The organism is Celeribacter sp. PS-C1, from assembly GCF_019429625.1.
Lineage (GTDB): Bacteria > Pseudomonadota > Alphaproteobacteria > Rhodobacterales > Rhodobacteraceae > Celeribacter.
In genome coordinates, this window is record NZ_JAHXRW010000007.1 from 167,185 (window position 1) to 207,585 (window position 40,401).

34 protein-coding genes and 1 riboswitch (1 of these 35 only partly in view) are annotated in these 40,401 nt (G+C 60.6%); of the genes, 13 read left to right on the forward strand and 21 right to left on the reverse strand.

Annotated elements, in window-relative coordinates; all coding sequences use genetic code 11:
- A protein-coding gene (locus J5Y17_RS12245; RefSeq protein WP_219785535.1) for a sarcosine oxidase subunit beta family protein crosses the window boundary here: on the reverse strand, positions 1 to 604 show its 5' end (the start). The gene continues 647 nt to the left of window position 1, outside the view; only the first 604 of its 1,251 coding nucleotides appear in the window; its start codon is at positions 602 to 604; the stop codon falls past the left edge of the window.
- Between the two features lie 119 nt (positions 605 to 723).
- On the opposite strand from J5Y17_RS12245, the gene J5Y17_RS12250 reads away from it, so the two are divergent.
- Positions 724 to 1,671, forward strand: coding sequence for a GlxA family transcriptional regulator (locus tag J5Y17_RS12250; RefSeq protein ID WP_219785536.1), 948 nt, complete (start codon positions 724 to 726; stop codon positions 1,669 to 1,671).
- A gap of 59 nt (positions 1,672 to 1,730) precedes the next feature.
- Here the strand turns inward: J5Y17_RS12250 and glnT are convergent, their stop codons facing one another.
- The 6 genes from glnT to J5Y17_RS12280 all read right to left on the reverse strand — a co-directional run bounded on the left by glnT (position 1,731) and on the right by J5Y17_RS12280 (position 8,259).
- A complete protein-coding gene (gene glnT / locus J5Y17_RS12255; RefSeq protein ID WP_219785537.1) occupies positions 1,731 to 3,047 on the reverse strand; it encodes a type III glutamate--ammonia ligase in 1,317 nt (438 codons plus the stop codon).
- Between the two features lie 60 nt (positions 3,048 to 3,107).
- Positions 3,108 to 4,433 (reverse strand): FMN-binding glutamate synthase family protein, encoded by a 1,326-nt coding sequence (locus tag J5Y17_RS12260; RefSeq protein WP_219785538.1) that lies wholly within the window; start codon positions 4,431 to 4,433, stop codon positions 3,108 to 3,110.
- A gap of 10 nt (positions 4,434 to 4,443) precedes the next feature.
- A complete protein-coding gene (locus J5Y17_RS12265) occupies positions 4,444 to 5,145 on the reverse strand; it encodes a protein GlxC (RefSeq protein WP_219785539.1) in 702 nt (233 codons plus the stop codon).
- A 4-nt stretch (positions 5,146 to 5,149) separates the two neighbouring features.
- Positions 5,150 to 6,040, reverse strand: coding sequence for a glutamine amidotransferase family protein (locus J5Y17_RS12270; RefSeq protein ID WP_219785540.1), 891 nt, complete (start codon positions 6,038 to 6,040; stop codon positions 5,150 to 5,152).
- Positions 6,041 to 6,279: 239 nt separating this feature from the next.
- A complete protein-coding gene (locus J5Y17_RS12275; protein WP_219785541.1) occupies positions 6,280 to 6,915 on the reverse strand; it encodes an XRE family transcriptional regulator in 636 nt (211 codons plus the stop codon).
- Between the two features lie 57 nt (positions 6,916 to 6,972).
- The gene (locus J5Y17_RS12280) at positions 6,973 to 8,259 is read right to left on the reverse strand and encodes an ABC transporter substrate-binding protein (protein ID WP_219785542.1); all 1,287 of its coding nucleotides are present in this window, start codon (positions 8,257 to 8,259) and stop codon (positions 6,973 to 6,975) included.
- Between the two features lie 181 nt (positions 8,260 to 8,440).
- Here J5Y17_RS12280 and J5Y17_RS12285 point away from each other — a divergent pair, with 181 nt between their 5' ends.
- Together J5Y17_RS12285 and J5Y17_RS12290 are read left to right on the forward strand one after the other, a co-directional pair.
- Positions 8,441 to 9,784, forward strand: coding sequence for an NAD(P)-binding domain-containing protein (locus tag J5Y17_RS12285; RefSeq protein ID WP_219785543.1), 1,344 nt, complete (start codon positions 8,441 to 8,443; stop codon positions 9,782 to 9,784).
- 107 nt (positions 9,785 to 9,891) lie between these two features.
- Positions 9,892 to 12,261 (forward strand): DUF1989 domain-containing protein, encoded by a 2,370-nt coding sequence (locus J5Y17_RS12290; protein WP_370628940.1) that lies wholly within the window; start codon positions 9,892 to 9,894, stop codon positions 12,259 to 12,261.
- A 72-nt stretch (positions 12,262 to 12,333) separates the two neighbouring features.
- Here the strand turns inward: J5Y17_RS12290 and J5Y17_RS12295 are convergent, their stop codons facing one another.
- The 6 genes from J5Y17_RS12295 to J5Y17_RS12320 form a co-directional block, all read right to left on the reverse strand.
- Positions 12,334 to 12,537: a formate dehydrogenase subunit delta gene (locus tag J5Y17_RS12295; protein ID WP_219785545.1), complete on the reverse strand. Its 204-nt coding sequence runs from the start codon at positions 12,535 to 12,537 to the stop codon at positions 12,334 to 12,336.
- Positions 12,534 to 13,265 carry a formate dehydrogenase accessory sulfurtransferase FdhD gene (gene fdhD / locus J5Y17_RS12300; protein WP_219785546.1) on the reverse strand — a complete coding sequence of 244 codons (732 nt, stop codon included), beginning with the start codon at positions 13,263 to 13,265 and terminating at the stop codon, positions 12,534 to 12,536. The genes J5Y17_RS12295 and fdhD overlap by 4 nt, the downstream gene beginning before the upstream one ends.
- On the reverse strand, positions 13,262 to 16,186 hold the full coding sequence (gene fdhF / locus J5Y17_RS12305) for a formate dehydrogenase subunit alpha (RefSeq protein ID WP_219785547.1): 2,925 nt from the start codon (positions 16,184 to 16,186) through the stop codon (positions 13,262 to 13,264). Before fdhF ends, fdhD begins: the two co-directional genes overlap by 4 nt.
- Entirely contained in the window at positions 16,183 to 17,700 is a 1,518-nt protein-coding gene (locus J5Y17_RS12310) for an NADH-quinone oxidoreductase subunit NuoF (protein ID WP_219785548.1), read from the reverse strand. The genes fdhF and J5Y17_RS12310 overlap by 4 nt, the downstream gene beginning before the upstream one ends.
- Positions 17,697 to 18,173, reverse strand: a complete 477-nt coding sequence (locus J5Y17_RS12315; RefSeq protein WP_219785549.1) for a formate dehydrogenase subunit gamma — start codon at positions 18,171 to 18,173, stop codon at positions 17,697 to 17,699. Before J5Y17_RS12315 ends, J5Y17_RS12310 begins: the two co-directional genes overlap by 4 nt.
- A gap of 99 nt (positions 18,174 to 18,272) precedes the next feature.
- A complete protein-coding gene (locus J5Y17_RS12320; protein WP_219785550.1) occupies positions 18,273 to 19,163 on the reverse strand; it encodes a LysR family transcriptional regulator in 891 nt (296 codons plus the stop codon).
- A 126-nt stretch (positions 19,164 to 19,289) separates the two neighbouring features.
- Between J5Y17_RS12320 and J5Y17_RS12325 the strand changes: the two genes are divergently transcribed.
- The 10 genes from J5Y17_RS12325 (at position 19,290) to J5Y17_RS12370 (ending at position 30,723) form a co-directional block, all read left to right on the forward strand.
- Positions 19,290 to 21,650 (forward strand): Tex family protein, encoded by a 2,361-nt coding sequence (locus tag J5Y17_RS12325; protein ID WP_219785551.1) that lies wholly within the window; start codon positions 19,290 to 19,292, stop codon positions 21,648 to 21,650.
- A 74-nt stretch (positions 21,651 to 21,724) separates the two neighbouring features.
- Positions 21,725 to 21,941, forward strand: a riboswitch (cobalamin riboswitch).
- Between the two features lie 126 nt (positions 21,942 to 22,067).
- Positions 22,068 to 23,885 (forward strand): TonB-dependent siderophore receptor, encoded by a 1,818-nt coding sequence (locus J5Y17_RS12330; RefSeq protein WP_219785552.1) that lies wholly within the window; start codon positions 22,068 to 22,070, stop codon positions 23,883 to 23,885.
- The gene (locus tag J5Y17_RS12335; RefSeq protein WP_370628939.1) at positions 23,886 to 24,716 is read left to right on the forward strand and encodes an ABC transporter substrate-binding protein; all 831 of its coding nucleotides are present in this window, start codon (positions 23,886 to 23,888) and stop codon (positions 24,714 to 24,716) included.
- Positions 24,713 to 25,696, forward strand: coding sequence for an iron ABC transporter permease (locus J5Y17_RS12340; protein ID WP_219785553.1), 984 nt, complete (start codon positions 24,713 to 24,715; stop codon positions 25,694 to 25,696). The genes J5Y17_RS12335 and J5Y17_RS12340 overlap by 4 nt, the downstream gene beginning before the upstream one ends.
- Complete coding sequence (locus tag J5Y17_RS12345) at positions 25,693 to 26,427, forward strand: ABC transporter ATP-binding protein (protein WP_219785554.1); 735 nt, start codon at positions 25,693 to 25,695, stop codon at positions 26,425 to 26,427. The genes J5Y17_RS12340 and J5Y17_RS12345 overlap by 4 nt, the downstream gene beginning before the upstream one ends.
- A gap of 5 nt (positions 26,428 to 26,432) precedes the next feature.
- The gene (locus J5Y17_RS12350; protein WP_219785555.1) at positions 26,433 to 27,107 is read left to right on the forward strand and encodes an adenosylcobinamide amidohydrolase; all 675 of its coding nucleotides are present in this window, start codon (positions 26,433 to 26,435) and stop codon (positions 27,105 to 27,107) included.
- 97 nt (positions 27,108 to 27,204) lie between these two features.
- Positions 27,205 to 28,101 carry a metal ABC transporter substrate-binding protein gene (locus tag J5Y17_RS12355; RefSeq protein WP_219785556.1) on the forward strand — a complete coding sequence of 299 codons (897 nt, stop codon included), beginning with the start codon at positions 27,205 to 27,207 and terminating at the stop codon, positions 28,099 to 28,101.
- Positions 28,102 to 28,136: 35 nt separating this feature from the next.
- Positions 28,137 to 29,036 carry a manganese/iron ABC transporter ATP-binding protein gene (locus J5Y17_RS12360; RefSeq protein WP_219785577.1) on the forward strand — a complete coding sequence of 300 codons (900 nt, stop codon included), beginning with the start codon at positions 28,137 to 28,139 and terminating at the stop codon, positions 29,034 to 29,036.
- Positions 29,033 to 29,893 carry a metal ABC transporter permease gene (locus tag J5Y17_RS12365; protein WP_219785557.1) on the forward strand — a complete coding sequence of 287 codons (861 nt, stop codon included), beginning with the start codon at positions 29,033 to 29,035 and terminating at the stop codon, positions 29,891 to 29,893. The genes J5Y17_RS12360 and J5Y17_RS12365 overlap by 4 nt, the downstream gene beginning before the upstream one ends.
- Positions 29,890 to 30,723 (forward strand): metal ABC transporter permease, encoded by an 834-nt coding sequence (locus J5Y17_RS12370; RefSeq protein ID WP_219785558.1) that lies wholly within the window; start codon positions 29,890 to 29,892, stop codon positions 30,721 to 30,723. The genes J5Y17_RS12365 and J5Y17_RS12370 overlap by 4 nt, the downstream gene beginning before the upstream one ends.
- Before the next feature lie 7 nt (positions 30,724 to 30,730).
- On the opposite strand, the gene J5Y17_RS12375 is transcribed toward J5Y17_RS12370, so the two are convergent.
- The 8 genes from J5Y17_RS12375 to J5Y17_RS12410 form a co-directional block, all read right to left on the reverse strand.
- The gene (locus J5Y17_RS12375) at positions 30,731 to 32,134 is read right to left on the reverse strand and encodes a dihydrolipoyl dehydrogenase (RefSeq protein WP_219785559.1); all 1,404 of its coding nucleotides are present in this window, start codon (positions 32,132 to 32,134) and stop codon (positions 30,731 to 30,733) included.
- Positions 32,135 to 32,230: 96 nt separating this feature from the next.
- The gene (locus J5Y17_RS12380; RefSeq protein WP_219785560.1) at positions 32,231 to 32,596 is read right to left on the reverse strand and encodes a DUF3817 domain-containing protein; all 366 of its coding nucleotides are present in this window, start codon (positions 32,594 to 32,596) and stop codon (positions 32,231 to 32,233) included.
- Positions 32,597 to 32,802: 206 nt separating this feature from the next.
- Positions 32,803 to 33,093 carry a hypothetical protein gene (locus J5Y17_RS12385; RefSeq protein ID WP_219785561.1) on the reverse strand — a complete coding sequence of 97 codons (291 nt, stop codon included), beginning with the start codon at positions 33,091 to 33,093 and terminating at the stop codon, positions 32,803 to 32,805.
- A 253-nt stretch (positions 33,094 to 33,346) separates the two neighbouring features.
- Positions 33,347 to 34,252: a glycosyl hydrolase gene (locus tag J5Y17_RS12390; RefSeq protein ID WP_219785562.1), complete on the reverse strand. Its 906-nt coding sequence runs from the start codon at positions 34,250 to 34,252 to the stop codon at positions 33,347 to 33,349.
- Positions 34,249 to 36,102, reverse strand: a complete 1,854-nt coding sequence (locus J5Y17_RS12395; protein WP_219785563.1) for a glycosyltransferase family 2 protein — start codon at positions 36,100 to 36,102, stop codon at positions 34,249 to 34,251. Before J5Y17_RS12395 ends, J5Y17_RS12390 begins: the two co-directional genes overlap by 4 nt.
- A complete protein-coding gene (gene galE / locus J5Y17_RS12400) occupies positions 36,102 to 37,106 on the reverse strand; it encodes a UDP-glucose 4-epimerase GalE (protein ID WP_219785578.1) in 1,005 nt (334 codons plus the stop codon). The genes J5Y17_RS12395 and galE overlap by 1 nt, the downstream gene beginning before the upstream one ends.
- Complete coding sequence (locus tag J5Y17_RS12405; RefSeq protein ID WP_219785564.1) at positions 37,106 to 38,146, reverse strand: UDP-glucuronic acid decarboxylase family protein; 1,041 nt, start codon at positions 38,144 to 38,146, stop codon at positions 37,106 to 37,108. Before J5Y17_RS12405 ends, galE begins: the two co-directional genes overlap by 1 nt.
- Before the next feature lie 429 nt (positions 38,147 to 38,575).
- On the reverse strand, positions 38,576 to 39,874 hold the full coding sequence (locus J5Y17_RS12410) for an SEL1-like repeat protein (RefSeq protein WP_219785565.1): 1,299 nt from the start codon (positions 39,872 to 39,874) through the stop codon (positions 38,576 to 38,578).
- Positions 39,875 to 40,401: the final 527 nt, after the last annotated feature.

Sequence of the window (40,401 nt, forward strand, 5' to 3'; positions counted from 1 at the left end):
GGATGATGTCGACGCCGCGCTGATCCGCGCCTCGCGCATAGCCCCAGACGACGCCATCGTGGCGCGCCGTGCCCGCACGGGTCTGCATCAAGCCGCCCTTGATCGGGAAGCGTGCATTGTCGAAATTCAAGAACGGCACCATGCGTTTGATGTCGTCGCGCGACAGCAAACGCGCGCCTGCATCCGACAGCATCATCGCATTGCCGCGCCGACGATAGGCGTCGCGCTGACCATCCGAGTGGATCAGGTTGATGATCGAGCGCTGCGAGACCATCGAGTTGAAATTCGTGTCCTGCTCGAGGTTCTCCCAGAGTTTCATCGAAAACTCGTAGAAGGGCTGGTTGCCCGGCAGCAGGTAGTTGGAGCGGATGATCGTCGTGTTGCGGCCCGCGTTGCCGGACCCGATCCAGCCCTTTTCTAGCACCGCGATGCTCAGCTCGCCGTAGACCTTCGCGAGGTAATAAGCCGTCGCCAACCCGTGTCCGCCGCCGCCCACGATCACGATATCATAGGCCGATTTCGGCTCCGGGTTGCGCCACAGTTGCGTCCAACCCTTGTGCCCGGTCAGGGCCTCTTTCACGACTTTGAAACCTGAAAATTTCATAGATGCGCTCCTTCGTCACAAAACTGTTTTAGCCGTGATTTTGAGGCTATTCTTCCTGTTTCGGGTCATATATTTTCATTATTAAGACGTAATTTGGAAAAATTTGAAGAGGCCTGCGAATGCGGAGAATCGCCTTTCTTTTGCTCGACGGATACGCGCTTTTGTCGACCGCTTCGGCGCTTGAACCCCTGCGCGCGGCGAACCTGTTTTCCCCCAATTTACGCTACGACATCACGCTCTTGTCGGGGGGCGGGACGGAGGCGAAATCCTCGGTCGGCGCGACCTTTCAGACCCGGCCTTTTCAGGATGTTTTCCCACTCTTTGATCTGTTGTTTGTCGTCGCGGGCGGAAGCCCCGCGCGCATCACCGACCCAGCGCTGGTCAAGTGGTTGCGACAGGCGGACAGCAACGGCGTGGCCCTTGGCGGCATCTCGGGCGGTGCGGTGATTTTGGCCAAAGCAGGCCTGTTGGAGAACCGGCGATTTACTGTCCACTGGCACCACTACGACGACTTCGACACCATGCCCGGCGACTGGCTTTTGGAGCGCAAACTCTTTGTCATCGACCGGGATCGCTACACCTGCGCGGGGGGATCGGCGCCCCTCGACATGATGCATGCAATCATTGCGCGCGACCACGGCACGGGGTTCGCTGGGCGCATTTCGGATTGGTTCATTCAGGCCGAAGTTCGGGGGGCCGAAGCACCGCAGCGCCGGTCTTTGTCAGCCCTTTATGGCGTCTTGCCGAACGCGGTCATGGCCGCTTTGGAACTCATGCAATCGCATATCGCGGACCCTTTGGATCAGGACCAATTGGCCGATTTGTCCGGTCTCTCGACCCGCCAATTGCAACGCCAGTTCCGCGAAAACACGGGCCGGTCGGTGATGGAGGAATATCGCCGTATCCGATTGGAAACAGGGAAAGATTTGATTGAAACAACGCGCATTCCTCTGGCCGAGATTGCCCAGATGACCGGGTTTTCTTCACAGGCGCATTTCTCTGATGCCTTCCGGAAATCCTACAGCATCGCGCCCTCGACGCTGCGCAAAAAAGAAGGCCCAGCGTAAGCCGGGCCTTTGAGGGAAAGCGGTGGCTCTCGCGCGCACCGCTCAGGGATATTTCGGGATCAGATGTCGAGCGTGTTGTCTTTTTCCCAGCGCGAGAAATGCGACACGAAGGTGTTCCATTCCTGATGCTTCATCTTGATGTAAGACGCGGAGAAATCATTGCCGAGCATGGCCTTGAGTTCCGGATCGGCATCATAGGCGCGGATCGCATCCAGCATGTTGAGCGGCAGTTTCGGCGCGCCTTCGATCTTGTGACCCTCGGCATACATGTCGATATCGTAGCGCGGACCGGGGTTGGCCTTGGACTTGATACCAGAGAGACCGGCAGCGATGATCACAGCTTGCAACAGGTAGGGGTTCACCGCCCCATCCGGCAGGCGCAACTCAAACCGGCCCGGGCCCGGCACGCGAACCATGTGGGTGCGGTTGTTGCCGGTCCAGGTCACGGTGTTCGGCGCCCAGGTCGCGCCAGACATGGTGCGCGGCGCGTTGATGCGTTTGTAGGAGTTTACCGTCGGGTTTGTGATCGCCGCCAGCGCTTCGGCGTGTTTCATGATCCCGCCAAGGAAGTAGCCGCCCTGCTCAGACAAGCCCACTTCACCGATCTGACCACCGGCGTCGCCCGCAAAGGCGTTGGTCTTACCCTCGAGATCCCAGACCGAGATATGCGCGTGACAGCCGTTGCCGGTCAGACCTTCGATGGGCTTCGGCATGAAGGTGGCGCGGAAGCCGTGCTGTTCAGCGACGGATTTGACCATGAATTTGAAGAAGCTGTGGCGATCCGCGGTGAGCAGAGCATCGTCGAAGTCCCAGTTCATTTCGAACTGGCCGTTCGCATCCTCGTGGTCGTTCTGATACGGGCCCCAGCCGAGCTCCAGCATGTAATCGCATATCTGCGCGATCACATCGTAGCGACGCATCACAGCCTGCTGGTCGTAGCAGGGCTTTTCCGCCGTATCGAACGGATCAGAGATCTGATCGCCCTCGGGCGTCAAAAGGAAGAATTCCGCTTCGATCCCGGTCTTGACGCGCAGGCCTTCTTCGGCGGCTTCTTTCACGAGTTTTTTCAAAACGTTGCGCGGCGCCTGCTCAACCGGCTGGCCTTCCATCACGCAGTCGGCAGGCACCCAGGCCACTTCGGGTTTCCAAGGCAGTTGGATGGCGGCGTCCGCATCCGGCACGGCCAGCATATCGGGGTGCGCCGGCGTCAGGTCGAGCCAGGTTGCGAACCCCGCGAAGCCCGCGCCGTCTTCCTCCATATCCGCGATCGCTTGGGCCGGCACCAGTTTGGCGCGCTGGCCTCCGAAGAGATCGGTGTAGGAGATCATGAAATATTTGACGCCTTTTTCCTCGGCGAATTTGGCAAGTTTGCTCATTTTCAATTCCCTGTTGGTGAATGAGGGGCCAGAGGCCCCTCAAATATGTGCGTTTAGAGCTCAGAAGCCGGGCTTGCCCGGGTACCAGTTGGTCCCAGCCAGCGGCACTTGCGCCATGGCAGCGGCTTCCATGGTCAGCGCACAGAGGTCTTCCGGCTCAAGGTTGTGGACGTGGTTGTGACCACAGGCGCGTGCGAGCGTCTGGCTTTCCAGCGTCAACACATTGAGGTAGTTGCGCAGTTTGCGGCCCGCCACTTCCGGGTCGAGGCGCTTCATCAACTCCACATCTTGGGTGGTGATGCCCGCCGGGTCGCGACCCTCGTGCCAGTCGTCATAGGCGCCCGTGGTGGTGCCGAGCTTGTTGTATTCAGCTTCCCATTTCGGGTCGTTGTCGCCCAGAGCAACCAAAGCAGCGGTGCCGATAGCCACGGCATCTGCACCCAGTGCCAGTGCCTTTGCCACGTCCGCACCGGTGCGGATGCCGCCGGAGACGACCAGCTGCACTTCGCGGTGCAAGCCGAGGTCCTGGAGTGCCTGAACAGCCGGACGGATACAGGCCAGCGTCGGCTGACCGACATGCTCGATGAACACGTCTTGGGTCGCGGCAGTGCCGCCCTGCATGCCGTCGAGAACGATCACATCGGCACCCGCTTTACAGGCCAGAGCGACGTCATAGTAGGGACGCGCGCCACCGACTTTGATGTAGATCGGCTTTTCCCAATTGGTGATTTCACGGATTTCGAGGATTTTGATCTCCAGATCGTCCGGGCCAGTCCAGTCAGGGTGACGACAAGCGGAACGTTGGTCAATCCCGACCGGCAAATCGCGCATACCAGCGACGCGTTCGGTGATCTTCTGACCCAGCAGCATGCCGCCGCCGCCCGGCTTCGCACCTTGGCCCACCACGATCTCGATGGCATCCGCACGACGCAGGTCGTCCGGGTTCATCCCGTAGCGCGACGGCAGGTATTGGTAGACGAGCTTCTCGGAGTGGCCGCGCTCTTCCTCGGTCATGCCACCGTCGCCGGTGGTGGTGGAGGTGCCTGCCATAGTCGCGCCGCGGCCAAGGGCCTCTTTCGCGTGACCGGACAGAGCGCCGAAGGACATGCCCGCGATCGTCACCGGGATTTTCAGTTCGATCGGCTTCTTCGCGAACCGCGTGCCGAGCGTGACGGAGGTGTCACATTTCTCACGGTAGCCTTCGAGCGGATAGCGCGACATCGAGGCGCCGAGGAACAGCAGGTCGTCGAAATGCGGCACACGGCGTTTCGCGCCACCGCCACGAATGTCGTAAATGCCGGTGTCGGCCGCACGACGGATTTCCGAGTTGATCGAGTTGGAGAAGGTCCAGCTCTGACGCGGTTCGGTTTGAGGTGTCTTGTCCATATCGCGCTCCTCAGTATTCGTCGGCGTGATCGATGTTGAAATTGTAGAGCTTTCGGGCAGAGCCGTAGCGCTTGAACTCTTCGGGCTTGGCATCGGCGCCGGCTTTCTCGAGAAGCTCTTTGAGGATCGCGATGTGCTCGGGACGAATCTCTTTCTCGATGCAGTCGGCACCCAGAGATTTCACGTTGCCGCGCACAAAGAGGCGGGCCTCATAAAGAGAGTCACCCAGAGCGTCGCCTGCATCGCCCAGAACAACCAGATTGCCCTTTTGCGCCATGAAGGCGGACATGTGGCCGATGTTGCCATGCACAACGATGTCGATGCCTTTCATCGAGATACCGCAGCGCGAGGAGGCATTGCCTTTGATGTTCAAAAGCCCGCCGTGACCGGTGGCGCCCGCGTATTGCGAGGCGTCACCTTCGATGGTCACAACACCGGACATCATGTTTTCGGCGACACCCGGACCTGCGGAGCCTTCGACGGTGACGGTGGCTTCCTTGTTCATGCCCGCACAGTAGTAGCCGGTGGAACCTTTGATCGTCACAGAGAGCGGGCCGTCAAGGCCGCAAGCCATGGCGTGCGAGCCACGCGGGTTGATGATTTCATAGGCTGCGTTGGCTTGCGCCTTGGCCGCGGCCTGAAGCGTGGTGTTGACGTCGCGCAACTCGGTTGCGGTCATGTCGAGCACCGTTTTCTCAAGCGTCATAGTCATTGGATCAGCGCTCCCAGAAGTAAACAGTTGCAGGTTCCGGCTCCCAGACGCGGGCGGCTTCGATGCCCGGCAGGTCTGCGAACGCGCGATATTCAGACGCGAAGGCCACGTAGTCTTCGGTCTCGGCCATCACGGCGGGTTTACAGGCGATCGGATCGCGCACGACGCCAAAGCCGTTCTTGGTGCCGGTCACAAAGGTGAAGAAACCGTCGAGATCCTCAATGGTGCCTTCGAGCGCTTCGCCCAGAGATGCGCCATCCGCGATGCGGGACGAGATGTAAGCCGCGCCCACTTCGGTGTCGTTCTCGGAGCGGGTGAACACGCCTTTCTTAGCGAGTTTGCGGCGCATCTGGTTGTGGTTCGACAGCGAGCCATTGTGCACGAGGCACTGGTCGTCGGCGGTGGAGAACGGGTGCGCGCCCATTGTCGTCACGGCGGATTCAGTCGCCATACGGGTGTGGCCGATACCGTGGGAGCCGCCCATATCGCGCAGACCAAAGCGGGCCGCGACGTCTTTCGGAAGGCCGACTTCTTTGTAGATTTCCATGGAAGCGCCAGAGCCCATGATGCGCAGGCCCTTTTCTTCGAGGGCGGCGATGGCGGCTTTTTCGGCCGCTTCCGGCAGGGTCAGAACCGCGTGGGTATCGACCACCTTGATCGTCACCGGCGCGTCGATGGCGGCGCACACGGCGGCATCGAGATCGGCGAAGGCCTCGGCGGGCGTGTCCGATTGAACGGTGATTTTCACCATGCCGTCCGTCTCATCGCCATAGATCGCGATCCCGGCGCTGTCCGGGCCGCGGTCGGTCATGGTGATAAGCATATCGGTCAGCAGATCGCCCAGCTGGGGGCGCAATTCATCCTTTTTCAGGAAGAGGCCAACAATGCCACACATAGGTTCCTCCATAGTGGGTGAGGTTATCGGCGTCTTGCGCCGTCACCAACATCACTAGCGGGAAATCTATTTTCTCTTCAAGAAAGTTTTTCTCCTCCTCGGAAAAAATACTTATCCACAGGAAATATGCTTTCTTTTTACTCAACAACCGCTCGGCGCCGCGAAATTCGCCCAGAAAATAATCAAAATGTAAAAATCACGGCAGAAACGGCGCAGAATCGGAGGCAATCCCCGGAGACTCAGCGCGCCTGCGGGTAGGTGATGATCGACAGATAGCGGGCAGGCAGTTCTTTGATGACCTCTGGCCCGTGCGGCGCATCCGAATCGAACAAAAGCGTGTCACCCGGCTCCAGCGCATAGATCTTGTCGCCATGACGGTAATCGACGCGCCCCTCGAGCATATACAAAAGCTCGATGCCTTCGTGCTGAAACGCCGGAAACCGGTCGGAGGCATCGGTCAGTTCGATCAGATAGGGTTCGACCACAACGCCCGAATTGTTCGACCCGATATGCCCCAAGAGACTGTATTGATGCCCGGCGCGGGTGCCTTCGCGTTCGATCTCGACCCCCTCGCCCGCTTTCACATGCATGCAACCGCGCTCTTCCTCGTAGCCGGAGAACAGCTGAACCAGTGGCACCTTCAACGCATGGGCCAGCGCAGAGATCGTGTTGAGAGAGGGAGAGATCACGCCATTTTCGATCTTCGAGAGCATCCCCACCGACAGCCCGGTCTGTGCCGCCAGATCGGCACCAGTCAGGCGCTGACGTTTGCGCAACTCGCGCACCTGCCGTCCGATGGCAACCTCAAGGTTCTTTTCCCGCTGCTCTTTCACGGCATGGGGGTTTTGACGCAGGGCAGTCTCTTCTCGCTTCAAATTCGTTTCTCCTGTCACTTTATGCCTCGCTTATATGTGCGGCCCGCGTTTTGGCGGTCAGTCCTGCGCTAACGCGCGTGTTAAATCGGGTTTGTCGCGCTGGTGCCAAAGTTGGCCAAGTGCGCCCAGTTCTTCCATCAAGCGGCCCCCATGGGCCTCAAGCCAGCCCAGCACCGAGCCGAATTCCTGAATCTCGGCCTTGCCCTCACGGATCGCCACCACCGGCCAATCGCCGACCAGCGCATTGTCGATGCCGTAGACATCCGTGCCCCACCATGTCGCGAGCCCGAAGGCATGCGGCATCCGGCGGCCCCGTTTCAGCGCAGCCAAAACCGAGGACGCGTTGAGGCTGTCAGCCGTCTCCACCGCATCGTGCCAGAGGTCCAGAATAGAGGCATATTCCCAACTCACCGCAGACCAGTGATCCGGGAAGCGGTCGATATAGGCGTCGAAAAAGGCCTTGGGCCGGTGAAAGAAAAATGCCGTATCGGCCAGCGCCGCATCGTCGAAATCAGGAAACTGAAAGGTGAAGCGCTCCATGAAGTCGGGCGAGGTGCGGGCGATCAGCCGCTGATAATTATCGCAGGTACAGGCGAGAATCTCGCCCGTGAACCCGGCCTCATAAGCCGCCACGGTCAGTTCCTCGATCATCGGCGGCGCAGACGAGCACCAACAGAGCACATCGGGATCGGAGGCCAGCATCTCCGCGACGATGGCGCGCGCGTCCCCTGCCTCGGCTTCATAATGCACCTCCCGCACGACCTCGCGGCCTGCAACATCGAAGGCGGCGCGGTAGGTCGCCAGAGACGGCAGACCCATGAGGTCCCGCTGGGAACAGAGCGCCACACGCATCGCCTCGGGCCGGGTGCGAGCCAACCAGTCGACTCCGGTGACATTAAAGAAAGGGTGCACCTCGGCGGGCGCGATGAGAAAGGGGTGATCGGGAGAAAGGTCCGACGGCAACAGTGTCGCGGTCAGAATGCGACGTTGCATCAGATACGGCAGTGCCAGCGCCATGTCGCCGCCGCCCAAGGTCAGGACCAGCCGCACGCGCTGGGTCTCGACCATCTGCCGCGCGGCCTCAAGCGTCGCCTCCGGCCCGTCACCGCTGTCATAGACGCTCAGCTCGACCAAGTGCCGCCGTCCGCCCAGCATCATGCCGCCGTGCGCGTTGATCCAATCGACCCAAAGCTGACAGCCCTCGACTCCCGGGCGCCCCCAGAATTCCTCGGCCCCCGACATCGGCACCAGCGCGCCAATGCGAATGGGGGCACGATCCTGCACGCTAAGGCGCGGCAGGGTGCCTGCGACGGCCAGTCTCTGCGCCAGCGAAGCGCTGCTCATTTTTTCACCTCGCGCTCAAAAATAGGTCAATGGACCGAGAGATTTCCCGATTCACATATTCCTCTAAGGAAAATTCATTGACCAGTAGAAAATTTTTGGACCAAACCAGAGTAAATCCAAAAGAACCAATCTTGATTATTGGTCCATACCAACACACGCTCAACCAACGGGAGTTTTCAATATGACCAAACGAGTCGCCGTCATCGGTGCTGGCCCCTCCGGCCTCGCTCAACTGCGTGCTTTCCAATCCGCCGCCCAGAAAGGCGCCGAGATTCCGGAAGTCGTCTGCTTTGAGAAGCAATCGAACTGGGGCGGGCTGTGGAACTACACCTGGCGCACCGGTGTCGATGAGAATGGCGAACCTGTGCACGGGTCTATGTACCGCTACCTCTGGTCCAATGGCCCGAAAGAGGGTTTGGAATTTGCCGACTATTCCTTTGAGGAACATTTCGGCAAACAAATCGCGTCTTACCCGCCGCGCGCCGTGCTGTTCGACTATATCGAAGGCCGCGTGCTCAAGGCCGACGTGCGCAAGTGGATCCGCTTTTCTTCCGTGATCCGTTGGGTCGAATATGACGCCGAGAAAGGCGATTTCGAAGTCACCGTACACGACATGAAAGAGGACCGCGTTTACAAAGAGCGTTTTGACAATGTCATCGTCGCCTCCGGCCACTTCTCCTCGCCAAACGTGCCAGAATACGAGGGATTCGATCAGTTCAACGGCCGCATCGTTCACGCCCACGACTTCCGCGACGCTCGCGAATTCGAAGGCAAGGATGTGCTTTTGATGGGGTCCTCCTACTCCGCCGAAGACATCGGATCGCAGTGCTGGAAATACGGCGCCAACTCGATCATCACCTGCTACCGCTCCGCGCCGATGGGCTTTAAATGGCCGGACAATTGGGAAGAAAAACCGGCGCTGCAAAAGGTTGAGGGCAAGACCGCCTATTTCGCCGATGGCACCACCAAGGACATCGACGCGATCATCCTGTGCACCGGCTACAAACACTATTTCCCCTTCCTGCCCGACGATCTGCGCCTCAAAACCAAGAACCGTCTGGCGACCGCCGATCTCTACAAAGGCGTGGTCTACGTCCACAACCCGAAGATGTTCTACCTCGGGATGCAGGACCAGTGGTTCACCTTCAACATGTTCGACGCGCAGGCGTGGTATGTCCGTGATATCATCATGGACCGCATCGAAGTGCCCGCCGACAAAGCCGTTCTCGAAGCTGACGTTGTGGAACGTGTGGAGCGCGAAGACGCCTCTGACGATGTGAAATACGCCATCAACTATCAGGCTGAATACATCAAAGAACTCATCGCTGACACGGACTACCCGTCGTTCAATGTCGATGGCGCGACCGAGGCGTTCATGGAGTGGAAGAAACACAAGGCGAAGGACATCATGGACTTCCGCAACAATTCCTACACCTCCGTCATCACCGGCACCATGGCGCCCGTCCACCACACGCCGTGGAAAGATGCGCTGGACGACAGCATGGAAGCCTACTTGCAGAACTAACCGATCTTCGCGTCCGGGTGACCGGGCGCGTATTTCCCTCCCCTGATCCGGGGGCCGCGTCCCCGCACCCCCGGATTTTTTTATTCTGACCGATGGAGATCCCGTTGATCCTCGATCCTTCCGGCCTTCCCTTTCGATCCGGCCCGCCAACGGCCTCTCTTCCGCGTCGCGCAGGCGCCTACCGGCTGGCCTCCAACGAGGAACGCCACACCGTCCAAGGCGGTGGGGCGTCTTTGCTTGAAGTAAAGCCCGGTGATCGGATCACCGTCACCAACTCCGAGGGCGGGCAGCGCTGTGAATTGCTCGCGGCGCACACGAACGGTCGCGTCGACGCGAGCGTCTTGGGCTGGTCCGCCGACGCCTCCGGCGACGATCTGCGCGCCACCGTCAACAGCGCCCTGCCCGGCATGGCGCGTCTCCGTTTGGGCCTCGCCAAACGCCAGATTGAGCTGGCCGGCGCCAAGACCATCGGCCTCTTTTCCGCGACAAGCCCGGCGGGCGAAGGCGTCAGTTTTACCGCGCAAAACGCAGGCTGGCTCTTGATCACCGCCCCGGCCCCGGAACCCGATTTCGAGGCGCAGAATACCGCCACGCCGCTCACGGTCACAATCACCCGAGCGGAGGCCCGCCATGAGGGCAGTTTCGCCCTGCCCGACCCGCTCGCCGACACTTTGCAAGACATCCGCATCGCCTCCGCCACGGCCAAGGCCTATACGGTCAAAAAGGGCGAATTCATCCAGATCATGGATGTCGATGGCCGTCAGTGCACCGATTTCCAGTGCTTCGACGCGCGCAAGGTCGACAAGGGCATTTTCCACCCGCTCGACGTCACAACCACCCGCACGATCCAGGGTCACGCCTACCCGATGCCGGGCCTACACTCGAAATATTTCGACCATGACCTGACGCCTTTGGTCGAAGTTGTCCAAGACACCTGTGGCCGTCACGACGCCTTTGGTCTGGCCTGTAATGCGAAATATTACGACGATATCGGCTATCCCGGTCACGCAAACTGTTCCGACAATTTCAACGCGGTTCTCGACCCCTATGGCATCCCCGCCCGTCCCGGTTGGATGGCGGCGAATTTCTTTTTCAACACGGGCGTCGACGAACATGGCGTGATGTTGGCGGATGAGCCGTGGTCCCGTCCCGGCGATTACGTGTTGTTGCGCGCGCTCACCGATCTGGTCTGCGTCTCGTCGTCCTGCCCCGATGACACCTCTGCCGCCAATGGCTGGCACCTCACCGACATCCATGTGCGCACCTACAGCGCCGAGGAACGTTTCTCCCGCGCCACCGCCTGGCGCCCGACCCCTGACGAGGATCCGATCATGACGCGTGAAAGCGGTTTCTACGATTCCTTTGCCACGATGACCCGCGACTTTGCCGACTACAACGGGTTCTGGCTACCCAACTCCTTCCCGGAATGCGATCCCGTCGAGAGCTACTGGGCTTGTCGCGAAGACGTCGTGGTCATGGACCTCTCCGCGCTTCGTAAATTCGAGGTCACCGGCCCCGATGCCGAGGCGCTGATGAACTGGGTTCTGACTCGCAATGTCGAGAAACTCGCCATTGGTCAGGTGGTCTATTCCGCCATGTGCTACCCGCACGGCGGCATGATCGACGATGGCACTTTGTTCCGCCTGGGCGAACACAATTTCCGCTGGATCGGCGGCTCGGATGAGGGCGGCGTTTGGATGCGCGAAGAGGCGAAGCGTCTTGGTCTCAATGTCATGATCCGCTCCTCGACCGACCAAATGCACAACCTCGCCGTTCAAGGTCCGAAATCGCGTGATTTGATCAATGAGCTGTTTTGGACAGCTCCGCACCATCCTGATTTGATGGAGATGGGCTGGTTCCGCTTTACGCCCGCGCGCCTTGGCGACCACGAAGGCATCCCCGTGGTTATCTCGAGGACAGGCTACACCGGCGAGTTGGGCTATGAGATTTTCTGTCATCCGAAACATGGCGCGGAGATTTTCAAAGCGGTCTGGGAGGCCGGTCAAAAGGTCGGCATGAAGCCCATGGGCCTCGCGGCTCTGGACCTCGTGCGGATCGAGGCCGGGCTGGTGTTCGCGGGCTATGATTTCTCCGATCAGACAGATCCTTTCGAGGCCGGCGTCGGCTTTACCGTGCCGCTGAAATCCAAGACTGCAGATTTCGTCGGGCGCGATGCTCTGCTGCGCCGCAAGGAAACGCCGTCTCGAAAATTCGTAGGGCTTGAGATCGACGGGCAGAACGCCGTGGCGCATGGCGATTGCATCCGCATCGGGCGCGCGCAGGTTGGCGAAATTTGCTCCGCCATGCGCTCTCCCCGCACCGGTCAGTGGATTGCACTCGCACGCATCGACGTGGCCCATGCCGAGGAAGGAACACAGGTCGAGGTCGGCCAGCTTGACGGTCACCTCAAACGCTACTCGGCCCGCGTCGCGCCCTTCCCGCATTACGATCCGAAAAAAGAACGTCCTCGTTCCTAAGGCGCCAAAACAACGAAACCCCGCCAAACCGGCGGGGTTTTTTAATGTCGATTTGGCCGCTCTCGTGCTCTCTTAGAGCGTCTGACCCGCCTCAATCACCAGAGCATGTAAGCCTTCGCCACCCTGCCCGAGATAGGTCTTCAGCTGGTTGAGCATCCGCGGCTCCCAAAAATCCTTGAGATGAGCAGCCACACCCGCAGCCTGATCTTCGCCCGGCTGAGTGGCAAAAAAGCTCGCGATCTGATTGGCCATCAGCACCATTTTCGCATCGGTCATGCGCAATCTTCCTTTTCATCCGTATAGGCCACCACCGCCTCGCGGCGCAGTACCATCAAAGTCAGTCCTGTGTCTTTTGCCAGCTCCACCGCCGCGCGTGTCGGCGAGGACAAAGCGAAGAGGCCGGAAATCCCGGCGCGCACGCATTTTTGCACCAGATCGACGGAAAGCCGGGAGGTGATGATCACAGCCCCCTCGCTCACATCCGTTCCGGCCAGCGCACCAATGAGTTTGTCGAGGGCATTATGCCGCCCTACGTCTTCGCGCAAGGCAATGAGCCCCTGATCCGTGAAGAAGCCAGCAGCATGCATCGCCCCCACCTGATCACGACGCTTTTGTCCGGCGTTGAGCGCGTCCAAAGCAGCGCGGGCATGGGTTTCCAGCCCTGCAACCATCGGCTTAACCGTCCCCGGAAAAGCAGTCGCTTCATCTAGACTTTCGATGCCACACAACCCACAGCCCATAGGCCCGACAGAAGCCCGTCGCCGCGCATCCATCGCCTCCGAGCGGTCGTCAGGAATGCGCCCGCGCACCTCATAGCCGTGAGCATGTTTGAACGCCGATATTTCGGTCACGTCAGAGGCCGCGGACACGATGCCCTCGGACACCGCAAAGCCGGTCAAAAACTCAGGTAAATCAAAGGGCGACGCCATCATGACAGCCGCCGTCGACCCGTTATAAACGAGCGCGACAGGGGCTTCTTCCGGGAGGGCGTCGACCGTGGTCATTCAGCGGCCTCGATCCGGCGCGATTGCTCGGCCTGCGCGTTGTAGCGTTCCTGCCATTCCGACGGGCCGTTCGACGGCGACACCTGCACCGCCGTCACCTTATATTCCGGGCAATTCGTCGCCCAGTCGGAGTAATCCGTGGTGATGACATTGGCCTGCGTGTCCGGGTGGTGGAAGGTGGTGTAGACCACGCCCGGGCTGACCCGATCGGTGATCTTGACGCGCAGAGACGTCTCGCCAGAGCGCGACGCCAACCGAACCCAATCGCCATCACGAAGACCGCGATTTTCTGCGTCATGCGGGTGAATTTCCAACACGTCCTGATCGTGCCAGACGGAGTTCTCCGTCCGCCGAGTCTGGGCGCCCACGTTATACTGGCTCAGAATACGCCCCGTGGTCAGCAAAAGCGGGAACCGCGGCCCGGATTTCTCGTCTGTCGCGATATATTCGGTCACGATGAACCGCCCCTTGCCACGCACGAAGCCGTCGACATGCATGAGCGGCGTGCCGTCCGGATGCTCCTCGTTACAGGGCCATTGCACGGAGCCTTTCTCTTCAAGCACCGCGTAATCGACACCCGCAAATGACGGCGTGGTCGCGGCGATCTCCGCCATGATTTCCGCCGCATGGGCGTAGGCCCAAGGCTTGCCACCGGTCTCTTTAAGAACCGCGTTGGCGAGCAATTGGGTAACTTCCCAATCCTCATAGCCGTTCTTCGGCGCCATCACTTTGCGCACGCGGTTGATGCGGCGCTCGGCGTTGGTGAATGTGCCTTCTTTTTCGAGGAAGGACGATCCGGGCAGGAAAACATGGGCGTAATTTGCAGTCTCGTTCAAGAAGAGATCATGCACGATGACGCATTCCATGGCGGCGAGACCGGCGGCCACATGTTTGGTGTCCGGGTCGGATTGCAGGATGTCTTCGCCCTGACAATAGAGCCCTTTGAAGGTGCCATCGACAGCGGCATCCAACATGTTTGGAATGCGCAGGCCCGGCTCAGCGTCCAGCTCAACGCCCCAGGTGTCTTCAAAGATTTTGCGCACTTCCGGCTGTTTCACATGGCGATAGCCCGGCAACTCGTGCGGGAAAGAGCCCATGTCGCAGGAGCCCTGCACGTTGTTCTGCCCGCGCAGCGGGTTCACACCCACGCCTTCACGGCCGATGTTGCCGGTCATCATCGCGAGGTTGGCGATGGCCATGACCGTGGTCGAGCCTTGCGAATGTTCAGTGACGCCGAGTCCGTAGTAGATCGCGCCGTTACCACCCTGCGCGTAGGCGCGCGCAGCTTCGCGCAATGCCATTGCCGGCACACCGGTGAGCGCTTCGGTCGCCTCGGGCGAATGACGCTCATCGGAGATGAAGGCTTTGTAATCTTCCCACGCATCAACGTCACAACGTTCCGCGATAAAGTCCTGATCGAACAAGCCTTCGGTCACGATCACATGACCCAGCGCAGAGACCACAGCGACGTTGGTGCCGGGTTTGAGCGGCAGGTGATGCGACTCGCCCATATGCGGGCTTTCCAAGAGATCGATGCGACGCGGGTCGACCACGATCAGCTTGGCGCCTTCGCGCAGACGTTTGCGCAAGCGCGAGGCAAAGACCGGGTGCCCGTCCGTCGGGTTCGCGCCGATCACCACGACAACGTCGGATTTTTCGACAGAGTCGAAATCCTGCGTGCCCGCGGAGGTGCCAAAGGTCTGGCCGAGGCCGTAGCCGGTCGGAGAGTGACACACGCGCGCGCAGGTGTCGGTGTTGTTGTTGCCAAACACAGCACGGGTGAGTTTCTGGACGAGGTAGGTTTCCTCGTTTGTGCAACGCGACGAGGTGATCACGCCAATGCTCTTCTGACCGTATTTCTGCTGAAGGCCGACGAGCTTTTTCGCCGCGAAAGACAGCGCTTCGTTCCAGGACACTTCGCGCCACGGCTGATCGACGCTGTCGCGCACCATCGGGCTCAAAATACGATCCTGATGGGTGGCATACCCATAGGCAAAGCGGCCTTTCACACAGGAATGCCCCCGGTTGGCTTTGCCGTGCTTGTACGGCACCATGCGGACCAGTTGATCGCCCTGCATCTCCGCTTTGAAGCTACAGCCGACACCGCAATAGGCGCAGGTGGTCACGACGGAACGGTCCGGCGTCCCCATTTCGATCACGGATTTTTCTTGCAGCGTTGCGGTCGGGCAGGCCTGAACACAGGCGCCACAGGACACACAGTCGGAGGCGAGGAAGTTCTCTGCGCCCACGGCCACGCGGCTGTCAAAGCCACGGCCTTCGATGGTCAGAGCAAATGTCCCCTGCACCTCTTCACAGGCCCGCACACAGCGGTTGCAAACGATGCATTTCGACGGATCGTAGGAGAAATACGGGTTGCTGTCGTCTTTGGGCAGCCATTCGGGATTGGCCTCGCCAGAGGTATTGCGCGCCTCGAAATGGTTCGCGAGCGGCGCGTTTTTCGGCGCTTCATAGCGCACATCGCGCAGGCCCACGGCCCCCGCCATATCCTGCAATTCGCAATCGCCGTTGGCCGAACAGGTCAGGCAATCGAGCGGGTGATCGGAGATATAAAGCTCCATCACGCCCTTGCGGATGCGGCGCAGTTTGTCGGTCTGGGTGTGGACCTTCATCCCGGCATGCACAGGCGTGGTGCAAGACGCGGGCGTGCCACGACGACCCTCGATCTCGACAGCGCAGAGACGACAGGAGCCAAAGGCCTCGAGGCTGTCGGTGGCGCAGAGTTTCGGCACTTGGATGCCCAACTCCGACGCCGCGCGCATCACGGAGGTCCCCTCCGGCACGGTGATCTCCATACCGTCGATGGTCAGTGTCACCGGCTTGCCCGTCTTGGCGGGGGTCCCACGGTCGATGTCGTCCTGAATGCCGGTCCCGTTTTCCCAGGGAATAATGAAATCTTTCATTCTGCGGCCTCCTTCTGCGGGGCGAATTCTTCGGGGAAATGACGGAGTGCCGAGAGCACCGGATAGGGCGTAAAGCCGCCCAGCGCACAGAGCGAGCCGTCGGTCATGACTTCGCACAGGTCTTCGAGCAAGGGGATCGCGCTCGCATCGCCCTCTTTGATGCGGTCAAGCGTTTCGACGCCCCGCACGGCACCGATGCGGCAGGGCGTGCATTTGCCACAGCTCTCCACCGCGCAGAATTCCATCGCAAACCGCGCCATGGCGAGCATATCCGCCGTGTCGTCGAACACCACGATGCCGGCATGGCCAATCAGCGCCTTCTGGCCATCGAACTCTTCGTAGCCGAAGGGCGTGTCGAATTGATCGGTGTGCAGATAGGCCCCCAAAGGCCCTCCAACCTGCACAGCCTTGACCGGACGCCCGGAGGCGGTGCCGCCCGCGACCTCGTTGACCAGCGTGCCAAGCGGCATGCCGAATGCGGTCTCGAACAGCCCGCCGAATTTCACATTGCCCGCGATCTGGATCGGCATGGTGCCTTTCGAACGCCCGAGGCCGAAATTGGCGTAATGCTCCGCCCCCTTGGCGAAAATCACCGGTACGGTCGCCAGAGAGATCACGTTGTTCACCACGGTCGGACGACCCAAGAAGCCCTCAAGCGCCGGAAGCGGCGGCTTGGCGCGGACCACACCGCGTTTGCCTTCGAGAGAGTTGAGCAAGGACGTTTCCTCACCGCAGACATAGGCGCCCGCGCCGACGCGGACCTCCATGTCAAAGGCGCGGCCACAGCCCAGCACATTGGTGCCCAGAACACCGGCGGCCCGCGCAATTTCAATCGCCCGACGCATCACCGCGACCGCATCCGGGTATTCGGAGCGGGTATAAACGTAGCCTTTGGTGGCGCCACAGCCGAGACCCGCGATGGCCATACCTTCGATCAAGGTGAAAGGGTCGCCCTCCATGATCATCCGGTCGGCAAAGGTGCCACTGTCGCCCTCGTCGGCGTTGCAGACGATGTACTTTTGCGGCGCATGGGCAAGGCGAACGGTGTCCCATTTGATGCCGGTCGGGAAGCCCGCACCGCCACGACCACGCAGGCCGGAGGTTTTCACCTCGTCGATGATCGCGTCCTGCGACATGCCAATCGCGCGTTTGAGGCCTTCGAGACCACCATGGGCCTCGTAATCGGCCAAAGACAGTGGGTCGATCACACCACAGCGCTCAAAGGTCAGGCGGGTCTGACGGGCGAAGAAGGGAATGTCCTCGACTTTGCCCAGAGTGTCGATCTGACCGTCGAGCAGAGCCGCGACATCGTCCTCGGCAATCGGACCATAGGCCAGACGTTCACCGTCTTTTTCGATCTCAACGAGCGGTTCCAGCCAGATCATGCCACGGGTGCCGTTGCGCACTATCTCCGCTTCGATCCCGCGCGCGGCGATCTCTTGCGTCAGTTTTGCGGCCACGTCATCGGCGCCGAGCGCCTTGGCGGCGCTGTCCATGGGGACGTAAATCTTCATGCCGAGACCTCCGACAGAGCTTTTTCAACGCGGGCTTCATCGGCGCGCGCGATCAGTTTGTCGTCCAGCATCGCCGCGGGTGCGCAGGCGCAGAGACCCAAACAATAGACCGGCTCCACCGTCACTTTGCCGTCCGGCGTCGTACCGTGCCAGTCCAGACCGAGTTTCTCCAAAAGACGTTCCGCCAGAGCCGTGCCGCCCATGGACTGACATGCCTCCGCCCGGCAGATTTTCAGCACATGCTTGCCAGCGGGTTCTTCGCGAAAATCGTGATAGAAGGAAATCACGCCCTTCAACTCAGCCCGCGTGATCGTCAGTGCTTTACATAGGGGCCCATGCGCCGCCTCGGGAATCACCCCAAAGCTCTCCTGCAACGCGTGCAACATAGGCAAAAGCGGACCTTCGAGATGGGCGTGAGCGGAGATGATCTCCGCAATCGTCCCGTCATCTTGCGGGGAGCTGGCTGGCGTCATGGCTGACCTCTTCGGATACGACCGTATACATTTCTTTCATGAGAGCACGGGATGCATCACGAAATCAATATCGATAAACCGTCAAACGATAGCCAAAAACTATCGCAAAATATCCGACACGCGCCCCGCCTCGGCCAGCAAAGCGGCCAGAACCGGCGTATTGGGATCACGGTGTGGCGCAATCAGGCCGACACGGTGCCCCACTTCGCCACCAGAGAGCGGAATAAGGTCCAGCGGCTTGCCCTCCGCGAGAAACCGCGCGATGCCTTCGGGCAGAACCGTGACCCAGCCACCGCTCTGCACATGCGCGATCAACACCACGGTGGAATTCGATTCGACGCCCACCTGCGGCACCACGCCCGAGGCGCCCAAGTTGCGATCAATGATCCGCCGGTTTTGCATCTCCGGCGACAACAAACACATGGGCACCCCGTCGAGATCGCTCCAATCCACAGACTTGCGCCCCGCAAAAACGCCGCCCTCGGCACTCACCACCATGTAGCGCTCTTCATAGAGAGGCACGGCGCTGACCCGACCCAAAGGTTCGTTGTCGAGATAGGTGAGGCCCGCATCGGCATCGAGATCGTCCAGCATGGTAAGGATCTGCGACGAAGGGCGCGACAGGATGGTAAGTTTCACATTGGGATGCGCCGCGCTAAACACGGTTGAAATCCGCGCCGCCCAAGTCAACGCCGTCGGGATCGCGGCAAGGCGCAACTGACCAGACAACCCGTGCCGTGTCGCCCGCATTTCATCACGAAGCTGGCGGCTGTCGGCGACGATTTTTCGCGCCCAAACCAGCGCGCGCTGCCCCTCCGGCGTCAATCCGCCGAAGCGCGAGCCGCGAAAGATGAGCTGCACCCCCAATTGATCCTCAAGCTGCTTGATCCCCGCCGACAGGCTGGGCTGGGTGATGCCGAGGGCCTGTGCGGCACGGCCGAAATGGCCCTCTTTGGCGACAGCAATGAACATTTCAAGCTTGTTAAGCATGGCGCAAACCTGATCGTGAGAACGTATTTCGATAGACATATCATATCGACTGTGGAGAGGTCATCTCTCCTCTTGGCGCTCCTGCTCGGGCGAGCTAAGACTGACCTCCCGACAGGAGGACAGAATTTGAGCACCCCCACAGATCCGCAAACAGCCGCCCGCATTTCGCGCACCATCGCCACCGACATCGCCGCTTCGACGGCGCAGGTCTCCGCCGCCATCGGGCTTTTGGACGAGGGCGCGACCGTGCCCTTCATCGCGCGCTACCGCAAAGAGGTGACGGGCGGTTTGGACGACACGCAGTTGCGTTTGCTCAACGACCGTCTGTCCTATTTGCGCGAATTGGAAGCGCGGCGGGTGACGATCCTCAAATCCATCGAGGATCAGGGCAAGCTGACCGACGATCTGAAACGCGCCATCGCAGGCGCAGAGAGCAAATCGACGCTCGAAGACATCTACCTGCCCTACAAGCCCAAACGCCGGACCAAGGCGATGATCGCGCGCGAAAACGGGCTGGAGCCTTTGTTGGAAGCGATCAAGGCGGACCGTTCCGCCGATCCCGAAAAACTTGCCGAAGGGTTCATCTCTGAGGCCGTGCCGACCGTCAAAGACGCCCTCAACGGGGCGCGCGATATTGCGACCGAGGAACTGTCGGAAAGCGCCGATCTCTTGGGCAAACTCCGCGATTTCATGCGGCGCGAGGCGCTTGTGACGGCGAAGGTCATTGCGGGCAAAGAACAGGAAGGCGCGAAGTTTTCCGACTATTTCGATCATTCCGAGAAATGGGCCGACATCGCCTCGCACCGGGCGCTCGCCATCCTGCGCGCGGCGAAGGAAGAGATCGTCACCATGGAAATCGCGCCCGAGCCGGAAGAAGGCGCAGCGCGCGCCATCGCCATGGTCGCCTCTTATCTGGGCACCTCGACCGAGCAACCCGGCGATCTGTGGCTGCGCACCGTTGCGCGTTGGGCCTGGCGGGTGAAATTCGCGATCTCGCTGCACATCGATCTGTTGGGCGAGCTGCGCCAGCGCGCCCATGAAGATGCAATCACTGTGTTTTCTAGAAACCTCAAAGACTTGCTTCTGGCCGCCCCTGCGGGCGCAAAAGCCACCCTCGGCCTCGACCCGGGCATCCGAACGGGCGTCAAAGCCGCCGTGGTCGATGCCACGGGCAAGCTTTTGGAAACCGCAACGCTCTACCCCTTCCAGCCGAAAATGGATGTGCGCGGGGCGGAAGCGAAGATCATCGAGTTGGTGACCCGCCACGGCGTTGGCCTCATCGCCATCGGCAACGGCACAGCCAGCCGGGAGACCGAAAAACTGGTAGGCGAGACGCTAAAACTGCTGCCGCCGGGCGTGAAAGCCCCGACCAAGGTTGTGGTCTCCGAGGCGGGCGCCTCGGTTTATTCCGCCTCGGAACTGGCAGCACAGGAATTCCCCGATCTTGACGTCTCCTTGCGTGGCGCCGTGTCGATTGCGCGTCGCCTGCAAGACCCTCTCGCGGAGCTGGTGAAGATCACACCTGAGAGCATCGGCGTCGGCCAGTATCAGCACGACGTCGACCAACGCCGCCTGTCGCAGGCGCTCGAAGCGGTGGTCGAGGATGCGGTGAACGCCGTGGGCGTGGACCTCAACATGGCCTCCGCGCCTTTGCTCGCGCAGGTCGCCGGTCTCGGGCCGTCTCTGGCGCAGAGCATCGTCACCCACCGCGACATTCATGGCGCATTCCCGTCGCGCAAGGCGCTTTTGAAGGTGTCGGGTCTTGGCCCGAAAGCCTTTGAGCAATGCGCAGGCTTCCTGCGTATTCGCGAAGGTGACGAGCCGCTCGACGCCTCCTCTGTGCACCCCGAAGCCTATGATGTGGCCCGCGAAATCGTCAAAGCCTGTGGCCGCGACATGCGCGAGATCATGGGCAATCCGACAGCATTTAAGGGCCTCAGAGCCGAACAATTCGTCACCGGAGACTTCGGCCTGCCGACCGTGCGCGACATTTTCACAGAGTTGGAAAAACCGGGCCGCGATCCGCGACCCGAGTTCAAAACCGCGACGTTTACCGACGGGGTCGAGGACATCAAGGATCTGAAACCCGGCATGCGTCTTGAAGGCACGGTCACCAATGTGGCGGCCTTCGGGGCCTTTGTGGACATCGGCGTGCATCAGGACGGTTTGGTGCATGTCAGCCAGTTGGCCGACCGCTTTGTGAAAGACCCGCATGAGGTGGTGAAGGCGGGGGATATTGTGTCGGTGCGCGTCACCGAAGTGGACATTCCGCGCAAACGCATCGGGCTTTCGATGCGCAAGGACGGTGGCGCGACACAGGACCGGGGAAAACAAGACCGCAGCACGCAACAGCCGCGCGGCAACACGGGGGGCAAAGGTGGATACGGCGGCAAACCCCGTGGCGGCAACGCGTCCAAACCCCGCACCACCGAGAGCCAAGGGGCCTTTGGTGCGGCACTTTTGGATGCGATGAAAAAGAAAACGTGACGCGCAGTCGCGCTTTGGCGACATGATAAGACCAAAGGCTTGGCCGGAGAATCTTGACTTCTCCGGCCATTTCGCTTTTCTGCACCCGTTCAAGTTCCGGCGGAGACGTTGGATGAAAAGGGAACACGGGATGATCTCCGGGCGCTGACGCGTCCACCGCATCAAAGCCGTGGCTGCCCCCGCAACTGTGAACGGTGAGCGACGCCGAAACACCACTGGGATCATCCCGGGAAGGTCGGCGCCCGCTGCGATCCGTGAGCCAGGAGACCTGCTTGGATGATCACCCTTTCCCGGACGCGGGGTGCGTCACGGAAGCGGCTATCCGCAGCGGTGACGCACTCACTGTCTGCGGAGATTTCCTCCACAGGCCCAAACGGATCTCGGGAAGCCTTGGCTTCTTTTTCAGGAGGATACTCCATGCACGCCCTCAAAAGCCTGCGCTTTTCATTGCTGGCCTCAGCCGCCTTCATCTTACCGCTTGCCGCCCATGCCCAAGACGCGGGCGAGATTTACACGCTCGACGACATTATTGTCTCCGGTAGCCTGACGCCGGTGCCCGCCACCAAAACCGGCGCGACCGTGGACACCGTGGAGGCCGATGAGACGGGCGACACCAGCGAGGCCGTCCTCGATGCCCTGACCACCCTGCCCGGCGTCAGCTTTTCCTCGAATGGGGGCCTAGGCGCCTCCTCGACCCTGCGCATCCGCGGCCTCGACGCGCGCTATGTGGGTGTGCGCATCAACGGCATCGACGTGTCCGACCCGTCGAACGGCCAGCCGCAGTTCGACTTTGGCGGTCTGACGGGTTTTGGTATCTCTTCCATTGAGGTGCTGAAGGGGTCGCAATCTGCGCTCTACGGCTCCGAAGCCGTTGCAGGTCTCATCGACATTCGCACAGACGGTGCGGTCGAACCGGGCTACAACACCACGGTGGAATTGAGCGGTGGTAGCTACGGCACCTACGCGGGCGGGATTTCCTCTGTGCTGGAAAGCGAGGCCGGCAAGCTGTCCTTCGGCCTCTCGCACGTCAAAACCGACGGCTTTTCCTCGCGCGCCAGCGACACCGAGGATGACGGCTACGAGGCGACGACCCTGACCTTCGGTCTGGAGCAGGATGTCTCTGATCGCGTGACTCTGGGGCTTTCTGGCCTCTACATCACCTCCGATAATGAATACGACCTGTCGACCAGCAACAGCGCCGGCGAGTCGAGCCGCGAGCAAAAAGGCCTGCGCAGCTTTGCCCGCATTCAGGGCGACGTGATCAACCATGAGTTCAGCGCGTCTCTGTTTGACACGGAACGCAGCTATCCCGGCGGCTATACCGAGGATTATTCCGGCAAGCGTCGTGAATTCGCCTATCTCGGGTCCACCGATCTTTCGGCGCTCTCGACCCTGACCTTCGGCGTTGAATATACCGAGGAAGAGTTCAACATCGACGGGCTGTCCGAGAAGGATGACAACATGGCGATCAAGGCCGAGTGGCTGCACTCGCCGATGGAGACGCTCGATCTCTCCGTGGCCCTGCGCTACGATGATCATTCCGACTTCGGCGATCACCTCTCGGGCCGCCTCGCTGCCGCTTGGGAGGTCGCTCCCGATTGGACACTGCGTGCTGTTCTGGGGACAGGCTTCCGTGCGCCTTCGCTCTATGAACGCTATAGCCCCTACGGCAAGGCAGACTTGAAAGAGGAAACCAGCCAAAGCGCCGAGATCGGCATCGAGCGCCGCTTTGCCGGTGACGACTTCGTCAAAGGCACGCTGTTCTACACCGAGATCAAGGACCGGATTGACTACGATTTCGCCACCTCCAGCTACAATCAGGTCTCCGGCAAAACGGTTTCCAAAGGCCTAGAGTTGTCCGGTCACTACACCCTCTCAGAGCGTGTCGCGCTGTTCGGCAACTACACCTACACCGATGCGGAAACTGCGGGCGAAGAGGCCCAACGCGTGCCGCGTCACGATTTGGTCGTGGGAATCGACGCAGTTTTGACCGACCAGATCAACGGTCAACTCATGGTGCAGCATGTCGCCGACGTGACACCGAGCCCCTACGCGCCCGCAGATCACAAGGTCGGAGACTACACGCTCGTCAACGCCGGACTGTCCTACCAGTTGAACGACGCGACCGAGCTGTCCTTGCGGATCGAGAACCTCACCGATGAGGATTACGAGACCGCAGGCGGCTACAACACGCCGGGCCGGTCCGCCTATCTCGGCCTCAAAGCGTCCTTCTGAGTGCGCTTTCCTGAGATCATAACACTTGCCACCGCCCTCTTTTCGGGGGCGGCGGCTTTTGCGGAAACGCCGCCTCAGCGTGTCGTCTCGATCAATCTCTGCACCGATCAGTTGGCCATGATGATTGCAGCCCCCGGTCAGCTGTCCTCCATCACCGCCATGGCCCAAGACCCGCGCGCCTCGGTCATGTCCGACAAGGCGAGAGCCTATCCGACCAACAACGGGCTGGCCGAAGAAATATACCTTTTGAAACCCGATCTCGTCCTCGCAGGCCAGTTCACCGCGCGGGCGACCGTGTCGATGATGCGCCGTCTTGGCGTCGAGATCGTCGAATTTTCTCCCGCGCGCTCTTTGGACGATGTCGCCGCCAATATGGTGAAAATGGGCGAAGCCTTGGGGCGCGAAGATGTGGCACAGAGCATGGCCGAAGACTTCACCCGCCGCCTCGCCGAGATTGACACTCTGACAGTTTCCCGCCCCACCGCTGCCACCTATGCCGCCAACGGCTATAGCACCGGTGCGCAGAGCCTCTCTGGTGAGATCATCGAAACCGCCGGGTTCACCACACTCGCCTCCGAGTTAGGCCTGCCGATGGGCGGCTTTGTGCCGCTCGAAGCCTTGATCATGGCCAATCCCAACCTTGTGATCTCCGGCGCCGACTATCCCGGCACTGCGCGGGCCGAAGAGGTCCTGTCCCATCCCGCGTTGACCCATCTGACGGGCGGGCATATGCCGATGCAGGACAAGGACTGGATTTGCGGTCTACCATCTGTTTTGGGCGCGATCGAACGGCTCCGCGATGAGCGGGACATGCTGGAGATGCCTCAATGACCTACCCCCGGCTTCTGTCCCTTTTGACCTTCGCCCTCATCGCGCTTTTCATCGCCTCGCTCCTCGTGGGCGTCGCCGATATGCCCATCGCCGACAGCCTCAAAGCGCTCTTTGGCGGTGGCGAAGGCCCCCTGCCGATGGTGATGCGCGAAATCCGTCTGCCGCGTGCGCTGTTGGGCGTGATGGTCGGCGTGAGCCTCGGCCTCTCGGGTGCCGCCCTCCAAGGTTATCTGCGCAACCCTCTCGCCGAACCCAGCGTCATCGGCATTTCCGCATCCGCCGCCTTGGGCGCCGTGATCGCGCTTCAAAGCGGGTTTGCCGCGCTCTTCGCCCTTGCCTTGCCCCTCGCGGCCCTCGTCGGCGCCGCGATTTGCGTTGTGCTCATTCTCTTGCTAGCCGGCTCCGGCGGCACGCTGTCGCTGATCCTCGCGGGCATCGCCGTCTCTGCGCTGTCCTCGGCCCTTACCGCGCTTGTCCTCAACCTCTCGCCCAATCCTTTTGCCGCGAATGAGATCATCTTTTGGATGATGGGCTCGCTCGCAGATCGCTCTTTTCTGCATGTCTGGATGGCGCTGCCGATCATGGCTCTGGGCTGGGGCCTTGTGGCACTGACCGGACGCGGCATCGACCGGCTGACATTGGGCGAAGAGGCCGCAGCCTCCATGGGCGTAAACCTCAAACATCTGCGTCTTATCCTTGTAGGCGGAGTCGCCGCCTCGGTCGGGGCCGCCACCGCCGTCGCGGGCGCTGTGGGATTTGTCGGTCTCGTCGTGCCGCATATTTTGCGCCCCCTCGTGGGTGCGCGCCCGGCGCGGCTTTTGCTCGCTTCTGCTTTGGGCGGTGCGATTTTGGTGCTGACCGCAGACGTGGCCGTGCGGCTCATCCTGCCAGGGCGCGACCTCAAACTCGGCGTCTTGATGGCCCTCGTCGGCGCGCCAGTGTTTTTCCATCTGATCTGGCGGATGCGGGGGCGGTCATGAGCCTTTTGACGACACGAGACCTCACCGTCCGGCGCGGCACGCGCGTGACCCTCGATCACGCCTCGCTCGACGTCGCCCCCGGCGAAATGATCGGCCTCATCGGCCCGAATGGCGCCGGCAAATCCACACTCCTGCGCGCCGCTCTCGGATTGATCGCGGCAGAAGGCGAAAGCACGCTGGCCCAGATGTCGCCAACTGTGCGCGCCAAAGCCGCCGCCTGGTTGCCGCAAGCGCGCGAAATCGCTTGGCCGGTCAGCGTCGCTCATCTGGTGTCTTTGGCGCAAAACGAACGCGAAGACGCCCCCGAAGTGCGGGCGGCTTTGAAACGTATGGACCTTTTGGACTTCGCCGACCGCAAGGCCACGGGGCTGTCGGGCGGCGAACAGGCGCGTGTTTTGATCGCGCGCGCGCTGGCGCAGGACACGCCTTTGCTGCTGGCCGATGAACCCACCGCGGGCCTCGATCCCGCGCATCAGATCGGATGTATGGAGACCTTTGCAGCACTCGCGCAGGAGGGTCGCGGCGTGGTCGTCTCTCTGCATGATCTGGGTCTCGCCGCGCGTCATTGCACCCGCATTGTTGTCCTCTCCGAAGGTCGGATCGTCGCGGATGGCCCACCGCGCGAGGTGCTGACCGAGGCGCTCTTGGCCGAAGTCTTTGCCATCCGTTGCCACATCGCGGAGACGCCCGAGGGCATGGTGCTACAACCGCTGTCGCAGGTCGCGAGGTAAACAGGATGTTGAGCCCGACCCTCACCCGCCCCTGGCTCGTCGCTGATCTCGGTGCTCCGATGCGGGTGCTGAGTTTCGCTCCCTATCGACCGGGGTTCGTCACAGCTCAGCACATCGTTTGGCGCGAGTTGAGAAACGCCGATCTGCCGCCGGAGGTTTGCGTTTCCGACTGGATTTCATCTGAGATGACAAAAGCCGGTCACGCGGAGGCGGTCGGCATGCTGACGTCTCGCAACGTGACGAAGTATCAGCGCACCGAAGCAGAGGTTGACGGCATACGTGTTGCAGCCATGGCCACTGTCGGGCTGGGCAATGCCGAACGCATCGGCTCACGCACCCCGCGCGATTGGGGCGTCGAGCAATTCGGCACGATCAACATCGCCGTGCAGCTTTCCGAAGCGCTCACCGAGACGGCGCAGATCGAAGCGCTTACCATCGCGGCACAGGCCCGCACGGCGGCTGTGATGGAAGCAGGCCTCAGGTTTCCCCACGGGCCTGTGACCGGCACGGGCACCGATTGCCTCGCACTCGCCGCCCCCGATGGCGCGAAGGAGTATGCCGGGCTTCATACGGCTTTGGGCGAGGCCATTGGCGTGGCGGTTTACGAAGCTGTGGCCAAAGGCGCCGCTGGCTGGGTGGCGGAAAATCCGGAAATGATGCGCAAAGTTTTTGGCGGCTAAACCGCTTGTCGGGGGCGACCAAATCCGCTTTCCGTTTGACAGTTGCGAATGATTATCATTTACATACTCTAACGCCGCTCTCCCCAAAGGATGTCTCATGCCCAAAAAACTCTTCTGGCTATCCTGCGCCACGATCCTCGCTCTGGCCGCGACAGCACAAGCCGAGGACCGGATGAAGGTCGTGACCACCTTCACAGTGTTGGCCGACATGGCCAGCCAAGTCGCAGGCGACGCCGCCGAGGTGGTATCGATCACCAAACCTGGCGCGGAAATTCACGGCTACCAGCCGACACCCCGCGACATCGTGCGGGCGCAGGACGCGGACCTGATCCTGTGGAACGGCATGAACCTTGAGCTGTGGTTCGAACAGTTTCTCTCGAACCTCAAAGATGTGCCCTCGGTGACGCTCAGCGACGGCATTGATCCGATCTCGATTGTGGGCGGAAGCTATGAGGGCAAGCCTAATCCCCACGCTTGGATGGGGCTGGATAATGCCCTGATCTATATCGACAATATCGAGACCGCCCTGAGCACGCAGGACCCCGACAATGCCGAGACCTATGCGGAGAACGCAGCCACCTATAAGACCGAGCTCCGTGCCACTTTGGAGCCTCTGCGCGCCCGCGTGGCCGAAGTACCCGAAGATCAGCGCTGGCTGGTGACCTGCGAGGGGGCGTTTTCCTATCTGGCGCGCGATTTCGGCATGAAGGAGCTGTATCTCTGGCCGATGAACGCCGATCAGATGGGCACACCGCAACAGGTGCGCGCTGTGATCGACGGCGTGAAGGAGAACAACATCCCGGTGGTGTTTTGTGAGAGCACGGTCAACACCGCCCCAGCGAAACAGGTCGCCCGCGAGACCGGCGCACGCTATGGCGGCGAGCTTTACGTCGACAGCCTATCAAAGCCGGGCGGCCCGGTGCCGAGCTACCTCGATTTGTTGCGGGTGACGGCGGAGACCGTGGCGGATGGGCTTGCAGCCGGATCGAACTGAGCGCAGGCTGCGTCGGAGAGCAGAAAGGCAACATGATGCAAAACGGCAGCCCCGTTCAAAGCACTGAGGTGGGAGACGGGATTTCGGCGCGCGATGTGACGGTGACCTATCGCAACGGCCACACGGCACTGCGGCAGGCGACATTCGCCATCCCGCGCGGCACGGTGACCGCGCTCGTCGGCGTCAACGGCGCCGGGAAATCGACGCTGTTCAAGGCGATCATGGGCTTTGTTCCGGTGGCACAGGGCGACATTCGGCTGTTGGGCCTGAGCGTCAAAGAGGCGCTGCGCCAAAACCTCGTCGCCTATGTACCACAATCCGAGGAGGTCGATTGGTCCTTTCCGGTGCTGGTCGAGGACGTAGTGATGATGGGGCGCTATGGCCACATGGGCTTTCTGCGCCGCCCGTCGAAAGCCGATCACGCGGCGGTAGACGCAGCACTCGCGCGGGTCAATATGAGTGACTTTCGCCAGCGCCAGATCGGCGAGCTATCCGGCGGGCAAAAGAAGCGCGTGTTCCTTGCCCGCGCCTTGGCGCAGGAGGGTCAGGTGATCCTCTTGGACGAACCTTTCACCGGCGTCGATGTGAAAACCGAGGAACAGATTATCGCACTATTGAGGGAGCTGCGTGACGAGGGCCGGGTGATGTTGGTCTCCACCCATAATCTCGGCTCGGTGCCCGAATTCTGCGACCGCACGGTTTTGGTCAAAGGCACGGTGCTGGGCTATGGTCCGACCGAGACGACCTTCACCCGCGAGAACCTTGAGCGCGCCTTTGGCGGTGTGCTGCGTCAGTTCACCTTGAGCGGCGCCGATCTTCATGACGATGACGATCCGCGCCATGTCACCATCCTGACGGACGACGAACGCCCTCTGGTGCGCTACGGCAGCCAGACGCGGGTGCAGGCCAAACCCTCCGAGGACGCAGACACATGATCCTGCTCGAGCCCTTCACCTACGGCTATATGACCAACGCCATGTGGGTCTCGGCTTTGGTGGGCGGCGTCTGCGCCTTTCTGTCGGCCTATCTGATGCTCAAGGGCTGGTCGCTGATTGGCGATGCATTGTCGCATTCTGTCGTCCCCGGCGTGGCCGGAGCGTATATGTTAGGCCTGCCCTTCGCCTTGGGCGCGTTTCTGTCGGGTGGGCTGGCCGCCGCCGCGATGTTGTTTCTCTCCGAGCGCTCGGGGCTCAAGATTGACGTGGTGATTGGCATGATCTTTACGTCTTTCTTCGGTCTCGGCCTCTTTATGGTCTCGCTCAACCCGATGGCCATCTCGGTCGATACGATCACCATGGGCAACATTTTGGCGATCACGCCGGAGGACACGCTGCAATTGGCGCTCATCGGGTTTGTCTCCCTCGCGGTGCTGTTGGCGAATTGGAAAGACCTGATGGTGGTGTTTTTCGATGAAAGCCACGCCCGCTCTATTGGCCTGCGTCCCGGCCTGTTGAAAGCCATGTTCTTCGTGCTTTTGTCGGCTTCCGTCGTCGCCGCGATGCAGACCGTTGGGGCCTTTCTGGTCGTCGCGATGGTGGTGACGCCGGGCGCAACCGCCTACCTGCTTTGCGACCGCTTCCCGCGCCTGATCGTGACCTCGGTTCTGATAGGCACGGTGACCAGTTTTTCAGGCGCCTACATAAGCTATTTCCTCGACGGCGCGACCGGCGGGGTGATTGTGTGTCTGCAAACGCTGATCTTCCTCGCGGCCTTTGTTTTCGCCCCGAAACACGGGATATTGGCCGCGAAAGCCAAGGCCCGCGCCGTGCTTAAAGAGGAAGTGTCGGAATGATCGACACGCTTCTGATGCCCTTCCAGTTTGGCTTTATGCAGAACGCCTTTCTGATCTCGATCCTCGTCGCGATCCCGACCGCGTTGCTGTCATGCTTTCTGGTGCTCAAGGGCTGGGCCCTTATGGGGGACGCGATCAGCCATGCCATTCTGCCCGGCGTCGTTCTGGCCTATATCCTCGGCCTGCCTCTGATTGTCGGCGCCTTTGCTGCGGGCATGGTGACGGCGCTCTCGACCGGCTATCTGGCGCAGAACAGCCGCGTCAAACAGGACACCGTTATGGGCGTCGTCTTCTCCGGCATGTTTGGCCTTGGCATCGTGATGTATGTCGCGACGCCCTCGGATGTTCACCTCGACCACATTCTTTACGGCAACATGCTGGGCGTGGGCGCAGAGGATCTCTGGACGGCTGGCCTCATCGCGCTCGCGGTCTCCGCAACTCTGGTGCTCAAATGGAAAGACCTGATGCTCCATGCCTTCGATCCGGCGCAAGCGCGGGCCTCAGGGCTACCGGTTCAGGTCTTGCACTACGGGCTATTGACCGCGATCTCTCTGAGCATCGTCGCGACGCTCACCGCCACCGGGTTGATCCTCGCCGTGGCGCTTTTGATTGCCCCCGGCGCGATTGCATTTCTGCTTGTGCGGCGGTTCTCCGCGATGCTGCTGACCGCCACCGCGATCAACCTCGCCGCGATGCTGGGCGGCGTTTACGCAAGCTTCTGGCTTGACAGCGCGCCTGCGCCGACCATCGTTCTGGTGCAAACCGCGATCTTTCTTGTGGCCTTTGTCCGCCGCATGCGTCAGGTCAAACGGCAGGCCCGCGCCGCATGACAGCCGCTCAGGCCGGCGTGAGCCCGGGCGGATGCGGCAGTTTCTGGCCACTGTTCGACAAGCAACTCATCAAAGCGTCCTGAAGCGTTTCTTCGAGCACCGGGTGATAGAACGGGCTTTCGAGGCAGGCATCCACCGTCAGCCCCTGTTCGATCGCCAGCGCCAGCCAATGCGCCATATGTTCGCCGTCGCCAATCGCCAGCGTCGCGCCCAAGAGTTTCAGCGAGCTTTTGTCGGCATAAACGCGGATCAGGCCTTCCGTCTCCGCTTTGACCTTCGCGCGGCCGTTGTCTTGCGCCTTGGCCGTGCCGATGGCGATCTTGTCCGGGTCGAGCGTATCGAAGGCGGCGCCGACGGTGGCGATCTGTGGGCTGGTAAAGGCCACCGCCAAAGGCACACGGCGGCGGTAGGGTTCGCGGGTGCCCGCGATGATGTTCAGAGCGGCGATTTTGCCCTCGTCCTTGGCCTCGTGCAGAAGCGGTCGGTCGGCGTTCACATCGCCCGTCATATAGACCGGCAGATCGCCAATCTGGAGCGTCTCTGGGTCGTAAGCAGGCATGCCCTTGTCATTGAGTTCCACCCCCAATGTCTCAAGCCCCAGCCCCACAATATTGGGACGCCGCCCGATGCTGGCCAGCACTCGCTCGACCCGCACGACCTTGTCCCCCGCCTTGATTGTCACGGTGCCGTCCGCCTCAAGCGTCGGTTCGACAGTCGCGCCCAAAGTGAGCGACATATCCTGCCCCAGCGCCTCTGCGGCGGCCTCGGCCACCACAGGGTCCTTGATCCCGGCAATCACAGGTGCGGCGTCAAAGCCATGCACCTCGACGCCCAAACGGCCCAGCGCCTGACCGATTTCGCAGCCGATCACGCCAAGACCCACGATGGCCACGGATTTCGGCAGGTCCGGCTGTTCGAAAAACGTGTCCGTGGTCCAAAGCGCGTCACCCAAAGCGCGGAATGGCGCGGGCAGAACGGGGCTTGAGCCGGTGGCGATAAGGATCGCGCCCGTCTCGATGGTCTCGCCATTCACCTCGACCGAATTGGGGCCCCTGATCGTGGCGTGACCGTCGATGAATTGCGTCTCGTCGAGATGTTTGTGGGTGCGGGTGATAAAACCGTTCACCAGTTTGTCGCGGATCGCGCGGACGCGGGCCATAACTTTGGGGCCATCGACACTTAGCCCTTCGGTGCCGGCGATGCCGAACGCCGCCTGGCGGCTTTTTGCGTGGTAGAGCGAGGCCACCTCGATCAGCGCTTTCGACGGCATGCATCCGACGCGCGCGCAGGTGGTGCCCTCCGGTCCCGAGTTGATCAGAACGACGGATTTCCCGGCTCTGAGCAAAGTGAACAGCGCGGTGACCCCTGCGCTGCCTGCCCCGAGAATGGCCACATCAACCTTGCGCGTCATGGTGTCTTCCCTCTTATGCGAATGTGTAAACCTAAGGCGTTATACCACCCTCGTCGCCATCGCATAGAGGACAAGGTGCCTCGCCTGGAACAGGTCTCAGTCCGCGTAAATATCCCGACCGCGTCGCTTGAGATGCGGTTCGTTGACGAAGGTTCCGAAAGGCACGAGAGAGGCCAGAGTGGCGCGCGTCAGATCGCGCCCTTGCCAAGCTGGCCTGCGCATCACCAGAAGCATGAGCGCGATATAGACCAGAAACGCATAGCCATGCAGCGGCCCCATGAGTTCGACCCAAGAGGCGTCGTTCAGGCCGTATTTGATCGGCATGGCAACAAGGAACAAAAGCAATGTGGTGACGCCCTCGACCACCGCGACCAAGCGGAAGAGGCCGAAGAGTGTGCGGCCATCGCAAACTGAGGTCAATTGGCGAGCGAGGGAGCGCTGAGGGCGCAGTGGGCGTGTCATGGTGCGTGTGTCTCTATCGGCATTCCTGATTTTCCGGAACGCTAACAGAGGACAACACGGACCGCCCATGTCCAATTTGACGCAGGCGGACATTTTGCCGTTACACCGTCGCGGAGTTTTGCAGAGGCTAGGATGTCATCCCACCACAGCAAAGCCGCGAGGACTGGCCCAGAGAAATCTTATCCGTCAGAGGGGCGCGCGGCGCCTCAGCGGGAGACGCATCTGGATTTGCGGTTGAACCCGGCGGGGGAACACACCCAAGTGCCGCGGCCCAGCAATTGGGTGCGGGCGACACGCACCGGCGCGGCCTCGGACGTGGCGGATTTCGCCAGCCAGTCAAAGCGCGCAGCGCCAACACCGGCGGCGGATTTCACCGATTTCGGGGCGATGATCGGCGCGGTGTCCGGCGCTGTCTCAGCATGAAGAACGGACGCGCTCAGCAATGCGGAGGCCACGGAAATGGACACAAGAACCTTGCGTAGGGAAGTCGGAATCATAGACTGCTCTGCCTTTTTCTTATGGATGCCGACTGCGCGTTCGACGCAGACGGAATCGAGGTTTCCGATAGGTGTCACGTCAAACCAGTTTGCAGGTCAAGTCTTACTTTTTCGTGGCCAAAAATCGGCGAAAATGTGGCACAAGAAACGACAATGGCGTGCGGAAATTCAATCCGCACGCCACTTATCTAGGTCAGTTCCCGAAAATTTTCACAGCTTGCGTCCTCTCTCTCGGGACGCCTCTCTGCGGGCCTTATTCGAGGATCTGGTTCTTCATCCGCCAATCCGGCGTCCCGAAGCCCTCGGGCCAGGGGTAGACCTCTGGGTAGTTGAAATAGACCACACCGACCAATTGCGGATAGTCCTCTTTCACCACGCGCACGCCGTTCTTCCACAGATCGACGTAGTCGGCATTCCCGACATAGCCAAGCTCGGCCACGGCAATCGGTTTGCCGAATTGCGTGGCGCGCTCATAGCGCGGGGCAAAGATGTCGTCGAAGTTACGATCCTTGCCGTACTTCGCCTGATCCCAAGCCTGAAGCCCAAAGACCGACAAGCCCACGATGTCGGCATAGTCATCGCCGGGATAGTAATCCTCCATCCCTTCGTCCCCCAGAGGCGACCACATCACCGAGATATTCGGCGCGGAGTCGCGGCAGACGTCGATCATATGGCGATAGGCCGTGATATAGGTCTCCGGCTCCCAGCCCGCCCAGATGAACTGGCCGTTGTCGTCGTCCATCTCATGCGCAAAGCGCAGCGTGACCGGGCTTTGCAGCGTGCCGAGAATGTCGCAGACCGCTTTCATATTGGGGTCATACCGCCCGCTCTCGATCCCGCTTTGCAAATACCGCGCTGTGTTGCGTTCGCTGCGCGACCAGGTCCAGGGCTCAAGCGTCACCAAAAGCGCGCGGTTGCGTTCCTGAGCATACTCATCGGCATCATAAAGTGTTTCGAGGAGCACGTCCTCCCAAGGCAAGAACAAATGTTCGATGACCACGGGTTGCAAGTTGGTGAAATCCCCGTCGGGATCATAGACGCCAAATGGCAATTCTCCCGGCGGCACCGATTGCGCACTCGCGGCTGTGGCCATAACCGCCGTCGCCAGTGCGGTTCCATAGAGGATTGATTTCACTGTTTTGATGAAATGATGTCTCATCGTTCTCCCTCCCTTACTGTGGAGCGCGGAGATCCCTCGCTCCAAAACGGTGTAAAACGGACCCGGATGCCGCCGTCACCTCCCATGCCGGCGCCGGAAACCACGTATTCCACCTCAACTGCGCCCACCGCTTCAAGGCCTATGGCAAGCGCATTCGCGCTTTCCTCTGCCCTAAGTATGGTCCCTGTGCCCAAAAGCGCCATGATCAGGCTCAACACAGGAACATCGCGCGCAAGTATTTTTCGAATATGACGTCGGACCCCGCGCGCGCGCTTGAGTTCCGAGCGAAACGCCACTGCCAGCAGGATCAGGTAGACCGCTGTGTTCACCAGCGACAAAAGATAGAACCCACGCGCGGCATGCACATCAGACACGGTGATCACCGGGATCGCGGCCCCCATGGCCAGTATGGCGTAGACGGCAATCACCCGAGAGGGCAGCGGCGCGCCTTCAGTCTCTCCCTTCGGCGTGATGCGGAAATCGACGAATTTGCCGGTCACCCGGTCCCGCACCGCCATAGCGCACCCCCAGAACACCCAAGGCCATTGCAACATCACGAAAAGCAAGGTTTCCCAAGCAAAGACCTTGGCCTTTTGCGGACGCAAAAACCCGTCGGCTTTCATCGCCAATGCAAAGACAAACATCACCGCAATGGCTGGCAAGGCATGGCCGATAAACGCCGGGTAGGTGACATTCGCGATCCGCAAATCAAAGGTCACCGCCACGATTGGCACCAGGTACATCAGGGCCATTGAAAGCGCAAAGAAAACATACCACGTTTGGCACAGCAAAAAAAGCAGCTTGAGCCGCAGCGGCAGCGGCTTGAGGTAGCGCGGCGTGTAGCGCAGGAGCAACGACAAGAGCGAGCGCGACCACTGGAACTCCTGCGTCACCAGATCGGCGAGTGTCTCCGGCCCCTGCCCGATCGCGATGGCATCCGGCGCATGCACCCCGCGCCAGCCCGCCGACGAGATCAGCATCGTGGTCGAATGATCCTCCGCCAATTCCGGCCCCAAGCCCCCCGCTTCGCGCAGCGCTTTGGTGCGCACTGCGTAATGCGACCCGATGCACATCGGCGTCAGGACCGACGAATAACCCGCCTGAAACACGCCGTGGAACGCCGCCTCGGAATAAAGCCTCGTGCGCGCCGCCCAGCTTCGGTCGGCATTGGCCGAACAGATCGAGGGCGCGGAGACATAGCCGACCGCCTCATCGGCAAAGGGCCGCAACATCTCGCGCAGATAGCCCGGCTTTGGCACATGATCCGAGTCGAGCTGGCTGACGAAGTCGTAGTTCTCATAGCCCCAATGGTCGTAGAAATAGGCCAGATTGCCTTCCTTGCACCGGGTCCGACGCGGCCAAACGGCTTGGTGATACGCATCCACACCTTTTCGCGTCGAGAGCTTCACCCCATGCGCAGCACACCACGCACGGGTCTCCTCGTCCGGATCTTCATCCGCGAGCCATGTGTCATGCGGATAGTCCTGCGCCAACATCGCCTCAAGCGTCTCACGCACCACAGCGAAACTTTCCGACGGGGTTTTCGTGGTGATCATCGCCACGCGCCACCGCCCCGGTTCGGGATCGGGCGCGACGGATTTGCGGGCCTGCAAAAAGATCAGCACAAAGTAAAGCTGCATCCCCCAAATCCACGCCATCGCAGCCGTCACCGTCCAATAACGGATCGGTGCGATCAGGTGATGCGGTTGCAGCCACCATGCCCAGAACCATCCCGCCGCCACGATCCAAAGCCCGGCGACCAGATAGTATTTTAAGGCTGTCCATCCGCTCAACATCGGCGCCAACATCGGACGCCTCTGGGTCGCTGGATGAGGTTTGCGGGGTGTCATCAGCCTGTGTCCTTTAACCCGCCTCCCATGGCTCCAAACCAAGGCGCCGCATGGGCAGTGATCGTATCGAGATCGCGGTAGACGGCGCGAAAGCCGATCTCATCTTCGGCACGCGCAGGATCGGCACGCAGTTCCGGCGGATCGCCCGCCCGACGCGGTGCATCGTGATAGGCGACCTTGTGTCCGGTCACGCGTTCGACCGAGGCGATAACGTCTCGCACCGATTGGCCTTCCCCCGTGCCGAGATTGAGCGCAAGGCTCTCGCCACCCTCCAACAGATGCCCCAGCGCCAGAACATGCGCGCGGGCGAGATCGGTCACATGGATATAGTCTCGGATGCAGGTGCCGTCGGGTGTCGGATAATCCGTGCCCATCACTGACAGCTTCCCCTTACCGGTCGCCGCCATCAAAGCCAGTGGCAAAAGATGGGTCTCCGGATCATGACGCTCGCCAAGCTCGCCCTCCGGATCCGCGCCCGCCGCATTGAAATAGCGCAGCGCGACATGGTGCAGACCTGTGGCCTGTCCCTCATCTTGCAGCATCCATTCGCAAATCAGCTTGGTGCGGCCGTAGGGGTTTATCGGTGCTTGCGGCATGTCCTCAGTGATCGGCTGCACCTCAGGCGTGCCGTAGGTGGCGCAGCTTGAGGAAAAGACGATCTTATCGACGCCCTCCTCGCGCATCGCCGCCAAAAGAGAAATCATCCCGCCAACGTTGTTGTCGTAATAGCGCCCCGGCTCATGCGTGCTTTCGCCAACATATGCCAGCGCTGCAAAATGGATCACCGCCTGAATGTTTTCACGCCTGAATGTCTCGCGCAGCAGCACCGTGTCATGAAGCTCGCCCTCGATGAGCGGCCCCCATTTCACCGCATCAGCATGGCCGCGCGAAAGATCGTCATAGACCACAGGGCGAAAGCCCGCCTGGGCCAAAGCCTTACAGGCGTGGCTGCCGATGTAGCCTGCGCCGCCCGTCACAAGGATCGAGGGCCGGAGAGATGTCATCACGCCACACTCCGCGCAGCGTAGGTCTGGCGTCCCGAGAGCTCTCCTTTAAAATAGGCGATGGTCGGAATGAGTCCCTCTTTCAGCGGAACTTGCGGCTCCCATCCGAGGATGGATTTTGCGCGCGAAATATCCGGGCAACGTTGGTGCGGATCATCGACCGGCAGATCACGGTAAACCAACTTAGATTTCGATCCGGTCATGTTCAGCACCGTTTCCGCCAGTTCCAGAATGGTAAACTCGCCGGGATTACCCAAATTGACCGGGGAGGAAATCGTCCCCAGAGGATCTTCGCCCTCCATCAGAGTGATGAGCCCTTTCAAGAGATCGCTGATGTAACAGAACGAACGCGTCTGCGCGCCGTCACCATAGATCGTCAAGTCCTCGCCCATCAGCGCCTGCATCACGAAATTAGACACAACGCGTCCGTCTTCGGGATCCATGCGCGGGCCGTAGGTGTTGAAAATCCTCGCGATCCGAGTGTCGACTCCGCGCCGTTCATGCATCTCGTAGAACAGCGTTTCGGCGCCGCGCTTGCCTTCATCGTAGCACGACCGCGGACCAACCGTATTGACGCTCCCGCGATAGGATTCCTTCTGCGGAGAAACATCCGGATCGCCGTAGACCTCAGAGGTCGAGCTCTGAAGAATTCGCGCCCCTTTTTCCTCAGCCAGTTCCAAAAGGTTCATGCCACCAAGAACAGAAGTCTTGAAGGTGTGGATCGGGTCGCGTTGGTATTTCGGCGGCGAACCCGGGCACGCCATGTTGTAAATCCGATCAACCGGGCCGTCGATCTGAATGGGCTCAAGGATATCATGCAGAAAAAAATCGAAATTCGGATGCGTCAAAAGTCCTGCAATATTCTCGTTGCGACCCGTTTCCATATTGTCGATGCAAATGACGCGGTTGCCCTCTGCAATCAAACGATGACTTAAATTAGATCCAATAAATCCAGCCCCGCCAGCAATAACGATCGTTTTCGTCGTCGCCCCCCTTTCGAGTTTTTCGAAATTCGGCCGGAATATCCTGGTTCCCCCCATAGGATTCCCTCCTTGTCACTCTTAACGACACAGGCCGATCAAGAAAGTCTATCGGCGGGTCGCTTGATAGTTAAGTATCCGTTAAGCTACATGACAAAGCTATGACATAAAACAACTTTCAAGGCACCTTGGGTCCCATAAGTTGTCCTGATTTGATATGCACAACCCTAAGGATATAAATGTTTCACTTTTCACCCCAATGGGTGTCTTGCGCCAGCATTGTCGCGCCAGAAATCTTGGTGAACAGCCTTGAAAAAGCTCGTTTAAATTTGCGCGAGAATCAGTCACCAAGACTGACACACCAAAAACCGCTCACCGATCATGGCAATAATAAGGCGGCGCGGTGACCCTTCTTAGATGCGCTAAGGCGCCTCCCTCCATCCAGGAGGCAGACGCCCTAAATCGTCGAGAAACCGGCTAGCCTCTCGGTCAATTCAAAAGCAACGCGCCCATGATTTCCGGCTTTAACACGCTGTCGTTGCAGCGCTCGGGTTGGTCCAACCCACGACACGCTTTATAGATCGCGCGCAAAGTCTGACGCGTCGCGAAGCCGTCGAGCGGACCGCGGTAGAACCCCTCCTCCGCGAATTGCTTTTGCAGGATATAGACCGCGACATTGGGATTGGCTTTCCAAAGCTCCTCCGCGAACCATTTGGAGTGCAACTCCGGATGCGCGGCGTAATCGGCAGCCACGGGCGCATAGGCTTTCGGCGTGCGTGCCGTCGCCGCCCGCAGCGTGAGCGCAAATTGCGCCTGCTCTTTCTCGGACAAAAGCGGGCCAAAACGCTCCAGTGCCGCGGCGACTTCTTTACGATCCCGATGCACGTTCAACCGATTGCCATCGCGCAACAGCTCGATCAGGAACCGGGCGGCAGAAGCGTTGCCGTCCTCTGCTGCGTCGCGCAGGATTGCGATCGTCTCCGGGCCGCTCGCCCGCATACTGATGCCCCACATTTGGCGTGTGGCCTCAAGCACCGCAACGTCCTCCTCCCCCGCGTCAGACGCCTTTTCAGCATAGCCATCGAATTTCGCGCGCGACACGGAACCACCGCCGAGATAGCCATACATCGCCCCCTTTGACAGAGAGACCCAAGCCTCAGTCGCGCCCAATGCAGCCGCACGCTGCAGCATCGCCTCTGCACGCGGCGGATCGGAAAGTTTCCACATCAAATGCTCGCCATAGACCGCTAACCCCTGACCGTTGCCAGTCTCCGCCGCCGCCTCGAATTGCGCAAGCGCTGCTGCCTCATCGGTTGGCACACCGATGCCATAAAGTTGCAGCTTGCCAAGCGCGATCCGCGCCTCGACATCACCGGCCTCGATGGCCTGATCCAGATAGGCTTGGCCACCTTCAACATCGCGCGGAAGCACCCAGCCGCCAATCATCTGCTCGCCCAGAATGCGCTGCGCCTCCGTGCCGCCATTCGCGGCGGCGCGCTCCAAATAAGGCACAGCCACATCAGGATCGGCCGGCAACGCCGTGCCCCAGAGATAGGCTTGGCCAAGATCGGTCAAGGCTCCGACGTGACCGGCCTCAGCGGCCTTCTGCAACAAAGACAGCCCGCGTGCCGCGTCTTTCGGCAAGACCCAACCATTGAGCAGATGTTGCCCTAACAGATGCTGTGCGGCGACGTCCCCCGCCTCTGCCGCCGCCCCCAGATCGGCTTGCAGCTGGACGATCTGATCGGAGTCGGGCTCCGACCAAAGCACGGTCTGTGCTTCTTTCACATCAAATGCCACAGGCGTCTGCGCTAGAGTGGCTGGCCCGAGAACACAGAGCCCAACCCCCAGCAAAAGCGCCGCACGGTTGGTCCATGGGTGCTTGAACTGATGTTGAGACGCGCGACCAAGCCTACTCTGCTCGCGTGTCTGATCCGTTTTTAAGGATGATTTTGTGTAAAATATGGACATGGTTTTCCCTCCCGGGGCCAGTCCCATGACCAGTGTGACAGTGCCGCCACCGCCCCGCCACGCATGGCAAAGGCCCATAGACCGAGTTTAAACATTTTGCCCAATCTCGCAATGACGCAAATCAACGGCGCGAAAATCAGTGGGAATTTAAACTTTATTTCAGATCGTTAGCCCATCAAGTTGAGCGCCCCAAATGAGGCGATGGCATTTCCACAAGACAAATCAGCCGCACCGAAGCGCGGCCGATCTCTCTCACTGGCGCGTGTGTCGCCCTTAGATGTGAAGCGCCCGGCCGTAAGCGGCCAGCACGGATTCGTGCATCATTTCCGACATCGTCGGGTGCG

Bases quoted from the DNA above. Each gene is read 5' to 3' on its own strand.
- J5Y17_RS12250 (WP_219785536.1), top strand. From the start codon at position 724: ATGCGGAGAATCGCCTTTCTTTTGCTCGACGGATACGCGCTTTTGTCG.
- glnT (WP_219785537.1), bottom strand. From the start codon at position 3,047: ATGAGCAAACTTGCCAAATTCGCCGAGGAAAAAGGCGTCAAATATTTC.
- J5Y17_RS12260 (WP_219785538.1), bottom strand. From the start codon at position 4,433: ATGGACAAGACACCTCAAACCGAACCGCGTCAGAGCTGGACCTTCTCC.
- J5Y17_RS12265 (WP_219785539.1), bottom strand. From the start codon at position 5,145: ATGACTATGACGCTTGAGAAAACGGTGCTCGACATGACCGCAACCGAG.
- J5Y17_RS12270 (WP_219785540.1), bottom strand. From the start codon at position 6,040: ATGTGTGGCATTGTTGGCCTCTTCCTGAAAAAGGATGAATTGCGCCCC.
- J5Y17_RS12280 (WP_219785542.1), bottom strand. From the start codon at position 8,259: ATGAGCAGCGCTTCGCTGGCGCAGAGACTGGCCGTCGCAGGCACCCTG.
- J5Y17_RS12285 (WP_219785543.1), top strand. From the start codon at position 8,441: ATGACCAAACGAGTCGCCGTCATCGGTGCTGGCCCCTCCGGCCTCGCT.
- J5Y17_RS12295 (WP_219785545.1), bottom strand. From the start codon at position 12,537: ATGACCGATGCGAAAATGGTGCTGATGGCCAATCAGATCGCGAGCTTT.
- fdhD (WP_219785546.1), bottom strand. From the start codon at position 13,265: ATGACCACGGTCGACGCCCTCCCGGAAGAAGCCCCTGTCGCGCTCGTT.
- fdhF (WP_219785547.1), bottom strand. From the start codon at position 16,186: ATGAAAGATTTCATTATTCCCTGGGAAAACGGGACCGGCATTCAGGAC.
- J5Y17_RS12310 (WP_219785548.1), bottom strand. From the start codon at position 17,700: ATGAAGATTTACGTCCCCATGGACAGCGCCGCCAAGGCGCTCGGCGCC.
- J5Y17_RS12315 (WP_219785549.1), bottom strand. From the start codon at position 18,173: ATGACGCCAGCCAGCTCCCCGCAAGATGACGGGACGATTGCGGAGATC.
- J5Y17_RS12320 (WP_219785550.1), bottom strand. From the start codon at position 19,163: ATGCTTAACAAGCTTGAAATGTTCATTGCTGTCGCCAAAGAGGGCCAT.
- J5Y17_RS12330 (WP_219785552.1), top strand. From the start codon at position 22,068: ATGCACGCCCTCAAAAGCCTGCGCTTTTCATTGCTGGCCTCAGCCGCC.
- J5Y17_RS12340 (WP_219785553.1), top strand. From the start codon at position 24,713: ATGACCTACCCCCGGCTTCTGTCCCTTTTGACCTTCGCCCTCATCGCG.
- J5Y17_RS12345 (WP_219785554.1), top strand. From the start codon at position 25,693: ATGAGCCTTTTGACGACACGAGACCTCACCGTCCGGCGCGGCACGCGC.
- J5Y17_RS12350 (WP_219785555.1), top strand. From the start codon at position 26,433: ATGTTGAGCCCGACCCTCACCCGCCCCTGGCTCGTCGCTGATCTCGGT.
- J5Y17_RS12355 (WP_219785556.1), top strand. From the start codon at position 27,205: ATGCCCAAAAAACTCTTCTGGCTATCCTGCGCCACGATCCTCGCTCTG.
- J5Y17_RS12360 (WP_219785577.1), top strand. From the start codon at position 28,137: ATGCAAAACGGCAGCCCCGTTCAAAGCACTGAGGTGGGAGACGGGATT.
- J5Y17_RS12365 (WP_219785557.1), top strand. From the start codon at position 29,033: ATGATCCTGCTCGAGCCCTTCACCTACGGCTATATGACCAACGCCATG.
- J5Y17_RS12370 (WP_219785558.1), top strand. From the start codon at position 29,890: ATGATCGACACGCTTCTGATGCCCTTCCAGTTTGGCTTTATGCAGAAC.
- J5Y17_RS12375 (WP_219785559.1), bottom strand. From the start codon at position 32,134: ATGACGCGCAAGGTTGATGTGGCCATTCTCGGGGCAGGCAGCGCAGGG.
- J5Y17_RS12380 (WP_219785560.1), bottom strand. From the start codon at position 32,596: ATGACACGCCCACTGCGCCCTCAGCGCTCCCTCGCTCGCCAATTGACC.
- J5Y17_RS12385 (WP_219785561.1), bottom strand. From the start codon at position 33,093: ATGATTCCGACTTCCCTACGCAAGGTTCTTGTGTCCATTTCCGTGGCC.
- J5Y17_RS12390 (WP_219785562.1), bottom strand. From the start codon at position 34,252: ATGAGACATCATTTCATCAAAACAGTGAAATCAATCCTCTATGGAACC.
- J5Y17_RS12395 (WP_219785563.1), bottom strand. From the start codon at position 36,102: ATGACACCCCGCAAACCTCATCCAGCGACCCAGAGGCGTCCGATGTTG.
- galE (WP_219785578.1), bottom strand. From the start codon at position 37,106: ATGACATCTCTCCGGCCCTCGATCCTTGTGACGGGCGGCGCAGGCTAC.
- J5Y17_RS12405 (WP_219785564.1), bottom strand. From the start codon at position 38,146: ATGGGGGGAACCAGGATATTCCGGCCGAATTTCGAAAAACTCGAAAGG.